Consider the following 57,490-nt stretch of genomic DNA (forward strand, 5'->3'; position numbering starts at 1 on the left):
AAAGCGCCAGCGGCGGAGCGACGAAACGCGCCTGCTGTTCCGCTGCAACAGTCTCTAACGCGGCACGGATGGACTTGTTTGCCGCCACCCCGCCTGCCACACAAAGGCCCCGCGCACCCTCTGCCGGATACTCCGCAAAGGCGCGGCGCGTCTTATGGGCAAGCACATCGACCACGGCTGCTTGAAACCCTGCCGCCAGATCCGCCTGATCCTGCCGGGTCAGCCCGCCACGCTCTGCCACGCATTTGTCGCGGGCGCGCAGCACGGCGGTTTTTAGGCCCGAAAAAGACATGTCGCAGCCGTCACGGTCCAACAGTGGGCGCGGCAGGGCGAAGCGGTTGGGCTCGCCCTCCTGCGCGCATTTTTCAATCGAAGGCCCCCCGGGCTGCGGCAGCCCCAACAGCCGCGCAACCTTGTCAAAGGCTTCGCCCGGCGCGTCATCAATGGTGCCGCCAAGACGGTCAAAACTCTCCGGCCCGCGCACCAGCAGGAACTGGCAATGCCCACCTGACACCAGCAGCATCAGATAGGGATAGGGCACATCATCGGTCAGCCGCGGCGTCAGGGCGTGGCCCGCCAGATGGTTCACCCCATAAAGCGGTTTGCCCGTCGCCGCCGAAAGCCCCTTGGCACACATCACGCCCGAGACCACCCCGCCGATCAGCCCCGGCCCCGCAGTGACGGCGATGGCATCGATCTGCGGCAGGCCGATCCCAGCCTCGGACAAGGCATCTTCGACGCAGTGATCCAGTTTTTCCGCATGGGCGCGGGCGGCGATTTCGGGAACGACACCGCCAAAGTCGGCGTGCAATTCGGTCTGGCCTGCCACGACAGAGGCCAGCACCGTGCCGCGCCCATCCGCGCCCATACGCACCACGGCGGCAGCGGTATCGTCGCAACTGCTTTCCAAACCAAGGATCAAGCGGGTCTGAGGCTGGGTAGAGGGCATGGGGGCTTTCCGTTGCAAGGCACCTGTACCGCAGGTAACACCGCTATCACGCGCAAACAATGCCGGAGCCTTGTGATGCCACAGCCAAGATTGCTTCTGACACGTCCACATCCCGGTGCCGCGCAGTTTCTGGATCGGCTCTCGCCCGCGCTGCGGGACGGTGCGGTGATTTCCCCCTTGATCGAGATTGCCCCGACCGGTGTAGGGGTCGATCTCGCGCCTTTCGCCGGGGTGATCTTTACCTCCGCCAATGGTGTGGCCCATGCGCCAAAGGGGGACGGGCGGCCTGCCTTCTGTGTCGGCCCGCAGACCACGGCGGCGGCGGCGAAAGCGGGCTGGCGGGCGCAGATGGCCGGGCTGGATGCCCAAGCGCTGATCGCGACCCTTTCGGGGCAGCCGCAGATTGCCCCGCTCTTGCACCTTGCCGGACGCCATCGGCGGGCGGATGTTGCCGCAATTTTAGGCGCTTCGGGTCTGACCGTTGATGTTGCAACGGTCTATGAACAGAACCTTTTGCCGCTCTCCGCCGCGGCGCAAACCCTTTTAACTGGGCCAAGTCCTGTCATCGTGCCGCTCTTTTCCCCCCGCAGCGCGCAGCATTTCGCCCGCGAGGCCAGTTGCACAGAGCAGGTCATCGCCCTGTCGATCAGCCCCGCCGCCGCGCAGGCGCTTGAAGCTCTGCCGCTCTATGCGCATGATGTCGCTGCGGAACCCACTGGCGAAGCCATGGCGGAGGCCGTTGAAAAACTTTTCCGCTGCACCACCTTGCCTTGAGGGGCATAGGTATGCCGGGTAAGCTCGCCACTGCGAGCGGATGATAGGTTCAGAATCGAAAGGCGTACGGCGTGGCAAAACCCAAAAAGACGGTCAGCAAAAGCGAAGCGGACAAGACCACGGCCGAACAGACGCCCCCGCAGGGGGATAAGGCAGTAGCGGCGGAGAAAGCTGACGCGCCGAAACCATCCGAAACCGATGCCAAGAGTACGGCCACGGTGAAACCCGACGCGCCGAAGACCGAAGATGTCAAACCGGACGCAGCGAAAGCCGAGCCCGGGAAAACCGACTTGGGCAAAACCGAGCCGGGCAAAACAACCAGCACTCTGCCCGTGACAGACACTGCGCCGGCAGCGGAGAAAGCCACGGTGAAGCCGACCGCCGCAAGCGACGCGGTCAAGCGTGATGATAGGGCACCCGCTAACGCGGAGAGCGCCTCTACCGCCAAAGATACGACACCAAAGACGCCCTTGCCCAAGGATGACCCTAAACCAACGTCCAGCGGCGTTGCGCCCAAGGACAAACCGGTTTCCCACGACAAACCAGCGACCGATCCCGCGCCCTCGCGCGCATCGGCAGCCGCGTCTAAGCCGGGTGACAGCACGTCGAAGCCCGCGCCGACCAAGACTGAAAAGCCAAGCGCTACGACCTCCAAGCCAACCCCGACACCGACCCCCGCGCCCGCGCCGAAAGAGCGCAGGCGGAGCGTGTTTTTCCCCATGCTGCTCGGTGGTGCCATCGCTGCCGGACTGGGGTTTGCCGCATCGGAATACGACGTTCTTGGCACCCGCGCGCAGGGGGCGGCGGAAGTGCAAAACGCGCTCGAAGCGCAGCAGGCCCGCATCGCAGACTTGGAAGCCCGCGCTGATGAGCCTGCGGCCCTGCCGGAAAGCCTGCCGCAGGTCGACGCGCTCAGCGCAGAGTTGACCGCCGCGCGCGAAGAATTCTCGACGCTTCAAAGCCAATTGGCCGAGATCGACAGCCGCCTCACCACGGTTGAGAAACAGCCCGTAAGCGGTGGCGAAAACGAGATTGCAGTCGCGGCCTTTGAACGTGAAATGGAAGCCCTGCGCGCCTCTGTCACTGAGCAGCGCCGCGAAATCGAAAGCCTGCTGGATAACGCCCAAACCGCCGAAGAGGCGACCGCCGCCGCCGCAGAAGCAGCCCGCGCCCAGACCGGCATCACCCAGATGAACGCCGCGATCAGCGCCGGACGCCCCTTTGAGGCCGCGCTGGTCGAGTTGCAGGAAGCTGGGGTCGAAGACATTCCCCAACCGCTGACTGAGACCGCTGCGGGCGGTGTGGTCACCCTCGCCAATCTGCAGGCGCGTTATCCCGACGCCGCGCGGCAGGCCCTGGCCACCGCCCGTGCCGCCGTGCCGGAAGAGGGCGAAGGCGGCTTTGGCAGCTTCCTGAAACGGCAGCTTGGTGCCCGCTCGGTCGCGCCCCGCGAAGGAACGGACCCCGATGCTGTCCTCTCCCGCGCCGAAGCGGCTGTGCGCGATGGCCGTTTGACCGATGCGCTGGCCGAGATCGAAACGCTGCCCGCCCCTGCGCAGGACGCGATGGCGGAATGGCTTGCCGATGCCCGCGCGCGTCAGGCGGCTGAAACCGCCGCCAATGAACTCTCCCAACGCCTGACGGCCAACTGAGGAACGAAAAATGCTCTGGTCTCTTATTAAAATCGTTCTTTTCGTCGTGCTCGTCGCCGCTTTGGCATGGGGTGCGGGCTTCTTGCTGGAAAGCGAGGGCGGCATTCAACTGACCGTGGCGGGGACCGAATATACTCTCGGGCCGCTGCAATCGGTCATCGCCGTTTTGCTTTTGATGTTCGCGGTCTGGGTGCTGCTCAAGATCGTGGCGCTGCTGTCGGCGGTCTGGCATTTCCTGAATGGGGATGAGACCGCCCTGTCGCGCTACTTTGACCGCAACCGGGAACGGAAGGGCTATGAGGCCCTGTCGGACGGGCTGATGGCGCTGGCCAGCGGTGAGGGTCAGGTTGCGATGGCCAAGGCCGCCAAGGCGGACCGCTATCTCAAACGCCCGGCGCTAACCAATCTGCTGACCGCGCAGGCCGCAGAGCTTGCAGGCGACCGCCGCAAGGCAGAGCGAACCTATCGCAAGCTGGTCGAAGACGAAAAGACCCGTTTCGTCGGCGTGCGTGGCATCATGAAACAAAAGCTGGCCGATGGGGATACCGAGACCGCGCTGAAACTGGCCGAGAAGGCCTTCGCGCTGAAGCCCAAACACGAAGAAACCGGCGATACGCTGCTGAAGTTGCAGGCCGAAAAGCATGACTGGACCGGCGCGCGCGGCACCCTGCAGGCCAAGTACAAAAACGGCCACCTGCCGCGCGATGTGCACAAACGCCGCGACGCGGTACTGGCACTTTCCGAGGCGCGTGACGTTATCGCCGAAGGCAACAGCATCGAGGCGCGAGAAGCCGCGATCGAAGCCAACCGCCTGTCGCCCGATCTGGTGCCTGCCGCCGTGATGGCCGCGCGCAGCTATATCGCGCAGGACAAGCCGCGCAATGCTTCCAAAGTGTTGCAAAAAGCGTGGAGCGTGCAGCCGCACCCCGATCTTGCCGCCGCCTTTGCCGAGATTCAGCCGGATGAGACCCCGCAGCAGCGGATCAAACGGTTCCGCGCGCTGACCAAATCACAGCCCGACCACCCCGAGACCAAGATGCTGCTGGCCGAATTGCACATCGCCAACGAAGATTTCCCCGAAGCGCGCCGTGCGCTTGGCAATCTGGTTGAGACCGATCCGTCGGCGCGTTCCGTCACGCTGATGGCCGCGATCGAGCGAGGTGAGGGCGCGTCTGATACCGTGGTCAAAGGCTGGCTGACACGCGCGCTCAATGTCTCGCGCGGGCCGCAGTGGATTTGCGAGAATTGCCACCACATCCACGCCGAATGGAAGCCGATCTGCGAAAACTGCAAGAGCTTTGACACATTGGAATGGAAGACCCCGCCGCTCTCGGAAGTCGCCATGCCAAGCGGTGTGCAGATGCTGCCGCTGATCGTCGGTGCCCCGGAAACGACACCTCCAGAAGGCGCGCTGACAACCCGGACCGACGACATCGAAGAAGCCGAGTTGGTGACGGACCCAGACGAGCCGACCAATCCCGAGGCCCCGAAAAAGGCGCCCGACCCTACAGCTTGATGTCGTAGGTGACCCAGTTGGTTCGCGTGGCCAGCTTGTCATACACCCCACGGCCGCGGTAATTATCCTCGGCCGTGATCCAGCGCACGAGGCTCCAGCCGCGTTTCTGGGCGATCTTTTTCACCTCCCCGATCAGCGCGTCGGCAGCCCCGCTGCCGCGTGCTTCGGGTGCCACGAATAGATCGTCAAGGAAGCAGCCCGTCGCCGCGGCCAAGGGGCGCGCGAAATGCCGGAAATGGGTCAGGCCGATCACACGGCCTTCGGCGTCTTCGCAGACCAGCCCTTCGACCTCTGTTAGCGGGTCATGCAGCCAAGACCAGACCCGCGCGCGCATCTCTGGCGTCTGCTCGACTTTGTAAAATTCGGCATAGCCTTGATAAAGCCGCTCCCAATCGGCGCGGTCATGGTCTTTTACGGTACGAACTGTGAGGTCGGACATGGCGGGCTCCCTTCGCTGGCTGCGCGATCTTTGCCCCAGTTGGTTCAGAAATCCAGCCCAAGGTCCAGCGTTGTCGCAGAATGTGTGAGTGCGCCCATGGAGATATAGTTCACCCCCGTCGCCGCGACCTCGGCAATGCGCGGCAATGTCATGTTGCCCGATGCCTCAAGCACGATGCGGCCCTTGGCCATTTCCACCGCTTCACGAAGCGTCGCCGTGTCCATATTGTCCAACAGCACAACATCCGCGCCGCCTTCGTCCAAGACCTCTTCAAGCTGCGCCAGCGTGTCCACTTCGATCTCGACGCGGATCATATGCGAGGCGTTGCTTTTCACTGCTTGCAAGACAGGCCGAATGCCACCGGCGGCAGCGATGTGATTGTCTTTGATCAGGATCGCATCCGAAAGGGAAAAGCGATGGTTGAACCCGCCGCCATGGAGCACCGCCTGTTTTTCCACCATACGCAGCCCCGGCGTGGTCTTGCGGGTGCAGGTGATCCGGGTCTCGGTGCTCTTGGTCTCGGCCACGCAGGCCGCCGTGAGGGTGGCGATGCCCGACAGCCGTCCGGCAAAGTTCAACGCCACACGTTCTGCCGACAGGATCGCGGCGGCAGAGCCTTCGATCTCCATCAGCGTGTCGCCTTTGGTGATCGTGCTTCCGTCTTCTTTTAGCGTGCGCACCTCAAGCGATGGGTCGACGAGATGAAAGGCCAGCCGTGCGATCTGCATGCCAGAGACGACCCCCTCGGCACGGGCGCGCAGGCGGGCGGTATAGGTCGTGCCATCGGGGATCACGCTGCGCGTGGTGACATCGCCATAGGTGCCAAGGTCTTCCATCAGCGCGGCGCGGACCAGCGGCTCTAGGATCAGGTCGGGCAGGGCGGTTGTCATGCGGGAAGTTCCTCAGGGTTGGAGCGGAATGCGGTGGCCTCGGCCAGTGTCATGAAACTGCGCGCGGCTTCGGGGAGCGTGTCGGGATAATCAGTGCGGCAATGCGCGCCGCGGCTTTCACGGCGGGCGAGGGCGGCGGCGGCGATTAGCGTCGCGGTGGCGATCATGTTTTGCAACTGGGCGCAGTCGGGTTGTGCGGCTTCGATCTGTGCAATCGTAGCGAGGGCGCGTTGCAGCCCCTCCGCATCGCGCAGAACGCCGACATGGGCGGTCATGGTTTGGCGCAACTGGGCGACGAGGGTCTCATCGGGTGTTTCGCCAGCGGGCAGGTCGGGCAGGGCCACCGTGCCGCTGTCGCCGGTGCTGCATTCCTCAAGCATGTCCTGCGCCGCGCGGCGGGCAAAGACGAGCGCTTCGAGCAGCCCGTTCGATGCCAGCCGGTTCGCGCCGTGCAGCCCGGTCGAAGACGCCTCCCCACAGACCCAAAGCCCGGCGAGGCTGGAACGCCCATGCGCATCCGTGGCCACGCCGCCCATGTGGTAGTGCGCAGCGGCGGCCACGGGGATCGGTTGGATCACCGGGTCGATGCCGTTGCGCGCACAGGCGGCGGCGACGGCGGGATACTCGGCCAGTACCGCAGGACCCAAGGCCGCACGGGTGTCGAGCATGGGGCGCAGGCCCGCTTGGGTCTGGGCAAAGATCGCGCGGGCCACGATGTCACGCGGGGCGAGTTCAGCGAGCGGATGGACCTCGGTCATGAACCGCGCCCCCTCGCGGTTGATTAGATGCGCCCCGGCACCGCGCAGGGCTTCGGTCGCCAAGGGGGCGGGGTCTTCGCCGCAGTCGATGGCGGTTGGGTGAAACTGCACGAATTCCGCATCGGCGATGAGCGCGCCTGCCCGTGCCGCCATCCCGATCACCTGCCCGCGAATGCGAGCCGGGTTGGTCGTCAGCGCATAAAGCCCGCCCGAGCCGCCGCCCGCCAGCAAGACCCCCGCGCCGCGCAGCAGGACGGGGGCGGAGCCTTCGGGCCGGGCCAATTCGATCTCAACCCCGGTGACTTTGCTGCCGTCGCTGTCCAAGCCGCGTGCCAACACGCCTTCAAGCACTTGGATCGACGGGGTATTGCGCACCCGCTCGATCAGGGCGCGCATGATCTCGGCCCCGGCCTGATCGCCCTGCACCCGCACCACACGCGCGAAACTATGCGCCGCCTCGCGGGACATGACATAGCCGCCATCGGCGCTGCGGTCGAAGGCGGTGCCAAAGTCGGTCAGGGCAAGGATGTGGGCGCGGGCCTCTTCCGTCACGGTGGCCGCGACGCGCGCCTCAACCGTGCCAGCACCCGCGGCGATGGTGTCTAGTGCATGCGCCTCGGGGCTGTCGGCCTGCGCCATAGCGGCGGCCACCCCGCCCTGCGCCCAAGCGGAACTGGCCCCCGAGCCAAGCGGATCAGGCGAGATCAGCAAAACGGGGCGCGGCGCAAGACAAAGCGCGGCATAAAGCGCGCCGAGGCCCGCACCGACGATGATGATCCTGCCGGTTGTGATCTCTTGCACCGGCGCGGCCCTCAGAGGCCGAGTTCGCGGGAGAGGTCGATCATCCGCTGCACCGCGACGCGCGCTTTTTCGGAGACTTCCGCCTCAACCTCGACCGCGCCGGACATGGTGTGCAGCGACCACAGCACCTTTTCCAGCGTGATCTTCTTCATGTAGGGGCACATGTTGCAGGGGCCGACGAAATCGACCTCGGGCAGCTCATCCGCGATGTTCGACGCCATGGAGCATTCGGTGACCAGCATCGCTTTCGCCGGTTTCTCGCGGTGCACATAGTCCAGAATGCCGCTGGTCGAGCCCGAAAAATCAGCCTCGGCCACCACATCGGGCGGGCATTCGGGGTGCGCGATGATGCGGGTGTCGGGGTTCCACTCACGGTAATCGGCGATATCCTTGGCGGTGTAACGTTCGTGCACGATGCAGGCCCCGTCCCACCAGACGATGCGTTTCTCGGGCACCTGTTTGGCGATGTTCTGAGCGAGGTATTTGTCGGGCGTCATGATTACCGTGTCGCTCTCCATCGCGGCGACGATCTGCGCGGCGTTGGAGGAGGTGCAGCAGATGTCAGACGCGGCTTTTACCTCGGCTGTGGTATTCACGTAAGTCACCACCGGCGCGCCGGGGTATTGCGCGCGCATCTGTTCGACACCCTCGGCGGTGATGCTTTCGGCCAGCGAACAGCCCGCTTCCATGTCGGGGATCAGCACGGTTTTCGACGGGTTCAGGATTTTCGAGGTCTCGGCCATGAAATGCACACCGCATTGCACGATCACATCGGCCTCAACCTCGGTCGCCTTGATCGCCAGTTGCAGGCTGTCGCCCACGAAATCGGCGATGCCGTGGTAGATGTCAGGCGTCATGTAGTTATGCGCGAGGATGACCGCGTTACGCTCTTTTTTCAGCTTGTTGATCGCGGCGACATAGGGCGCGTGAATGGCCCAATCGGGGGGCGAAACGACACGGTCCATCTTGGCGTAGATATCGGCCATTTCAGCCGCCAGCGCAGGCGATGGCGCGAGGTCATAATGGCGCTCAAGCTCGCTGGGCGAAAAGATTTCATCACGCATGGTCGGTCCCCCTCCGGCCTTGGCGCGTGTCACGGCACCGCGCTGGACACCACACCCGGCGTGCTGGCCATAGACGACTGGCGGGGTTTGGGCAAGCCAATACCCTTTATGGCAGGGCGATCAGCCTCTGTGGATCAGGTGAATTTGCGGAACAAACGGGTCTGATCAAACATCTCTTCCAGCCGCTCAGCCCGGTCTTTGGTGTCGGCCCAGTTGATGTCTTGCATGGCCGAGATCACGCTTTCCACCAGCAAAAGCGTCGCCGCCGCACTGTCCCAAGCCGAGGGCGCGACGATCCGGCTGGAGAAACAGATATCGGCAAGGCTATGCACCGGAGAGCGCCACTGGTCGGTAAAGAGGATGATCTTGGCCCCCCGCGCATGGGCCATCTCAGCCAGTTTCAGGGTGTTGTTCTCATAGCGGCGCACGTCGAAGATGACGAAGACATCGCCTTCGCCCACGTCGAGCAGGTAATGCGGCCAAGCGTTCGAGGTGGATTGAATATGCGTGACCCGGGGCCGGATGATCTGCGCGTGCAGAAACAGATATTCCGCCATCGTATGCGTGATGCGCCCGCCCACGATATAAAGTGGGTGCGCGGTGTCGGCGATCATGGCGCAGGCGCGGTCAAAAGTCGCCGGTTCAATCTGGCCGAGGGTGTGACGGATATTGTCGATCACAGCGTCGGTGAAACGATTCAGCACATGACCCGAGGGCGCGCCTTCGGTCCATGTGTCATGTTTGGCGATGGGGTTCTTGGCCTTGGCTTTTAGCTCTTCGCGCAACTCGTTCTGAAACTCAGGGTAGCCCTTGAACCCCAGCTTTTGCACCATTCGCGCCACGGTGGGGGTAGAGACATTGGCATCCTTGGCCAGCGCCGTCAGCGGGCCGAGGCCAGAGGCGGGGTAATTCTCAAGAATCGAATGGGCAAGTTGGCGTTCCGCACGGGTCAGCCGGTCCAGTTCTTGCTGGATACGGTCGGAAATAGTCAGCGTCGGTTCAGCCATGGATGCCCCTCTTTTGACGAGTAATAACACAAACTGAGCGGCGTTGTAATAAATTCGACATTATTCTGTTGACAGAAGCCCCCCGCCCGAATGAGGTTTGATCAACTGAGGGGGACAAGGTGTCAGAGCAGACAGATCTTTCGAATGAAGCCGTCGAGGTGATCAACGCCGGGGCCAAGGCGCCGCTGGTGTTGGTCTGCGAACATGCGGCGCGTGAGATACCGGCCTGCTTTGATGGTCTTGGTCTGGATGCTACGGCCCGCGAAAGCCATGTGGCATGGGATCCCGGCGCTCTGGCCGTGGCGCAGAAGATGGCGCAGGATTTAGACGCCGTGCTGGTGGCCGGGCGCGTTTCGCGGCTTGTTTACGACTGCAACCGCCCGCCCGAAGCCCCCGGCGCGATGCCCGCCCAGAGCGAGATTTTCGCGATCCCCGGCAATGCCACGCTTGATGACGCGGGCCGGGCCGAGCGGGTGACGCGCTATTACGAGCCCTTCCGCGCGACCCTTGCCGCGACGATCAAACGGGTCGATGCGCCCGCGATCGTGACGGTGCACAGTTTCACGCCCATTTACCACGGCAAACCGCGCCGCGTGGAAATTGGCATCCTGCATGACAGTGACACACGGCTGGCGGATGCGATGCTGGCGGTGGCGCCAGAGTTCACGGACCTAACGGTCGAGCGCAATGCGCCCTATGGCCCCCAAGACGGGGTAACCCATACGCTCAAGGAACACGGTTTGGCGCATGGCCATCCGCATGTCATGCTTGAGATCCGTAATGACCTGATCACAACCGAGGCCGAGCAACAGCAGATGGCCGCGATGATCAGCAATTGGTTGCGCGCCGCGCTCATGCGGCCCGAAATGAATGACGCGATGAAGGACGCCAAACCATGAAATTCATGCGGGGCTATATCCGGGGCATCGACGCGATGAACCGACGGATCGGGCGGATCATGATGTATGGCATCTTTGTCCTGATGGGGGTGCTTTTGTGGTCGACGGTCAGCAAGGCGTTTTTCGTCCCCTCGCTTTGGACGCTGGAAATGGCCCAATTCATCATGGTGGGCTACTACATCCTAGGCGGGCCCTATTCGATCCAACTCGGCTCGAACGTGCGGATGGACCTGCTCTATGGCGATTGGTCGCTCCGCCGCAAAGCGTGGTTTGATCTGTTCACTGTCTTCTTCCTGATCTTCTATCTCTGCGTGCTGCTCTATGGCGCAATCAGCTCGACAGCCTATTCGCTGGGCTATTGGGGGACTGAGCCGTTTAGCTTTTTCGGTGGGTTGGTCACGGGCACCGAAGAGATCGGCCATATGGAGAAATCCAGTTCCGCTTGGCGGCCCTACCTCTGGCCCATCAAGGTCGTGATGATCGTCGGCATCTTTCTGATGCTGCTGCAATGTCTGTCCGAGCTCGCGAAAGACGTGCTGCGGCTCAAGGGTGAGGCCATCTGATGTCCTATGAAATGATTGCGACATTGATGTTCTCATCGATGATGCTGATGCTGCTGACCGGCCAGCGGGTGTTTGGCGCTATCGGCTTTATCGCCGTGGTCTCGGCGCTGCTGCTTTGGGGCGACAAGGGCGGATATGACATCGGCTTTGCCGCCGCGATGAAGTTGATGAAGTGGTATCCGCTGCTGACGCTGCCGATGTTCATCTTCATGGGCTATGTCCTGAGCGAAAGCCGCATTGCAGATGACCTCTACAAGATGTTCCACGTTTGGATGGGCGGCGTGCGCGGCGGGCTGGCGATTGGGACGATTGGGTTGATGGTGCTGATCTCGGCGATGAACGGCCTGAGCGTGGCGGGCATGGCGATTGGCTCGACCATTGCGCTGCCGGAATTGCTGAAACGCGGATATGACAAAAGGATGGTGACCGGGGTGATCCAAGCCGGGTCGAGCCTTGGCATCCTTGTGCCGCCCTCGGTGGTGCTGGTGCTTTATGCGATGATCGCGCGGCAGCCGGTGGGGCAGCTGTGGCTCGCGGGGGTCATTCCGGGGCTGATGATGGCCGCGATGTTCATTGCCTATATCGTGATCCGGTGCCGCATGAATCCTGAGCTTGGTCCCATCCTCTCAGTCGAAGATCGTGACATTCCCCGTGCCGAGAAGCTGCGCCTTTTGCGCGCGGGCATCCTGCCGCTGGTGATCTTTGCGGTGATGATGGTGCCGTTTGTGCGCGGCTGGACCAGTCTTGTGGAAAGCTCTGCCATTGGGGCGGGCGCGGCTTTTCTTGCCGCCGTTCTTAAAGGCCGAATGACCCGCGAGGTTTTCGAGAACTCGGTGCGCAACACGTTGGGCATCACCTGCATGTTCATGTGGATCATCCTCGCCGCCTTGGCCTTTGGCGCGGTCTTTGACGGGCTGGGCGCGGTTAAGGCGATTGAGAGCTTGTTCACCGAGAAGATGAACCTCAGCCCCTGGATGATCCTGATCATGATGCAACTCAGCTTCATCATCATGGGCACCTTCCTTGATGACACCGCGATGCTGGTCATCGTGGCCCCGCTCTATGTGCCCTTGGTCGGTGCGCTGGGCTTTGATCTGATCTGGTATGGTATCCTGTACACGATCACCACGCAGATCGCCTATATGACGCCGCCGTTTGGCTATAACCTGTTCCTGATGCGCGCCATGGCTCCGCCGGAAATCACATTGCGCGACATCTATGCTTCGATCACGCCCTTCGTGCTGGTGATGGTCTTGGCGCTGATACTCGTCATGGTCTTCCCGCAGATCGCGACATGGCTGCCTGATTATATCTACGACAAATAACAACGAGAGCCGCGCAAAGACGGCCTGATATTTCAACAAAGGAGAGACGTATGACCACTCGCAGAAAGTTTCTATCCGGGGCCGCCGTCGCCGCCCCTGCGGCCCTCGCCGCGCCCTCCATCGTGCATGCCCAAGCGCCGATCAAATGGCGCATGCAGACCTATGCCGGCGCCGCTTTGGGTGAGCAGGTGACCAAACCGGCGGTCGATTACATCAATGCCGCCGCCAATGGCGAGATGGAGATCGAACTGTTCTACGCCGACCAGATCGTCCCCACCGGTGAGCTGTTCCAAGCGATGCAGCGCGGCACCATCGACATGGTGCATTCCGATGACGACTCCATGGCATCGCCCACGCCCTTGCAGCAATTCGGCGGCTATTTCCCCTTTGCCACTAAGCACATCCTCGACGTGCCGGTGCTGTTCAATCAATATGGGTTGGCCGACATCTGGAAAGAAGAATACGCCAAGGTCGGTGTCGAATGGCTGTCGGCTGCGGGCCAAGACCCCTGTAACTTCAACACCACCAAAGAGATCAAATCGGTCGCCGATCTGGACGGTCTGAAGCTTTACACCTTCCCCACCGCGGGCCGCTTCTTGTCGAAGTTCGGCGTGGTGCCGGTGAACATTCCCTACGAGGACGCCGAAGTCGCGGTGCAAACAGGCGAGCTCGACGGCATGGCGTGGTCGGGCATCACCGAAGACTACACCGTCGGCTGGGCCGATGTGACCGACTACTTCCTGACCAACAACATCTCGGGTGCTTGGATCGGGTCGTTCTTCGTCAACCAGCAGCAGTGGGCCGATCTGCCGGATCACCTCAAGCAGTTGGTCATGGCGGGGATCGAAGCGGGCCACACCTACCGCAACCAGTGGTACTGGGGCGGCGAGGCGCGTCTGCGGGCGCAGGGCGACAAGCTTAAGCTCAGCACCGTGCCTGCCGACGAATGGTCCGAAGTTGAAAACGCAGCCAAGGACTTCTGGACAGAGATCGCCGAAGAAGGCGAAGTGCACGCCAAGATCGTGCAGATCTTCCGCGACTATAACGAAGTCATCAACAAAGCCGGTCCGCCCTACACCAACGGCTGAACCGACAACCGGGGGCGCGCTGCCTGCGCCCCCGCCTTACCCCTGAAGTGGACAGAACATGCCCGGCACACTGACATTCGACGCGCTGAAAAAACTGGTCAAAGAGGGATCCGTCGACACGGTCCTTGCCTGCCTTGTGGATATGCAGGGCCGGTTGATGGGCAAACGCTTCCATGCCGTGAACTTTGTTGAGACCTCTTACAAAGAGACCCATTGCTGCAACTACCTGCTGGCCACCGACCTAGAGATGAGCACGCCCGAAGGCTTTGCCTCCACCTCGTGGGAGACGGGCTATGGCGATTATGTCATGCAGCCCGACCTTGATACGATCCGCCCGGTGCCGTGGCTCGAAGGCACCGTGATGGTGCTTTGCGATGTGCTGGATCACGACACCCATTCCCCGGTGCCCCATTCCCCTCGCGCCATGTTGAAAAAACAGATCGCGCGGCTGGAAGAGCTGGGCTTTGACGCGATGATGGCCACCGAGTTGGAGTTCTTCCTTTTCGAGCAGAGCTTTGACGCGCTGCGCAAAGATGGCTACCGCAACCTCGTGCCGTTCAGCGGCTACAACGAGGATTACAACATCTTCCAGACCACCAAAGAAGAGAACGTGATGCGCCCCGTGCGCAACCACCTCTTTGCCGCCGGTCTGCCGATTGAGAACTCCAAAGGCGAGGCCGAGGCGGGGCAGGAAGAGCTTAACATCCGCTATTCCCCGGCCCTCGACTGTGCCGACTACCACACGATCGCGAAACACGCGGTCAAGGAAATCGCGTGGCAACAGGGTCAGGCGGCAAGCTTCTTGCCCAAGTGGCACAAGGACCGGGTGGGCTCCTCCAGCCATGTGCACCAGTCGCTGTGGAAAGACGGCAAGCCGATGTTTGTCGATTCCAACGATGAACTGGGCATGTCCGACCTGATGCGCCACTACATGGCCGGGCTGATCGCCTATGCGCCGGAATATACCTATTTCCTCGCGCCCTATGTGAACAGCTACAAGCGTTTCGCCAAAGGCACCTTTGCACCGACCAAAACCGTCTGGTCCGTCGACAACCGCACCGCCGGATTCCGCCTATGCGGGGCGGGGACCAAGGGCGTTCGGGTCGAATGCCGTATTGGCGGATCGGACTTGAACCCCTATCTGGCGCAGACGGTCATGCTGGCTGCCGGAATCAAAGGGATCGAAGACAAGATGGAACTGGCCCCGCCCACACGCGGCGATGCTTATGGCGAGTCCGACGCTGTCGATATCCCCCAGACCCTGCGGGCAGCAACCGAGACCCTGCGCGGCTCGACGTTCTTGCGTGAGGTTTTGGGCGACGATGTAGTGACCCATTACACCCGCGCGGCGGAATGGGAGCAGGAAGAATATGACCGGGTGGTGACCGATTGGGAAATCGCCCGTGGCTTTGAAAGGGCCTGAGAATGACGACGGTAAAATGTATCTCTCCGATTGACGGTTCGGTCTATGCGGAACGCGAAACCCTAAGCAATGACGTGGCGCTTGAGGCTGTTGCCCGCGCTCGCAAAGCGCAAAAGGCATGGGCGGCGCGGCCCTTGCAGGAACGTGTCGATCTGGTGATGGGCGCGTTGAAAGAGATTGAGAATTCGACCGACCGCATGACCGAGGAACTGGCCCACCAAATGGGCCGCCCGGTGCGCTATGGCGGCGAATTCGGCGGTCTGCAGGAACGCACCAGCCACATGGCCAAGATCGCAGCCGATGCGCTGGCCCCCACGGTAATTGAAGACAGCGAAGCCTTTAGCCGCAAGATCATGCGTGAGCCGCATGGCGTGGTCTTTGTCGTGGCACCGTGGAACTACCCTTACATGACCGCCAACAACACCATCGCGCCTGCGCTCATTGCCGGGAATTCGGTGATCTTGAAACACGCCTCGCAGACCATTTTGGTCGGCGAGCATCTGGCCGATGCCTACCGCGCGGCGGGCGTGCCCGAGGATGTGTTCCAGAATGTGGTACTGAGCCATGACACCACCTCGGCGCTGATCGCCGACAATGCGTTCGATTTCGTGAACTTCACCGGTTCTGTCGGCGGTGGGCAGGCGATGGAGCGCGCGGCAGCTGGCACCTTCACTGGCGTCGCGACCGAGCTGGGCGGCAAAGACCCCGCCTATGTCCGGGCCGATGCCAATCTCGACGCGGCCGTCGATGGCGTGATGGACGGCGCGATGTTCAACGCGGGCCAATGCTGCTGCGGGATCGAGCGGATTTATGTGCACGAAAGCCTCTATGACGCTTTCGTCGAAAAGGCCGTGGCATGGATGAACAACCTCAACCTCGGTAACCCATTGGAAGAAGCCACGACGCTTGGCCCGATGGCCCATGTCCGTTTCGCCGAAGAGGTCCGCGCCCAGATCAATGAGGCGGTCGCCGCAGGTGCCAAGGCGCATATCGACAGAATGCCCGCCGATGACGGCGGTGCATACCTCACCCCGCAGGTGCTGACGGATGTCACCCATGAGATGCGCGTCATGCGCGACGAAAGCTTTGGCCCCGTGGTCGGTATCATGCCGGTCAAGGACGACGAAGAAGCCATCGCGCTGATGAACGACAGCCAATTCGGCCTGACCGCCGCGATCTTCACCGCCGATGCCGACGCCGCCGAGGCCATTGGCCAGCGGTTGGAAACCGGCACCGTCTTCATGAACCGCGCCGATTACCTTGACCCGGCGCTTTGCTGGACCGGCTGCAAGCAGACCGGGCGCGGCGCGGGCCTGTCTGAACTGGGCTATCACGCGCTGACACGCCCTAAATCCTACCACCTCAAGAAAGCCTGAGACATGTCCCTGACTGCCAATTGGTCTTACCCCACCGCCATCCGCTTCGGCGCGGGCCGAATTAAAGAGATCGCCGAAGCCTGCGCCGCCGCAGGTATCAAAAACCCGCTGTTGGTCACCGACAAAGGGCTGGCCTATCTGCCGATCACCCAGTCCACGCTGGACCTGATGGAGGCGGCTGGCCTTGGCCGCGCGATGTTCTCGGACGTTGACCCGAACCCGACCGAGATGAACGCCGAGGCGGGCATCAAGGTCTACCGCGACGGCGGCCATGACGGCGTGATCGCCTTTGGCGGCGGCTCGGGGCTTGATCTGGGCAAGGTCATCGCCTTCATGGCAGGCCAAACGCGCCCCCTGTGGGATTTTGAGGATATCGGCGACTGGTGGACCCGCGCCGACCCCGATGGCATCGCGCCGATCGTGGCCGTGCCGACGACGGCTGGCACCGGGTCTGAAGTGGGCCGCGCCAGCGTGATCACCAATTCCCAGAGCCATGAGAAAAAGATCATATTCCACCCCAAAATGCTGCCCGCCGTCGTGATCTGCGACCCGGAGCTGACCGTGGGCATGCCGCCGATGATCACCGCAGGCACCGGGATGGACGCCTTTGCCCATTGCCTCGAAGCCTTCTGTTCGCCGCATTACCATCCGATGAGCCAAGGCATGGCGCTGGAAGGGATGCGTCTGGTCAAGGAATATCTGCCCCGGGCCTATGCCGATGGCAGTGATCTTGAGGCGCGCGGGCATATGATGTCTGCCGCGGCCATGGGCGCCACGGCGTTCCAAAAGGGTCTGGGCGCGATCCATGCCATCAGCCACCCGATCGGCGCGGTACATCACACGCACCATGGCACCACCAACGCGGTTGTCATGCAGCCCGTCCTGCGCATGAACCGCCCCGCGATCGAAGAGCGTCTGACCAAAGCGGCGGCCTATCTTGATATCGTCGGCGGCTTTGACGGGTTTTACGATTTCGTCGGCAAGCTGAACGAAGAGTTGAACATCCCAAGCTCGCTGACCGCCCTTGGCGTGACGGACCCGGATATCGACGCGCTGGTGGCCTCGGCCTTGCAAGACCCAAGCTGCGGCGGCAACCCGATTGAACTGACCAAAGAGAATGTCACGCAGCTGCTGCGCGACTGCCTTTGAAACGCAAAACGGGGGGCCGGATCATCGGCCCCCCGTTTGATAGAAATCAGTGAAACGTCGGATCATTCAGTCGTTTTGGCTTCTTCCATATCCGCTTCAGTAACCTCGGGCCCGACCGAGACCAGATACGCCCAAACATCCTTGGCGTCTTCTTCGTCTCTCAGACGGTAAGACATCTTGGATTTGGCGCGGTTCGTGTCGAGATAGCTGGCCAGAAACTTCTTGGGATCGGCAACATATCCGGTGAAGTCTTCTTCGTTCCACGCCAGCCCGGCTTCGCCGGCCTCAACGATGGAATCGCCATAGCGGTAGTCTTCGACCGACCCCGCCACGCGGTTGTAGATTCCATAAAGGTTCGGCCCGGTGCGGCCGCCTTTTTGGATGTCATTGCCTTCATCATCTTGGATCATGTGGCAGCTTTTGCATTTACGAAAGACCTTTTCCCCGGCTTCGGCATCACCGGAGGCATGGCTTTCCGCCCAAAGGGGCGTGGCCCCGAGGCAAATGGCGAAGATCGACGCGATACGCATGTTCATTTTGAGTTCCTTTGTCTGGCTGATTTGAAACTAGCGTTTGGGGCGAGGGGGTAAAGCATATCGGCTGCGCCAAAAGGTAGCACGGGCGGGCTGCGGGCCGGTTAGCGGTTGAGACCAAGGGGAATTCCTCCGATAACTGCCGGTGAATTTCTTCTGCTTCGAGGGTGAGATGAACACAACGGCGAGCCGCCTCTGATGGAGATCATGGTCCCCGCTTGGGTCGACGGCACCCTGCAACCGGTTGAAAAACTCGCCGCGCATGAACGCGGTTTGCGGCATATGGCGGTTTCGGTCTTTGTCATTGCCGAGGGCAAGCTGCTGATGCAGCAGCGCGCGCTTGGCAAATACCACACCCCCGGCCTCTGGGCGAACACCTGCTGCACGCATCCGCAATGGGAAGAGCCGCCCCAAGCCTGCGCCACCCGGCGTTTGCATGAGGAGTTGGGGATCACCGGGCTGGACCTTCAACATCGCGGTCAAGTCGAATACCGCGCCGATGTTGGCGGCGGGCTGATTGAGCATGAGGTTGTTGAGGTCTTTCTCGCCCATGCAGACCCGGCGTTGTCGATTACGGAAAACCCCGAAGAGGTTATGGCGACGCGCTGGATCAGCCTAAGCGATCTGCACGCCAACCTCGCGCAGAACCCCGAAGAATATACGCCTTGGTTGCGGATCTACATGGCCGAACACGAAGGTCTGATCCTCGGCGGCGGGGCGATAAAATAACAGCAAAGGCGGGCCAGAGATGACCGAAGACATGCAAGACCAAAAGACACGCGCGGCGGATTGGTTCCGCAAGCTGCGCGATGACATCGTTCAGGCGTTCCACGACATTGAAGCGCGTCATGTCGGCGAGGAAGACGCCGGGCGGTTCGTGGTCAGCAACACCACCCGCACCGCGCCTGATGGGTCAGATGCGGGCGGCGGTGAGATGTCCGTCATGCGCGGCGGGCGCGTGTTTGAGAAGGTGGGCGTGAATATCTCCACCGTCTACGGCACCTTGGGCGAACGGGCGCAGGCGGCGATGGCCGCGCGCAAAGGCCTGCCCGGCATGGCTGATGATCCGCGTTTTTGGGCCTCGGGCATCAGTCTGGTCGCGCATATGCAAAACCCGCATGTGCCTGCGGTCCATATGAACACGCGAATGTTCTGGACCCCTCATGCTTGGTGGTTCGGGGGCGGAGCGGATTTGAACCCTTGTATCGAATATGACGAGGACACCGCTCACTTCCATGCCGAGATGAAGGGTGCCTGCGATCCCCATGGGGCGACACTCTATGACGAGTTGAAGGCTTGGGCGGATGAGTATTTCTACATCCCGCATCGCAAGCGCGCACGAGGCGTGGGCGGGATTTTCTATGACGACCGCAACAGCGGTGATTGGGCGGCGGATTTCGCCCTGACGCAGGATGTGGGCCGGGCATTTCTGCCCGCCTATGTGCCACTGGTCGACAAACGGCGCGAGATCGAGTGGGACATGGACGATAAGGACGTGCAACTGCGCCACCGTGGGCTCTATGCGGAGTATAACCTCGTCTATGACCGGGGGACGAAGTTCGGGCTTGAGACGGGGCATGACCCTGATGCAGTGCTGATGAGCTTGCCGCCGATGGCGAAGTGGGTGTGAACTGAGGCTGGGCAACAAGCAGGCAGGAGGCGCTGCACAATCGAGAGGCAGCCTTCCGCCCCTTTCTGTTAGAGCGACAAAGTAACGGCGAAGGTGCCATCTAGCCCGGAATCAAGCCGCAGGCGCCGGGCCATCGCCTGCCCGTCCGCCACGCCAGAGGCGTGCCGCCATATTTGGCGCACCTTCGGTGCGAACGGGTAGGCGATTTGGTGAGGCTAGGAATCCCCTCGTGAGTTCGCACCAAGGCTGAGGCATAAAGTGGCATGAGCCAACGTGGCATCGCCCACCCGCGGGCAGGCGATGGCCCTCATCTCTTAGCGCGAGTGTTCAGCCGCGCGTCCCGCGCACCGTATCAATCATCAACTGCACATTCTCCGGGTCCGCATCCGGCGTAATCCCGTGGCCAAGATTGAAGATATGCGGCCCCTTTGACAGCGCATCGACAATCGCCCGCGTCTCCTCCACCAACGCATCCCCACCAGTCACCATATGCGAGGATTTCAGATTGCCTTGCACACAGCCATGCGGCTGCACGTTCTCAGCGACCCATTCTGCGCTCACCGCATCATCCACTGCAATGCAGTCCGCTCCAGTCGCGGCATGCAGATTGGCAAACCGCGCCCCGGCACCGCGTGGGAAGGCGATGATCGGCACGCCCGGATGGCGGGCCTTGAGCGCACTGATGATCTGGCGCAGCGGCTCGGTCGAATAACGATCGAAATCGGTGCCTTGAAGCGACCCTGCCCAGCTGTCGAAAAGCTTCACCACCTCGGCCCCGGCTTGGATCTGCATATCGAGGTATTCGATTGTTGCCAGCGTGATCCGCTCCATCAGTGCATCGAACACCTCGGGGTTTTCATCCTTCAATGCGTGCGCCGGGCCTTGGTCCGGCGTGCCTTTGCCCGCGATCATATAGGTCGCCACCGTCCATGGCGCGCCTGCGAAACCGATCAGCGTGGTTTCCTCGGGCAGTTCGCGTGACAGGATGCGCACGGTCTCGTAAATCGGGGCGAGGTGGTCGTGAATGGCATCCGCCGGCTTCAGCGCCTCCATCTCGGCCTTGGTGGTGATCGTCGACAAACGCGGCCCTTCGCCGGTGACAAACCACAGGTCCGCGCCAAGCGCCTGCGGCACCAGCAGGATGTCGGCAAAAAGGATCGAGCCATCAAACCCATAGCGCCGGATCGGCTGCAACGTGACTTCGGCGGCCAGTTCGGGGTTATAGCAGAGCGACAGGAAATCCCCCGCCTTGGCCCGCGTCGCGCGATACTCCGGCAGGTAGCGGCCAGCTTGGCGCATCATCCAGATCGGTGGGGTCGGCAGGGTTTCGCCCGCAAGGGCGCGCAGGATGGTCTTATTCGCAGTCATTATGGCGTTCCTAATTGTGGCAAACCCGTAGGTAGCGCAGGTACAGCAGTTGTCAGTTCATGTCGACGGGGGTAGGGATGCGTCATGACGTATCAGCTTCCCACCCCGGCCCGGCCCCTCAACATTGGCACACGCGGATCGCTTCTGGCACTCGCGCAGGCGAATGAGGTGTGCGACCGGCTTGCCGCCGCCTTCGATCTGCCGTTCGAGGCTTTCACCATCGTCGTGATCAAGACCACGGGTGACAAGATCATCGACCGCCCGCTGAAAGAGATCGGCGGCAAGGGCCTGTTCACCCGCGAGATCGAGGCCGCGCTTCTGGACGGCTCCATCGACATTGCGGTGCATTCGATGAAGGACATGCCGACGCTGCAACCCGGTGGGCTGTTGATCGACACCTATCTGCCGCGCGAAGATTGCCGCGATGCTTTCATCTCGCCGCATCTGAAATCCATCGCCGACCTGCCGCAGGGTGCGGTTGTGGGCACCTCCAGCCTGCGCCGTCGGGCGCAGGTGAAACTGCGCCGCCCGGATCTGGAAGTGGTCGAGTTTCGTGGCAACCTGCAGACCCGTTTGAAAAAGCTGGATGACGGCGTGGCCGAGGCAACATTCCTTGCCATGGCCGGGCTGAACCGGCTGAAAATGGACGACGTGCCGCAGGCCGCCGTGCATCCCGATGACATGCTGCCCGCCATCGCCCAAGGGGCGATTGGGGTTGAACGCCGTGTTGATGACAGCCGCGCCGCCGACATGTTGGCCGCGATCCATGATCGCGCCACGGGCGAACAACTCGCTGCCGAACGCACGTTTCTGGCAACGCTTGACGGCTCTTGCGAGACGCCCATCGCCGGGCTGGCCGAACTCAACGGCACCGAGATGCGCCTGCGCGGACAGGTGCTGCGCCCGGACGGGTCGGACGCCATCGGCGACGACGTGACCTGCGCCATTTCCGACGGGGCCGAGGCGGGCGAGGCGATGGCCCGCAAGCTTTTGGCCGAGGCCGGACCGGGTTTCTTTGACTGGCGCGAATGATCGGCAATCTCTTCACGCTGAAACAGCTTGAAGCGCTGATCTGGGTCGCGGACCTTGGCAGCTTTCGCCGCGCCGCTGCACATCTGAACACGACACAGCCCAATATCTCGGCTCGGATCTCCGGGCTGGAGGCGACGCTGGGCGTTACCCTGATGCAACGCGACGCCGGGTCGATCCGGCTGACCGAAAAAGGCACCGCCCTGCTGGCCCAAGCCCGCCGCGTGCTGCGCGAAGCCGAGGCGCTGGTTGAGACCGCCGCGCGGCCTGACCTGATCGACGACAGCCTGCGCCTTGGGGTGACTGAAGTGGTCGCCAGCACATGGCTGCGCCCCTTCCTGCGCGCATTGGCCGAGGTCTATCCCAATCTCACCGTCGAACTTACCGTCGACCTGTCCCGCGATCTGGATCAGGAGCTTGCCGCCCATGCGCTGGACCTGACGTTGCAAACCGCGCCCTTCTCGACCCCCGCAAGCGGGCAGGTGGACTTGGCGACCTATGACTACATCTGGGTCGCTGCCCCTGAATTGGCCGCGCAGATCGGCCCCGCCCCCGACTTTGCCGCGATGCTGCGCCATCCGGTGCTGGGCCATGCGCGGCACACGCAGGCCCATTCCGATTTGATCCGCCATTTCGATGGCACCACCGCGCCCAAGGCCCGTTTGGTGCCTTCGAGCAGCCTGTCGGCGGCGATGAACATGGTGCTCGACGGGATGGGCGTGGCGGTAATGCCGCGTGTCATGGTGGCAGGCGCGCTGGCCGATGGCGCGTTGCAAACTCTGCCCGCCGCTTGGCACCCGCGCCCCTTGCAGGTCGCCGCGCGCTATCACGCGGATCGCACGCCCGCCTATGTCGCCCGCGCCGCCGAACTGGCCCGAGACTACGCCCGGGCATTCGATGCAGAGGATCGAAAAAACCTTTCACACCCATAGAATATAATAATTTGCACCGATGCTGCGCCCGCTCCTATCCTGCGCCCAAACAGGAGTGAGACATGGCATCAACCATTCGACTGGGCGTAGACATCGGCGGCACCTTTACCGACGTGGTTCTGGAAAAGGGCGGAGAGAGCTTCTCGACCAAGGTGCTGACGACCTATGCCGCGCCCGAGAACGCGATCATCGACGGGATGCATCAGGTCTGCACCAAGGCCGGGATCACCCCTGCCGACCTGACCCAGATCATCCACGGCACAACGCTGGCCACCAACGCGCTGATCGAGCGGCGCGGGGCCAAGACGGCGCTGATCACGACCCAAGGTTTCCGCGACGTGATCGAGATGCGCACCGAAAGCCGGTTCGAGCAATATGACCTGAACCTCAATCTGCCCGAACCGCTGCTGCCACGGCAGATGCGCTACACGGTGGAAGAGCGCGTGGATGCCACCGGCGCGGTTCTGCTGCCGCTCGACCGTACCGAGGTCGAAGCCCTGGCCGACCGCATTGCCGAAGGCGGCTATGACAGCGTCGCGGTGGGGCTGATCCATTCCTACCTGAACGACACGCATGAGCGGATGATCCGCGAGGTGCTGGAAGAGCGGCTGCCGGGGGTCATGGTCTCGATCTCTTCCGAGGTCTCGCCGCAGATGCGCGAGTATGAGCGGTTCAACACCGTGGTCGCCAATGCTTATATCAAGCCTCTGATGAAAAGCTACCTCGGGCGGCTTGAAGGGCGGCTTCAGGAGGAAGGTGTCTCTTGCAACATCTTCCTGATGCATTCGGGCGGCGGCATCATCTCGATCGAAAGCGCCGCCGAATTCCCCGTGCGGCTGGTGGAATCCGGCCCGGCGGGGGGCGCGGTCTTTGCCGCCAACATCGCCGCACGCTACGGGCTCGACAAGGTGCTGAGCTTTGACATGGGGGGCACCACGGCCAAGATTTGCCTGATCAAAAACCAGACGCCCAAGACCAGCCGGGTGTTCGAAGTGGCCCGGACCTATCGGTTCAAGAAAGGGTCGGGCATGCCGATCTCGATCCCGGTGATCGACATGGTCGAGATTGGCGCAGGGGGCGGCAGCCTTGCCCATGTGGACGCCATGCGGCAGATCCGTGTGGGGCCGGAAAGCGCGGGCTCCGAGCCCGGCCCCGCCTGTTATGGCCGGGGGGGCGCGAAGCCCGCGGTGACCGATGCCGATCTGGTGCTGGGCAAGCTGGACCCCGACAACTTCGCGGGCGGCTCGATCCGGCTGGATACCGCAGGTTCCGAGACGGCGCTGCACCAGGTCATCGGGCAAGAGCTCGACATGGACGCCGCCACCGCCGCCTTTGGGCTGGCCGAGGTGGTGGACGAGAATATGGCCAATGCCGCGCGGGTGCATGCGGTGGAAAACGGCGAGGATCTCAGCGACTACACGATGATCGCCTTCGGTGGCGCGGCCCCGCTGCACGCTGGACGGCTCTGTGAGAAGTTGGGCGTCGAACGCCTGTTGGTGCCGCCCGGCGCCGGGGTCGGCTCGGCCATCGGGTTCCTGCGCGCGCCCTTCAGCTTCGAGGCCAACCGCTCGGTCTATATGAAGCTGTCGGATTTCGACGCTGGCCGCATCAAGACGCTGCTGGCCGAACTGCAGGAAGAGGCCACCGGCTTTGTCCGGAACTGCGACGCCGGGGCGGAAATCCTGTCGGAATACAAAGTCTACATGCGCTACAGCGGGCAGGGCTGGGAGATCCCCATCGTGCTGGACGAGGCAGACGCCCTAGCCCCCGATGCCGCGCGGTTCGAGGCGCTTTTCGAGGCCGATTACGCCAAGCTTTTCGGCCGCACCGTAGAGGGGTTGGATATCGAGATCACGGTCTGGTCGGTCAATGCCACCACCCCGCCCGAGGCGGTCGCCCGCACCGCAGAGCAGTCCCCGGGTGCGGCGGCAGATGTGGCTCTAACAAGGCGTATGTTCGACCCGGCGCTCGCTGAATACTGCGAGGCCGACGTGGTCCTGCGCGCCCAGATGGCCCCTGGCCAAACCGCCCAAGGCCCCGCCGCGATCACCGAGGATGAGACGACGATCATCCTGCCCGCCTCGCGCCGCGCCATCTGTCAGCCCGACGGCTGCATCGACATCACCGTGAAAGGGTAAGCCCATGGCACAGACACATTCCAACGTCGCTTATCAGGTCATGTGGAACCGGCTGATCTCGGTCGTCGAGGAACAGGCGCAGGCGCTGGTGCGCACGGCCTTCTCGACCTCGGTGCGCGAGGCGGGGGATCTCTCGGCTGGCGTCTATGACACCGACGGTCAGATGCTGGCGCAGGCGGTCACCGGCACGCCCGGCCACGTCAACGCCATGGCCGACGCGGTGGCGCATTTCATCCGCCGCATCGGGCGGCAGAACATCCTTGAGGGTGATGTCTATATCACCAACGACCCTTGGGAGGGGACGGGCCATCTGCATGACATCACCATGGTCACGCCGTCTTTTCACCGTGGCAAGCTGGTCGGGTTTTTTGCCTGCACCGCGCATATCGTCGACATCGGCGGGCGTGGCTTTGGCGCGGATGCGGCGAGTGTTTACGAAGAAGGGCTCTATCTTCCGATCATGAAGTTCGCCGATGCGGGCAAGGTCGATGAGAGGCTGGTTCGGATCATCCGTGGCAACGTGCGCGAGCCGGATCAATTGGTCGGCGACATCTACGCGCTGACCACCTGCAACGAGATCGGTCATCGCCGCCTGATTGACATGATGGAGGAGTTTGCCCTCGATGATCTGACTGGCATCGCGGGTTTCATCCTCGACAATTCCCGCCGCGCCACCTTGGAGCGCATCGCCGCCTTGCCGCGCCATCAGGCGACCGGCGAGATGACCATCGACGGGTTCGACACGCCGATCACGCTGAAGGTCACGGTGAACATTGCCGAAGACCACATCCTGTCGGATTTCGCGGGCACGTCCGGGATCGATAAGAAGGGCATCAACTGCCCGCTGGTTTATACCAAGGCCTATGCCTGCTACGCCCTGAAATGCGCCATCGCGCCCGAAATCCCCAACAACGCCGCCTCGCTGGAGCCGTTCCGGATCACCGCGCCCGAGGACACCATCGTCAACGCGGTGCACCCGGCACCCGTGGCCCTGCGGCACATCGTCGGTCACTTCGTGCCCGACACGGTCTACGCCGCGCTCGATCAGATCCTGCCGAACCTCGTGCCGGCCGAGGGCGCGGGCTGCCTGTGCAACTTCCAAGTCAGTCTGCGCCCGCGCACGGATGCGCATGCCCCAGCAGGCGCGCGCCGGGCCGAGGTGCTCACTTTCAACTCCGGCGGCTCGGGCGCGCGGCCGCAGCATGATGGGCTGAACGCCACGGCTTTCCCCTCGGGCGTGATGACCATGCCGGTGGAGGCCACGGAACATGCCGGTCCTGTGGTGATCTGGCGCAAAGAACTGCGCCCCGACAGCGGCGGCGCGGGCCGCCAGCGCGGGGGGCTGGGGCAGTACATGGAAGTCAGCGCCCGCGCGGGGCATGAGTTCGACATGCAGGCCATGTTCGACCGGGTCGATCATCCCGCCCGTGGGCGGCAGGGTGGCGCTCCCGGTGCCCCGACCACCATCGCCCGCGACGATGGCACGCCGATGCGCGGTAAGGGCAAACAGTTCGTGCCGCATGGGGCAAAGGTGATGATGGCCTTTCCGGGCGGCGCGGGCTACGGCCCCGCCACCGAGCGCCCCAAGGACTTGGTGAAACGCGACCTTCTGCGCGGCTACATCAGCGCAGAGGTGGCAGCGGCAGACTATGGGCTGAGCGCCGAAGACATCCGCGAGGTGCAAGAGGCGATCCGCAAAGGCGCGGACCTGTGAAAGAGTTATCGCTCAAGGGTTTATAAGCGCACGGGGGTCATTGACTGTTACAAAGCGCGGGTGTTCCTTGGCCCCATCATGCCAAGAGGAAACCAGTGATGTATGTGATTGACCCCCCAAAGCAGAGCAGCCTTGCCGTTCAAGGCACCAGCGACCGTTTCCCGGTGCGCCGCGTCTTTTGCGTGGGCCGTAACTATGAGGCGCATGTGCTTGAAATGGGCAATGACATGCGCGACCCGCCGTTCTTTTTCACCAAACCCGCCGATGCCACGCTCGATACGCCCTGCACTGTGCCCTATCCGCCGCTGACGGAGGATTTCCACTTTGAAGCAGAGCTTGTCATCGCCATCGGCAAGGGCGGCGCAAACATCGCAGAAGCGGATGTGATGGATCACATTTGGGGCGCATCTGTGGGCATCGATTTCACCCGCCGCGACCTTCAGGCGCAGGCCAAGAAGATGGGCCGCCCGTGGGACTGGTCCAAGGCCTTTGACAACTCCGCGCCCATCGCGCCGATCCTGCCCATGGCCGATGTCCCCTCGGTCGAGAAGGGCCGCCTTTGGCTTGCCGTGAACGGCGAGATGAAGCAGGAGGCCGATCTGTCGCAGATGATCTGGTCGGTGCGGGAGCATACCGCCACCCTGTCGCAGGCCGTGACCTTGGCACCGGGCGACATCATCATGACCGGCACGCCTGCCGGTGTCGCGGCGGTGCAGCCCGGCGATGTGATCACCGGGGGGGTCGACGGCATCTCCGAGTTCGAAGTCACCGTCGGACCGCGCGCCTAAAGCGCGCGGCTCGGTCTAGGCCCCGGCCAGCGTGCGCTCTGCCCGCGCGCGGGCTTGGGCCGCCAGATCGAGCAGGCCAGTCTTTTCATAGACCTCGCCCAGCATCCGGTTCAGCGGCACGCCATCGGGGTCGTAGGTCCGGCGCATCTCAAGCACCTGCTGCGCGGCAGAGGCCCGTCCATCGCGCACCAGCGCGTCGAGGTGGATTTGCTCGAACAGGTCCCGCTGCGCATGGCTGCCGCCACATTCGGCCATGCGGGGCAGGGCCATGCCAAGCTCGCGGATCGCCGTGGCCCACTCCCCCTTGGCATGGGCGGCGATGCCCCGGGCGGCGGGCAGCGCGACTTCGGCCCATGCGGCGTGGTCATGGGCGGCAGTCTCACTCGCGCGGGCATTGATCGCGCGGAGCATCTCTGCCGCCTCGGGCCGGCCGGTGCGGCAAAGGGCATAGAGATATTGCAACGTCAGGAAGGGGCTCACCGTATCCGCCCCCCGCGCCGCCACATGGTCGGCCACATCGCCCCAACGGTCGCCCACAGCGACGCCTGCGAATTCCATCCGCGCCAGCAGAGACACGGCGCCGACTTGATCTTGGGAATAGTCCTTTTCCAGCCCCCAGATATGCTGGTCATAGGCGGCGCGGACATCGTCGTGGCGGCCCTGCGACAGGTAGAACAGCGCCAGATGCCACCAATTGTGGCTCCGCATGAAGGAGTTCAGATCGCTCCACGTCTCGGCCACGCTTTCCATGAAACGCGCGCCTTCAGTGACGCGGCCTTGCGTTAGCATCACATGGGCCAGCGCGTGATGCGCCCAAGGCTCATCATGGCGCAATTCCATCGCCCGGCGGGCAGCAGCCTCGGCCCGGTCGAGCAGATGGCATTGCTCATAACCAAAGGCGATCATGCCGTGCGTATAGGCGATGTCTTCGGCCTCGGGCAGGGATTTCAGTGCAAGGCGCAACATGCCAGCGGCATCGCCTGTGTTGAACAGATGGTATTGCGCCAGTTTCAGCATCGCCAGATCGCGCGGCCATTTGTCGGTGATGGCATCACAGGCAGCGACGAGGGCGGGCACATCGCCGTCGATCCAGTGGCCCACGGCGCGGATAATCTCTTGCTCGCGGGCGTTGGCCCCGGTCGCGGCTGTGGCGCGTTCCAGATAGGGGCGGGCTTTTTCCGGTGCGATGGGGTGCTCAAGGAACATCCACAATAGCGCGGCATAGGCGTTGACCAACGGCCCCTCCGGGTCGGCATCGGCTGCGGCGATGATGCCTGCGGCTTTGGGCTGGTAGGACAGAAAGCCGTGGATGAAATCGTTGATCGCCTGCAGGGTTTCCGGGCGGCTGGCAGAGGTTTCCAATCCGTAAAGGTCTTGTGTCATCTTGGGTCTCCGGCGGTGGCGTGGAATTGGCGCAGGTGTTGGGCGACGGCTTCGGCAGCGTCCCAATGGATCGAATGGCCTGCGTTTGGCAGGGTGGTCTGCGTCACGTTCGGGATCTGAGCAAAGGCGTCCTCGGCGGCGGCGCGGGGGATCAGCAGGTCTTCGGCCCCGTGGAGCACTTGGGTCGGGCAGGTCAGATCAAAGGGCCGCACCGTGGGGCGAAAGCCGCGCAGCGCTTCGAGTTGATGGGCCATGGCATCCGCGCTTTGCGCATGGGGATAGGCCAATGCGGCGGCAAGGGCGGTTTCAGTATTTGTCGGATCGGAAAAGAAACCGGGGGCGAAAATCCAAGGGTAGAGCGCGCGCAGCCAAAGCTGCTCCCCTTCCGGCGCGCGGCGCACGGCGAGCAGCGCGTCGAACACCGCCATGGTGCGCGGCGCACGGACCGGGGCGGAGGCGAGGATGCTCATCGCTTGGATGCGCTCGGGCGCAAGGCCAAAAAGCTCCATCGCCATTAGGCCGCCCATGGAATGGCCGACAACGTGAAACTTTGCGTGCCCCAGTTCATCCATTAACGCCAGCGCATCACGGGCCATCTGCCCGACGGAGGTTTCCGCGTCCCACGGCGTTGTGCGCCCGGTGCTGCGGTTGTCAGGCCGGATCTGCGTGAAATGATCCGACAGCAGCGGGGCCAAAGCGCCCCAGCTTGCACTGTCGCTGAGCATGCCCGCCAGCATCAGCAGAGGCGGGCCGCTGCCGTCGACCTCGTAATGAAGGGAGATATCGGAGAGGGACAGATCAGGCATTCAGCGTGCTCCAACAGGGCAGAAGATCCCCTTCGGCGGGGGAGGCGGCATAGATCGCGCGGGCGATGGCGCGTGACAGGCAAAGGGCGGCGGCATGGCCGATCATCGCTACGTCCCCCGCAGGTCGCGCCGCGGTTGAGAGGGAGAAAACCAGATCGCCGTCATTGGGCATATGCGCGGGCACCACCGCGCGGGCGATTCCGTCATGGGCGGCCACGGCAACGCGCTGGCATTCGGCTTTGGTCAACGTGGCATCGGTGGCGACGATGGCGATGGTGGTATTGGCGCGGGCCGACATGGCGGCCATCTTGCGGCTTTCAAAGGAGAGGCCCAGCCCGGCGGAGGGGTCGGGCCCCAGTCCGCCAAACTCTCCGTCGATCTCAAAGGGGGCGGCGTGGAAATGGCGGTCGCCCGGGGTGGTGACGGCGCCCACCGGATTGGCCCCCACCAGCGCACCGACCATGCTGCCATCGGGCAGTTGCAAACTGGCCGAGCCGAGCCCGCCTTTGACCATCGCGCTGAGCGCGCCGGTGCCCGCGCCGACAGAGCCTATTTCAAACTCTTCGCCTGCCGCTTCCATGGCCTTACAGCCCAAATCGGCATAGGGGTTCTGCGCCCAATCCTTGTCTCCGCCGTTGAGTAAATCAAACAGGATCGCGCCGGGCACCAGCGGGATCAGCGCATTACCGACGCGAAACCCGCGCCCCTGCGCGCGCAGGGCATCCACCACGCCCGAACAGGCATCCAACCCATAAGCAGAGCCGCCAGAGAGCACCAGCGCATCGACCGCCGCCACGGTCTTGTCGGGGGCAAGCAGGTCGGTCTCGCGCGTGCCGGGGGCGCCGCCCATGACGTGGACGGAGGCGGTGAAGGGCGCGTCGCCGATCAGCACGGTGCTGCCGGATTTCAGCCGCGTGTCCTGCGCATTGCCGACCTTCAGCCCTGCCACATCGGTGATCAGGTTGCGGGGGCCGGGGCGCATCGGGGCGGTCATGGGCGGCACCCGCGGGCTGCCGCGCTATTCACGTGAAACATCCCCGTAATGGTGCAAATGGGCGAGGGGTCTAACAGTGGCATCGTCACTCCGGCATTGATTTCGGGCGGAGTTTGCGCGCTTCCCCAGCGGATGCCAAGGCCTGTGCTGCCAGAGAACTGCCCAACCGGATGCGCGCCATAAAAATGGGCGCGCAGGTTGCCCCGCGCGCCCGATCCGTCCGGCATGGCCGGTTGGTTTACTTTTGCTCTTCGGCGACAGCGGCGGCGACGGCTTCTTCAAAGATCGCGAGACCCTCTTCGACGATGGCATCAGATGCGGTCAGCGGAACCATCACGCGCACGGCGTTGCCATGCATGCCACAGCTCAGCAGCAGCAGGCCGCGCTTGAGGGCGTGGGCGATGACGCGCTTGGTGAAATCGGCATCGGGTTTGGCGCTGTCAAAGTCGGTCACGAATTCGACGGCGACCATGGCACCAAGGCCGCGGATATCCCAGAAGCGGTAGGGCGCAGACCGTGCGCCGATCTCGGCAAAGCGGGCTTTGAGCGTTTCGCCCATTGCGGTGGAGCGGGCCAGCAGACCTTCGTCTTCGATCGCCTCAATCGCCGCCAGCGCTGCAGCACAAGCCACCGGGTTGCCGCCATAGGTGCCACCCAGACCGCCGGGGGCCATCGCGTCCATCACATCGGCGCGGCCAATCACCCCGGCCAGCGGGTAGCCACCGGCCATGGATTTCGCCACGGTGATGAGGTCCGGCGCGACGCCGGAATGCTCAATCGCGAACCATGTGCCAGTGCGGCCAAACCCGGCCTGCACTTCGTCGGCGATCAGCAGGATGCCGTGCTGGTCACAGATTGCGCGCAGTTCTTGCATCATGTCGAAAGGCACAGGGGTATAGCCGCCTTCGCCGAGCACCGGCTCGATGATGATCGCGGCAACGCGCTCGGGCTGGGCATCGGTGAGGAAAAGGTTCTTCAACCCGGTCAGCGCGTCCTGCACGGTGATCCCGTCGCGCACCGAAGGGAAAGGCGCGCGGAAGACATCCGCCGGGAAGGGGCCCACGTCTTTTTTGTAGGGCGTGACCTTACCGGTCATGCCGAGCGTCAGCAGGGTCCGGCCATGGTAGCCGCCGGTGAAGGCGATGATGCCCGGACGACCGGTGGCGGCGCGGGCGATTTTCACTGCGTTCTCAACAGCTTCGGCGCCGGTGGTGACGAGCAGCGTCTTTTTGGGCTCCTCACCCGGGGCCAGCGCGTTCAGTTTTTCAGCGAGTTCGATGTAGGGGCCGTAGGGCACGACCTGAAAGCTGGTGTGGGTGTAGTGATCTTCTTGCGCCTTGGCGGCTTCGACCACTTTGGGGTGGCGGTGGCCGGTGTTCAGCACGCCGATGCCCCCGACGAAATCGATGTAGCGGTTGCCTTCGACATCCCACAGTTCGGCATTCTCGGCGTATTTCGCATAGATCGGCGCGGCAGAGGCCACACCGCGCGGCACGGCGGCGTCTCGGCGCGCGACGAGGTCGGCATTCGTCTGACCGTCGGGTTTGGTGGCGGGATTTGCTTCGACCACTGTCATCTGCGGCGCGGCTTTGGCCTTGGCTGAAGATTTGCGGTGCGATTTCTTGACGGTGCTGGACATGGAACAGATACCTTATTGCGAAAGAGAGAGGGGCAGTGACGTGTCGTTTAAAAAATCCATATTCCGTTTAATATAATTGTCAATCGCGAAGGCAGAGCCTATCTAACAATTCCCAAGATCATCGGTTACCCCTCCGCCACGATGCCCGGTCGCAACGCCGATGCCCACAAAGGACAAGTCATTGAACGTCGGCGATAAACTTAGAGCGATCCGCAAGAAACATGGGTTGTCCCAACGTGAGCTTGCGGCCAAGGCCGGGCTGACCAATGGCACGATCTCGCTGATCGAAAAGAACCGCACGAGCCCATCAGTCGCATCGCTGAAAAGCCTGCTGGACGCGATTCCCATCAGCATGGCGGAGTTCTTCTCCATCCTTGAGGAGGACGACAGCGCCAAGGTTTTCTACCGCGCGCAGGAACTGACCGAGATTTCGCCAAGCCATCAGGGCGGCGTATCGCTGCGCCAATTGGGCAATGCTGCGCATCACGCGCTTCAGGTGCTGCATGAAACCTATGAGCCCGGCGCGGATACCGGGCCGGAGTTTCTGAGCCATGAGGGCGAAGAAGCGGGCGTGGTGGTGCGCGGCAGCATAGAGGTGACGGTCGATGGCGCAGTCAGCCTGTTGAACGCCGGGGATGGCTACCTGTTCGACAGCCGCCTGCCGCATCGGTTTCGTAATATTGGCACCGACCCCTGTGAGATTGTCAGCGCCTGCACGCCGCCCAGCTTCTAAAAGGCACCCTATAAATATCGACCGCCCCGAGCGTTCTGCTCGGGGCGGTCGATAGGGGTGTCAGGTCTTAGTAGTCTGACCGGTAGTTCGACCTTTGGGTCTCCGGTTGCTGTTTATCGCGCCCGGCACGGTCCTCATCCGGGTTGAGTTCCCGTCGGCCCGTGGTGAGGGCCAAGATGATGACCGCGGCTAAGGTCAGGATGGTCAGACCGCCGAGAAAGAGCTCCGTGGTCATCTCCGTTTTCCTTTTTAGCACTGCGTTTCAGGTGCTCAACCGCGCGCGGGCCAAAGGGTTCCGACAAATTTTTCGCCTATGACGAGTCTGTGACCTGTGGGCCACGTTTCCGGCCAGATTCCGCTGATCGATAGCGCGTCAGTAGTCGTAGATCATCTTGCTGTCGGTCGGAACGTGGAAATTCACCCGGATTTGGTACACGCCATCCATGGTCTCGACCTCGACCTGACCGTTTAACTGGCGGGTAAAGGCAAGGATCAAACGAGAGCCGAGCCCGGTGCCGGATTTCACCTCTTCGGGGTTGCCGATGGTGTTGCGCACTTCCAGCATCGCCTGTTCCGGCCCGGTCTGGATCAGCTTTAGCGATATGAACCCTTTGCCATGTTCGACCGTCGAGACGTATTTCAGTGCATTGGTCAGCGCCTCCGACACCAGCAGGGTCAAGGGGGCCGCATCGTCGGCGTCAATCTTGATCGGCTCAAAGGATTGCTCAACCTGCACGCCCGAACCAGAGGGCAGACCGACCGATAGCATCTGGCCCACAATCTCGTTCAGCAGTTCGCTGGCGTTGACCCGCACCAGATCGTCATTCTGGTAGAGGTTCTTGTGCACGGTGGCGAGGCTGAGGATGCGATCCTGCAAGCGCCGCAGGACAAAACGCGCGTCTTCGCTTTTGGCCTGCCGGATCTGCATGTTCATGATCGACGAGATAAGCTGAAGGTTGTTTTTGACCCGGTGGTGGACCTCTTTCAGCAGGATGTTCTTTTGCCGAAGGCTGTCTTCGAGCGTCGCCTCATCCCGCAGGATCGATTCCGCCATGCCGACAAAAGCCGATTCCATCTCGACCAATTCGGTGGGCACCGAGGGGCCAAGCGTCCCGCGCGGCAGGGTGCGGTTCAGCGCAAAGCGACGCATCTGTCGGCCAAGCTTGCGAATGTGGTTGATTGCCAGCCGGTTCAACGCCCAGAAGGCCACGATCAAGCTGGCCAGCCACATGACGATGGGCAAAAGCGCGCTCAGGCGGGTGGAAACACCCGTGTCCAGAAACGGGGTGTTTCTGGGCCATACGCTCAGCGCAAAGACCGTGTCTGGCACGATCGGGACGATCACATAGGCGCGGTCTTGGCCGTCAAAATTCTCTGACAGGAAGACGTTGGGTTCTTTGGTGGTCAACAGCGACAAGGCGACATCGCTGGGGTATTCCTTTTTGGCAACGGCCAGCCCGTTTTCCGTGGTCAGGATGTGGCCCATCTTGTTGAGGGTCATCATCGCGACGCTGCTGTGTTTGCTCTTGGGTTCGCGTATCGCGTTGATGGCGTCTTCGGGAATGCTGAGCGCCATGAAGCCGATCAATTCGCGCTCTTCGTAGACCGGCGCGTTGATCAGCGTGACCATCTGATTGCTGACCGCCCCTTGCAACACCGGCATCGCACGACGGACCGGTGTTTCCACCAGTGTTTGAAAGTTCTCATCCTCGGAAAAGTCATGATCCTGCCCCGTGGAGGAGCAGGTCATTTTCCCGTCTAGCCCGATGAAACCCACAAGCGAATAGATGTCTGACGCTTGTTTGTATTCCTTGAGGAAGGCGGTGCATTCCTCTGGGTCGTCCCGCCTGAGACGCACGATCGAGGTGAGCGCTTCGGCGGCGCCGAAAGCCTCTTGGATCACCCGGCGTTCCGCGGCGGAGGCCTGTTCCGTGACGGCGATCAGCGATAGCTCTGCGCTTTGGCGGCTTTGATCCGCAATCTGCCGTGTCTGCACAACCGCGATCAGCCCGATGGGCAAAAGCGCGAGAGACAGAAACAGCAGAATACGGATCGTCAGCCCACGCATCAGATCACCGCTGAAGAAGCCAGACGTCATATTTAGAAAGAAGAAACTTTAGAAGCGGATAGGACAGACATTGTCGCGTCATCGGTCATTTCAAGCGACTCGTCGTCATGGTGACCCAGCAATTCAGCAAGGCGGGCACGGGCCCGGTTGGTGCGGCTTTTGATGGTGCCTACGGCAACGCCACACATGTCTGCAGCTTCCTCGTAGGAGAAGCCAGAGGCCCCAACAAGAAGCAGCGCTTCGCGTTGCTCATCCTTCAGCAGGGCAAGCGCCTTGCGGAAATCCGTCATCTGCATGTGACCATCATGTGCGGGCTTTTCCGCCAGCCCGTCGGTCAACACGCCATCCACATCCGAGACTTCGCGTTTCGCCTTGCGGCGCGAGGAATAGTAAGTGTTCCGCAGGATCGTGAAGAGCCAAGCACGCATGTTCGTGCCCTCTTGGAACTTTTCGATGTTGGTCCACGCCTTGACCAAGGTGTCCTGCACCATGTCGTCTGCCGTGGCACCATTGCGTGTCAGGCTGATGGCAAAGGCCCGCATGGCCGGCAGATGTTCTACCAGCTCGTCGCGCGGATCGGGACGGGTCATTATGACGTTCCTTTTTCTGAATCCTGTTCCTTCAACTTCTGAAGCAGATCCTTGAAACGATCAGGGATGCCTTCATCGAGCGTCTCATCGAAGACACGCTTGAGGTTGTCGTCGATGACGCGCTCGCGCTCGTCCTTGTTTCCTGAATTCACTAACATCACCTCTGGCATCGTCGTCTCGTTTGAATAATTATGTACGCATACTGGAACCAAACACAATGTCGACGTGTTTGGTTCCAAGAAAAGTAAAAAAGGATTCGACTAGATGAACGATGCGACACAAAAGACCAGCATCAGCGATGAACTGGGTGCCAACATCCCCTACCTTCGCCGGTTCGCGCGGGCGATGACTGGCAGCCAGACCAGTGGTGACACCTTCGCCGCGGCGGCGCTGGAAGCCATCCTGGTTGATCGCTCGGTGCTCGATGGAGTAGACACAAAGACGGGTCTTTTCAAGGTTTTGTACGGTATCTGGGCCAGCGCAGGTGCCCCGGTGGAAGAAGGCGAAAGCGGCCCCCGCGCCAAGGCGCAGCGGCATCTGTCGAGCCTGACCAACAACAGCCGCGAAGCGCTGCTGCTGCACACGATCGAAGGCTTTTCGCATGGTGAAATTGCCAAAATTATCGGCGTGGATGAGGCCGAGGCCGATGAGCTGATCCAGATCGCACACCGCGAGATGGCCGACAGCACCTCTGGTTCGGTGATGATCATCGAAGACGAAGCCATCATCGCGATGGACATTGAATCCATCGTCGCCGAGATGGGCCACCGGGTAACCGGCATCGCTCGCACCCGTGACGAAGCGGTGAAACTAGGCAAGGCCGATGTGCCTGACCTGATCCTCGCCGATATCCAACTGGCCGATAACTCTTCGGGCATCGATGCGGTGAACGATCTGCTGAACGAACTGGGGATGCGTCCGGTGATCTTTATCACAGCCTTCCCCGAGCGTCTGTTGACCGGCGACAAGCCAGAGCCCGCCTTCCTGATCTCCAAACCTTACTCGGTGGATCAGGTCGTCTCGGCTGTCTCGCAAGCGATGTTCTTTTCCTCCACGGAAACGCTCAACGCCTAAACCGGGCCAGAAAAACAGGGTTCCCCGCGCATTGCTTTGCGCAGGGAACCCTTTGCATTCAGCGCCCGCGCTGCCTATCGTCAGTCAAACATTCAGGAGGCCCACATGGCCAAGACCCCGACCGCTGCCGCAAAAGATCTGACCATCGACGATCTGTCGGACCAGATTGCGCTGCTTAAAAAAGACATCGCATCGCTGACCGAAACCCTGGGCGAATACGGCAAGGCCAAGTCGGAAGAGATGCGCGACAACGCCCGCAACGCGGCGAATGATTTTGCCGACACAGGGCGTCTGAAAGCGATGGAAGCCCAAAAGCAAGCCGAAGAATTCCTGCAAGCCCAGCCCGGTACCGCCCTCGGCATCGCCGCAGGCATCGGTTTCCTTGTCGGTCTTGTGACGGCCCGCCGCTAAGATGCTTTCCTCGGTGATGAACCATCTGCGCGGCTCCCTGCGACGTGCGCTGCACACCGCGATGCTCAGCGCCGGGGCCGCGCTCTTTCTGCTGATCGGGCTGCTGTTTCTCACGCTTGCGGCGTGGCTGTATCTCATCACCGTCACCACGACGCTCACCGCCGCGCTGATCCTCGGCGCGGTCTATTTCGGTGTTGGCTTTCTCTTGCTTGCCATGGCCGGATCAGACCGCGAGCCCGCCGCTCAGGCCCGCCGGCAAGAAGACCCGGCAGCGACCGAACATGACGGCTTGAAGAACTTGGTCATGGCATTTCTGGCTGGCATAACCGCGGGTCAGAAAGCGCGCCGTTAACAGCGCTGAGAAGATTGCCACTGGAAAAGGGGCGGGTGATGAACCTCAGCCTCCTTTCGGCCTCCGCCAATCGGGGCGTATCGTTCATGATACAGACGATTGGAAACCACTCCCGCAGGTTCGACAAATCCGACAGATGCTGGTGCAACTGATCGCGCCGCAGCGACAGGACCGCGAATTCGATGTTGTCGATGTTCTCCACCAGCTTGCTGAGATCAAACGTCTCTAAAACGCTAATTTGCGATTGCGGAAACGCAGCAGAAAGCGTTTCATTTATGTCTGAACAGACCAACGGGTCCGGTTCGTAGATCAAGATCGACATGGTCTTCCCCCGGGTTAGCAAAGTTGTCGATTTAGGGGGCGCGCCACGAGGGCGCATTAAACTAAGACATAAGAAGGCAATTTTTATCTGATGACGACACAATGCCGCTATTGCCCTCTCCGTCGCAAAGATGCCTTCCTGCCGATGTCGAAAGATGAAGTGAACTTCATGGAGAAGTTCAAGTCCGGTGAGCTGACGGTTGAGCCGGGCACGCCGATCCTGCTTGAGGGGTCAAACTCGCCCCAGCTTTACACGGCCCTGACCGGGATGGGCATCCGCGACAAGACCTTGGAAAACGGCAACCGGCAGGTCATCAGCTTTGTCTTCCCCGGCGATTTCATCGGCCTGCAGGCAGGCATCATGGGTGAAATGGGCCATTCCGTCGAAGCCCGGACCCATATGCGGCTTTGCGTTTTCAACCGCAGCGAGTTCTGGAATTTCTTCAAAAACCACCCCGAACGCGCCTTTGATATCACTTGGTTGGCCGCGATCGAAGAGCATTTCATGGGCGAAGTCCTTGCCACCATTGGCCAACGCACCGCGATGCAGGCCATCGCTTGGGCGATGGTCAAGATCTTCGAACGTGGCCAGTCGCTGGGGATGGTCACCCACAATCAGATGCTGCTGCCCTATTCACAACGCGATCTAGCCGATGCGCTTGGCCTGTCGGTGGTGCACACCAACAAAACCCTCGGTGCCCTGAAAGAACGTCAGTTGCTTTCGTGGTCCGACAGGGTGCTTCAGATCAACGACCTCGCCGCCTTGGCGAAGGCGGGGGTAACCGAACTTGAGAGCCGCCAAAAACGCCCCCTTCTTTAACAGCTATTCTTGGGTGATATCGATAAAGGTATCCGCAGCCTCGGCCCCACGGTGGCCGCGCGGTTTGGCCGGGCCGATGGTGCTGTCCGGTCGCGTGCGTCGTTCAACCTGCGCGTTCAGGGCCGCGCCGAATAGGATCAGAAAACTGCTGATCCAAAGCCAGACCAACATCGCAATCACGGCCCCGATCGAGCCATAGACCTGATTGTAGTTGCCGAAATTGGCGACGTAATAGGAAAACCCGATCGAAAGCACCGCCCAAGACATCACCGCCAAAATCGCCCCGCTGCTAAGCCAAGGCAATCGCGCCGCGCGCCGGTTCGGCCCGAAACGGTAAAGCACACCCACACCGGCAAACAAAACCGCCGTCGCAACGGTCCAGCGCAGCAGGTCGGCCACGGCATTGCCAAAAGGGCCAAGCGGGATGAACGCCAGAATGATGGGCGCGACCACCACCGCCAGCAGTGCCACGATCCCGACCCCCACAAGGCTCACCGTCAACATCAAGGCATGCAGGTAATGTTTCGCAGCATTGCGGTTGCGCTCGTTATAGACAGCGTTCAGACCGATCACCATCGCACCCACACCGGCCCGCGCAGACCACAGCGCCACCAGCAGCGATACAATACCGGCCCAACCCAAGGTATCGGCCCGCGCGGTAACCAGCCCGGTCACCTGCGTATTGATAATGTCATAGACATCATCCGGCAGCAGCCCGCGCACATCCTCCAACTGGGCAATGACCACAACAGGGTCCGAGATCAGCCCCAAAAGCGCAATCAGCGCCGCCAGCGCGGGAAACAACGACAGCATCGCGAAAAACGCCACCCCGGCCGAGATCAGCGCAAGGTTGTCGTCGGCCGCTTGCTTTAGGCTCGCCTTGAAAGCATCCCAATAGATCGCCGGTCGGGTCGGAGGTCTGCGCAGCACCAATGCCAATCCTTTCAATTCGGCCCCGGCCAAAACCGGGACCGCTTCGCGTTAGCTGTCCTCCACATCGTCGCGGACCTGCCCCCAAGCAACAAGGGTGAAGATCAACGTGCCACCGATGATGTTGCCGACAAGCACCGGCAGGAAGAAGCCAAAGATCGCCTGACCAAGCCCCAGCCCGCCATGCAGAATGAGCGCTGCCATCTCGACTGACCCGGCGACGATATGGGTGAAATCCCCCGCAGCAATAAGCCAGGTAAAGGTCAGGATCAGGAAAAACGCCGCCTCATCCGCTTCGGGCAGCATCCAGACGATCAATGCCACGATGACCCCCGCCGGAATGGCCCGCCAAAACCCCTCCGCCGCCGGCATGCCCGTCGCGTGTTCCGAAAGGCTGATGATGGCGGGCAAAACCTCCGCCGGGATGGCGGGCGTATAGATAAACAGCGCGGCCGCCGCGAAGGCCCCGATCACATTGGCCCCCAGCACAACGGCCCAAAGCCGCATGAGCCTGCACAGAATATTCAGGCTGCGTTCCTGCATCAGGGGCAAGACCGTGGTGATGGTGTTTTCGGTAAACAACTGCATCCGGCCCATGATGACCGCGATGAACCCCAATGAATAGCCGAGGTTCTCCAACAGAAAACGCCAGCCCGCATCCGGCAAATAGGTTCGAAAAATCGCCTCCCCCAAGACCGAAAGACTGATCAGCATCCCCGCGGATATCCCCGACCAGATCAACGACCGGTTGGTGCGGTTCAACTCATCTCGCCCCTCGCGCCGGATCACCTCATAGATCAGCTTGGGCGACAGCGCCGCCGCCTCACTGACAGAGCGTTCTTCCGCCTCTTCCTGCACGGCAGAGGTGGGGGGCTTTTTCTGGATCAGTGGGGCCATTCGCGTTCTTCCTGAAATTCATGGACATGATGAACATAGCCCGCCGAAGCCCCCTGCACAGTAAAAAGCCCCAGCCTGCTTAATTCACGCGCCCCAAACAGTAACGCCCCGCCAATCTCGCCCCGACGGGGGAGCGTCCCCCCCCTTCAACTTCATCCTTTCTTAAATACCGATCCCGCACCCTCAACCAGACGGGTCAGCCGCGTTCTTCCCCACCGGCACTCAACGCCAACCCCTCGACAATTGCCGTCAGCGCCGCCCCCCGATGTCCTTTCGCGCGCGGAAAGCGTGTGCGCATTTCGGCCTCGACCACCTCCATCAGGCTCGACCCGCCGACAAAGATCAACCGGTCCACGGCGCCGGGCGCGATGCCTGCGTTCTGCGCTGTCGTCTCCGCTGCATCCCCCATCTGTGCGGCCAGTTTCGAGAGCCGCTTGCGCATCCAGTCACGGGGCAGGGGCAAAGTCGCGCGGGGTTTGAGCATCGACACGTCGATCACCGGCTCTGCATCCCCCTCGGCCCCTGCGCCATTGGCGCGGATTTTGCCCGCTTCGACGGCAAAAGCAAGATCATGACCAAGCTCTTCATCCAGCACTTTGACCAATCGCGCCAGACGCTTGGGGTGTTCGGCAAACTTATGCAATTCCGCCGCCGCCTTGCGGGTGTCAGCGCCATAGAGAAACGGAATTTTCGCCCAAGTGGCCAGATCGTTGAAGATCGCATTGGGCGCGATGTGGGTGTCGCCCCCGAAAGCATGGCGAATTTCGCTGCCCATCCCAAGCTGCGGCATCACCCGCCCGATGGACAAGGACCGGTCAAAATCGGTCCCGCCAAGGCGGATGCCGTGGCTTTCCAAAATGTCGATCTCATCATTCCCGCGCTGGCGGAAAAGCGTGAAATCAGAGGTGCCGCCGCCGATATCGATCACCAGCCCCAGATCCCCCGGTCGCAGCGCGGCGCGGTTGGCAAGCGCGGCGGCTTCGGGTTCGTTCATGAAATCCACATGGTCGAAACCGGCCCGGCCATAGGCCTCGCGCAGGTCTGTCAGCGCTTGTGCATCGCGGGCGTCATCGGCTGAATGAAAGCGCACCGGACGGCCAGAGAGTGCTGTGTCGAACTGCATCCCCGTGGCGGCTTCGGCTTGCGTTTTCACCCGCGCCAGAAACCGCGCCACGATGTCGATAAAGTCCAGCCGTTCACCCAAAAGCACCCGCCGCTCGCGCATCAGCCGGGTGCCAAGCAGGCTTTTCAGCCCGCGCATATAACGGCCCTCGGCCCCGGCCAGCAGCGCGTCAGAGGCGGCGGCGCCGATCCGCATTTCACGCGCGTCGAAATCAAAAAATACCGCCGTCGGCAGGGTCTGCGCCTCGGCCTCTAGTGCGATCAGTTGCGGGGCGCCGTTGACGGCGATGCCCGCCGCGGTGTTGGACGTTCCAAAATCAATCCCCAGCCTGGCCATGACGTTCTCCTAATGCCTTTTCACGGGCGATCCGACGCGCAGCGCACCCGTGCAAAGCACCCGCGATACCCTTCTCGCGCGGGCTTGGCAACGAAGGCTGGCGCGTCGTGCGGCTTTTGGCTAGCCTCGCAAAAAAATACGCCAATATGGGAGAACTTCATGAACCGTTTGAACCGTTTGATGACCGGTGTGGCCAGTGCTGCATTGGTTGTCGCCGCCACCAGCGCCTTCGCCAAGGACGACATCACCGTCGCCATGCAGCTTGAGCCGCCGCACCTTGATCCGACCTCTGCCGCGGCCGGGGCCATCGACTCGGTGCTTTATACCAATGTCTTCGAAGGGCTGACCCGTTTCATGGGCGATGGCTCTGTCGTGCCGGGCTTGGCTGAGTCCTGGGAGATTTCCGAAGACGGGCTGACCTATACGTTCAAGCTGCGCGAGGGGGTCACCTTTCACGATGGCACCACGATGGACGCCGAGGACGTGAAATTCACCCTCGACCGGATCAACGCCGAAGACAGCGCCAATGCGCAAAAGGCGCTCTATGCCGCGATTTCCGAAGTGAACGTCATTGACCCGCGGACCGTTGAGGTCAAACTGAGCGAACCGAATGGCAACATGCTGTTCAACCTCGCCTGGGGCGACGCGGTGATCGTGGCACCTGAAACGATTGAGACGATCAAGCAGACCCCGATTGGCACCGGCGCGTTCAAGTTTGAGAACTGGAATCAGGGCGACAAGATCACTCTGACCCGGAATGACGACTATTGGGGCGAGGCGCCCGCGCTGGCCAGCGCGACCTTCAAGTTCATCTCAGACCCGACAGCAGCTTTCGCCTCGGTCATGGCCGAAGATGTCGATGTTTTCACCGGCTTCCCCGCGCCGGAAAATATCCCCCAGTTCGAGGCGGACCCGCGTTTCCAGGTGCTGATCGGCTCGACCGAGGGGGAAACGATCCTGTCGATCAATAACAAGCGCGAACCTTTCGATAACGTTAAAGTCCGCGAGGCCGTGGCCCATGCCATCGACCGTCAGGCAATCATTGATGGGGCAATGTTTGGCTATGGCACGCCCATCGGCACCCACTTCGCGCCGCATAACCCAGACTACGTCGATCTGACTGAGATGAGCAGCTACGACCCTGAAAAATCCAAGGCGCTGCTGGCCGAGGCCGGTTTCCCCGATGGGTTCGAGACGACGTTGCACCTGCCGCCCCCATCCTACGCGCGCCGCGGCGGAGAGATCATCGCAGCCCAGCTGGCCGAAGTTGGCATCAAGGCGCAGATCACCAATGTCGAATGGGCGCAGTGGTTGGAAACCGTGTTCAAAGGCAAGGATTTCGGTCTGTCGATCGTCAGCCATACAGAGCCGATGGACATCAACATCTACGCCAACCCGGACTATTACTTCCAATATGACAATGCCGAGTTCCAGTCGCTGATGACCGAGTTCAACAAGACGGCAGACCCCGCCGCGCGGACCGAGATGCTGGCCAAGGCGCAGCGCATGATCGCCGAAGACTATGTGAACGGCTATCTGTTCCAGCTCGCTTTCCCGACGATTGCCAAGGCGGGTGTCGAGGGGCTTTGGGTAAACGCGCCCACGCAAGCCACCGACCTGACCGGTGTAAGCTGGGCGGAGTGATCGATAGGATCGCGTTTAAGCATTAAAAAAGGGCGCGCCGTGAGGCGCGCCCTTCTTAATTAGAGACGAAGACCTATTAGTCTTTGCCACGCAGGTTTGCTGCGGCTTCGCTTACCAGCGCGTCGGGGTTCTGGTTACAGACGACCATGAAGTCTTCCATTTCCTGCTCCATTTCCGTGTCGGCCATCTCGTCAGCTTCTTCGGAATCTTCGACGGCTTTTGTATCGTCGATCAAGGAATCTTCGGTTTCTTCAGCGTCTGTCGCTTCAGCAGCAGAGATGTCGCTCGGCTCGGAACCGTCGTTTTTGGTTTCGGTGATCATGGAGCCACCGTGGTCGCCATCTTCCAGTTCGGCAATTGCCATGGAAGCGACTTTCATTTTGTCTTCATCGCTCAATTCTTGGTACTGGGCGCAGGTCATGGTGGCCATGTCCATGTGAGCAGCGGCGAAGGCGGGTGCGGAAACGGTGCCCAGAAGTCCGGCGATCGCAAGTGTTTTCAAAGTCGTTTTCATTTTTATTCTCCAGTTTTGTCTGTTCTCCCGAAGACAACACCGCATAACGGATATGGTTCCAGCGCATAGCGATTAGGAACGGGGAAACGGCAGTCTCAGTGCATAACATGCTCACAATGCTGGATTCTTTCGATGTGCGCTCCGGCCCCGCTCTACCTGAGCCTTAAAAATTCAGCATTTCTCTCTTTCTCCTCGGGGAAACTGCACGCGGGCTCTGGACCCTCCCGAGCGTGCCGCCTAACCTCCGCGCTATGTTGCGCTATGCGTTGAAAAGATTTCTCTCCCTGCTCATCAGTCTCGCGGTCGCGTCGCTGGTGATCTTTATGGTGATCGAGGTCGCCCCCGGCGATCCGGCCTCCTTTATGCTGGGCCTGAATGCGCAGCCAGAAACACTGGCCGCGCTGCGCAGTGAACTGGGGCTCGATCAGTCCCGACCAGAGCGTTACCTTGAATGGGTCGGCGGCATGCTGCGCGGCGATTTCGGCACGTCTTACACCTACCGCACCCCGGTGACCGAGATGATCGGCGACCGGCTTTGGGTCTCAGTGCCCTTGGCGCTTTATGCGCTTTTCCTCTCTGTCATCGTGGCCTTTCCGGCGGGTATCTACGCCGCCTCGCGCCGGGGGCGGGCGGGCGACGTTGGCGTCATGGGGGCAACGCAATTGGGCGTGGCGGTACCGAACTTTTGGTTTGCCATGATCCTCGTGCTGATCTTTTCGATCAACCTGCGCTGGTTTTCGGCAGGCGGTTTCGTCGGCTGGGACAAGGGACTTTTCGCCGGGCTGCATGCGCTGACCCTGCCTGCCATCGCGCTGGCCTTGCCGCAGGCGGCGATCCTTGCGCGGGTCATGCGCTCGGCCCTGCTGGATGTGCTGGGCGAAGATTTCATGCGCACCGCGCGGGCCAAGGGACTGACCGCGCGGCAGGCGCTTTGGCGGCACGGGCTGCGCAATGCGCTGATCCCGGTGCTGACGATCATCGGCCTGCAGTTCTCTTTCCTGTTGGCCGGGTCGATCATCATTGAGCAGGTCTTTTACCTACCCGGCCTTGGGCGGCTGGTGTTCCAGTCGATCTCGGCGCGGGATTTGATCGTGGTCGAGTCGGTGGTGATGCTCTTGGTCTTTTCGGTGATCTTGGTGAATTTCCTTGTCGATCTGGCCTATGCCGCCGTCGATCCCCGGCTGAGGGCACGCACATGAACCGTAACCTGCTGCTTGGGGCCGCGCTGACCTCGGTCTTTTTGCTGGCGGCGCTGATCTCCTTTGTATGGACGCCTTATGACTATGCCGGGCTCGACATCGCGAACAAGCTGCACAGCCCTTCGCTGGCGCATCCCATGGGCACCGATCACTTTGGCCGCGATATCCTCAGCATGATCATGGTCGGCGCGCGGACCTCTATCGCCGTAGCGTTGGTGGCGGTGGGCATCGGCATGGGCGCGGGCGTGCCGCTGGGGCTTTGGGCCGCAGCGCGGCGCGGGAGCCTCGTGGATGAGGTCATCATGCGCGGCAATGATCTGGTCTTTGCCTTTCCGGCCATTGTCATCGCCATTCTGATCACGGCGGTCTTTGGCGCCGGGGCGATCAATGCGATCATTGCCATCGGCATCTTTAACATCCCCGTTTTCGCCCGGATCACACGCGGGGCGGCGCTGTCTTTGTGGCAACGTGAATTCATCCTCGCCGCGCGGGTCGCGGGCAAATCCGCCGCGCGCATCTCGGCTGAGCATATCCTGCCCAATGTCGCCAACCTGCTGATCGTGCAGGGGACCATCCAGTTCTCTCTTGGCATCCTTGCCGAAGCGGGGCTGAGCTATGTGGGCCTTGGCGCGCAGCCGCCGGTGCCGTCATGGGGCCGGATGTTGGCCGATGCGCAGACGATGGTCAGCATCGCGCCGCATATGGCCTTGATGCCGGGTTTCGCGATTATCCTGACGGTTCTGGGGCTGAACCTGATGGGCGACGGGCTGCGGGACATGCTTGATCCCCGCCTGAGGGTGGCACGCACATGACGCTTTTGACTGTCTCCAATCTCTCGCTGTCGATCCACGGGCTGCGCATCCTCGACGGGGTGACCTTTTCTGTCGCACCGGGAGAGATCGTGGCCGTGACCGGGGAAAGCGGCTCGGGCAAGTCGATGACCGCGCTGGCGGCAATGCAACTGCTGCCCAAGGGGGCCACGACCACCGGTCATATCATGCTGGGCGATGATGATCTGAGCCAGATGAGCGAAGCGGCCCTGTGCGGCGTGCGGGGCAATGACATCGGCATGGTGTTTCAAGAGCCGATGACCGCGCTGAATCCGGTGCAGACCATTGGCCGCCAAGTGGCCGAAACAATCCGCGTGCATGAGCCTAGCGTGTCGCGCGCCGAGGCTGAGGCACACGCCGCCGATACGCTGACCCGCGTCGGCCTGCCCCAAGATCGCTTCCCCCTGTCGCGCTATCCGCATGAGCTGAGCGGCGGGCAACGTCAGCGGGTGGTGATCGCCATCGCCATAGCCCTGCGCCCCCGTCTGCTGATCGCCGATGAGCCGACCACGGCGTTGGATGTCACCACGCAGGCACAAATCCTTACCCTGCTGACCCGTCTGGCGCGCGAAGACGGTATGGGGCTGTTGATGATCACCCATGACCTTGCCGTCGTGGCCGATATGGCCGACCGCATCATCGTCATGCGCAAGGGTCAGATCGTCGAGCAGGGGGAAACCCAAACCCTGCTGCATGACATGCGCCACCCCTATACCAAGATGCTTTTCGACGCCTCCCGCCATGAGGTGAACCTGCCCAAGCCGCCCGCGCCCCAGCCGCTGTTGGAGGTCAAGGGCGTGTGCCGCGATTACCATCTGCCGCGCAAAACGCTGTTCGGTGCGCCGGGCAGGTTCCGCGCGGTGGACAACCTCAGCTTTACCCTGAACCGGGGGGAGCGGTTGGGTTTGGTGGGGGAATCCGGTTGCGGCAAATCGACCCTGACGCGGGCGATTCTGGGTCTGGAACAGGTGCAAGAGGGCAGCATTACCGTCGATGGCCAGCCCGTCTTTACCGGGACCAAGCCGAACCTTGCGGTGCGCCGTAAGATGCAGGTGGTGTTCCAAGACCCTTTCGGCAGCTTCAACCCGCGCCACCGCGTTGATCGGTTGGTGACCGAGCCTTTCCACCTGCTCGACAGCCCGCCGCAGGGGGCGGAGCGGACCCGCGCGATTGACGAGGCGCTCACCGCCGTGGGGTTGCGCCCCGCAGATGCGCGCAAGTACATTCACGAATTCTCGGGCGGGCAGCGCCAGCGGATCGCCATTGCCCGCGCGCTGATCATCCGGCCAGAGTTGATTCTTTTCGATGAGGCAGTCAGCGCGCTTGATGTCTCGGTCCGCGCGCAAATCCTTGATCTGCTGGCCGAGCTTTGCAGCCATTATAACCTGACCTATCTCTTTATTTCGCACGACCTGTCGGTGGTGCGCACGGTGACGGACCGGGTGCTGGTGATGCAGTCCGGCAAGATCGTAGAGGTCGGAGAGACCGCGCAGGTCTTCGACGCGCCGCAGCATGAATATACCAAATCACTTATCGCCGCCGCGCCGGTTCTGCCTGATTTGCCCCAGCGTGTAGGATAGGCTTTTGGGTCCGGGGTGCGCCATGAAAGGGAGTTGCATTGATCGCGATGGCAATCCGACCTAACCTGAATTCGGGGATTCCCGCCACAAGGGCATGTCTGCTTGGGCCTGAACGGCGCGTTAGAAATTTCCCTGCCCAGTCAATTGCCTAAAGGCTGCGGCGCTCTACTTGTGCATGCAATGGTGTCCGCCTAAAGGGTGGTCCGCCAAATATAACAATGGGAGACATCTTATGAAAATGTTCAAAATGCTCGCGATGACCGGTGCCATGGTGGCCGGCACTGCGGCCATGGCGCAGGAAAAGTTCATCACCATCGGCACCGGTGGCCAGACAGGCGTTTACTTCGTCGTCGGTCAGTCGATCTGCCGTCTGGTGAACCGCGGCACAGCGGATCACAACCTGAAATGCACCGCGCCTTCGACCGGCGGGTCCATCGCCAACATCAACGCGATCAAAGCGGGCGACATGGATATGGGCGTTGCCCAGTCCGACTGGCAGTTCCACGCCTACAACGGCTCCTCGCAGTTCGAAGGCGACAAGTTCGACAACCTGCGCGCGGTATTCTCCGTGCATGGTGAGCCGTTCAACGTCATCGCCCGTGCCGACAGCGGCATCGAGTCCTTTGACGACCTCAAAGGCAAGCGCGTCAACATCGGCAACCCTGGTTCCGGTCAGCGCGCCACCATGGAAGTCGTGATGGACGCCAAAGGCTGGACGCTGGACGATTTCGCACTGGCGTCCGAACTGAAACCGGCCGAGCAGGCCGCCGCTCTGGGCGACAACAAAGTGGATGCGATCATCTACACCGTTGGCCACCCGAATGGTTCCATCCAAGAAGCCGTGTCGACCATCGACGCCAAGCTGATCCCTGTGGATGGTGACGCGATCCAAGGTCTGATCGACGACAACCCCTATTATGCCGAGGCCACCGTGCCGGGCGGCATGTACAAGGGCACCGACAGCGACATCAAGACCTTCGGCGTGAAAGCGACATTCGTCACATCCGCTGATGTGGATGAGGATGTGGTCTATCAGGTCGTCAAAGCCGTGTTTGACAACTTCGACCGTTTCAAGCGCCTGCACCCGGCGTTCGAGAACCTGACCCAAGAAGAGATGATCTCGGGCGGTCTTTCTGCTCCGCTGCACCCCGGTGCAGAGAAATATTACAAAGAGCAAGGTTGGATCGAGTAATCTATCCGTGACATGATAGCTCTGGCGGCGGTACGCTGCCGTCAGAGACCCGAAGAAAAACAATATGCGCATCCACCCCAAGGTGGAGCCGACAGGGGGACGATATGTCTGAGAAGGACCAGCAAAAGGCGGCGGCTGTCGAAACCGCCGCAACCGGTGACCGAGGCGGACTGAGCCAGGCGGAACTGGACGAACTTGTCGCTTCTTCTGATACGGGCGGCCGTGCTGTTAGCGGGTTGATGGGCACTTTGCTGCTGTTGGTGGCATTGGCTTGGTCCCTGTTTCAACTCTACATCGCGTCACCCATTGGTCTGTTCAACGATACGCTGGCCCGCTCCATTCACTTAGGCTTTGCCGTATTCCTCGGCATCATGGTGTTCCCGGCCACGCGCACGAGTTTTCAGGTGGCGCTTGGCGTCATCGTTCCCATCGTCCTTGCCGCCCTCTTTATGGTTAGCACCAAGGATTCGACCGCCGTTTGGTGGATCCCGATCCCAGCGGCCTTTGTCATCGCGACTGTGCTCCTCGGCTCGCCCAAGAACCGCATTCCAATCTGGGAATGGGCATTGGCCATCGTCGGCACCTTTTGTGCGCTCTACCTCTTTATCTTCTACCGCGAGATCGCCAACCGCGTCGGTGCACCAATCCTGCCAGACTATATTGCAGGTGTTACCGGACTGTTAATTCTGCTCGAAGCCACCCGCCGCGCCCTTGGGCCTGCGCTGATGATCGTGGCGAGCGTCTTTCTTTTCTACACCGTGCTTGGCCCCTATATGCCCAGCATCATCGCCCATAAGGGCAACAGCCTGTCGGAGATCGTGAACCACCAATGGATCACCACCGAGGGCGTTTTTGGCATCGCGCTTGGGGTCTCGACCTCATTTGTGTTCCTCTTCGTGTTGTTCGGCTCGCTGTTGGACCGTGCGGGCGCGGGCAACTACTTCATTCAAGTCGCGTTCAGCCTCATGGGTCACATGCGCGGCGGTCCGGCGAAAGCGGCGGTTGTGGCCTCGGCGATGACCGGCCTGATCTCGGGCTCCTCCATCGCGAACGTTGTGACAACAGGCACATTCACCATTCCGCTGATGAAGAAAGTGGGCTTCAACTCCGAGAAAGCCGGCGCGGTCGAGGTGGCCTCTTCGGTCAACGGGCAGATCATGCCGCCCGTGATGGGGGCTGCGGCGTTCCTGATGGTCGAATATGTCGGCATTCCCTATTTCGACGTGGTCAAACACGCCTTCCTGCCTGCGGTGATCTCTTACATCGCGCTGGTCTACATCGTGCATCTTGAGGCGATGAAGGCCGGGATGCAGGGTCTGCCCCGCGCCTATACGCCCAAACCGCTGGTGCAGCAGTTGATCGGCATCGCCTTTGCGATCATCGCGATTTGTGCACTGTCCTTTGCCGTCTATTACCTGATGGGGTGGATCCGCCCGGCCTTCCCTGAGACAGCGGGTTACATCATCTTTGTCTTCCTGACGGCGGTCTATGTTGGCCTGCTCTATGTCGCCAGCAAAGAAGAGCCGCTGAAGCTGGACGATCCCAATGCTGAGGTGACATCGCTGCCAATGCCCGGACCGACCGCGCGCTCGGGGCTGCATTTCATCCTGCCCGTGGTCGTGCTGGTCTGGGCGCTGATGGTCGACCGTCTGTCGCCTGGCCTGTCGGCCTTTTGGGCGGCGGCTTACATGATCTTTATCCTGCTGACACAGCGCCCGTTGATGGCGATGTTCCGCGGCGAAAGCCAGTTTGTGAACGATGTGAAAGCGGGTGTGCTTGACCTGATCGACGGGTTGGTCACCGGCGCACGCAACATGATTGGTATCGGCATCGCCACGGCAACGGCTGGTATCATCGTCGGCGCGGTGAGCCAGACCGGCGTCGGCTCGGCGCTGGCGGATGTGGTTGAGGTGCTCTCGGGCGGCAATATCCTTGCGATCCTCTTCCTGACCGCGGTCCTATCGCTGATCCTTGGCATGGGCTTGCCCACCACTGCGAACTACATCGTGGTTTCGGCGCTGTTGGCGCCAGTGATCGTGACATTGGGTCAGCAGAACGGGCTGATCGTGCCGCTGATCGCTGTGCACCTCTTTGTCTTCTATTTCGGCATCATGGCCGACGTGACCCCGCCGGTGGGTCTGGCAAGCTTTGCCGCCGCCGCCGTTTCGGGCGGTGATCCGATCCGCACGGGTCTCGTTGCCTTCTTCTACTCCCTGCGCACCGCTGCGCTGCCGTTTCTGTTTATCTTCAACACGGAACTGCTGTTGATCGGGGTCACATGGGGGCAGGGGCTGTTTATCTTTGTTGTGGCAACCGTGGCGATGCTGCTTTTTGCCGCCGCGACCCAAGGCTGGTTTTTGGCGCGTAACCGTTTCTATGAAACCATCGCGTTGCTGCTGATTGCCTTTACCCTGTTCCGCCCGGGGTTCTGGATGGACATGGTCTATCCGCCCTATAGCGAAGAAGCGCCGACCGAGATCGTGCAGGCGGCTGAGGAAACGCCCGCCGGCGAGCGGCTGCGCCTGCGCGTCGCGGGTGTGAACGATCTGGGCGATCCGCTGGAGTTCGTGGCGCTGCTGCCCATCGGCGAAGGAGAGACCGGGGCCGAGAAGCTTGAAGCCGCGGGCCTGATGTTCCGCGAGGACGGCGATAAGATGATCATCGACGATGTCCTCTACGATAGCCCTGCGCAGGGCGCGGGCCTTGATTGGGACCAAGAGGTGCTGCGCGTGCTGAAACCGATGCCGCAACCCAGCAAATATTGGATGTTCATCCCCGCGCTGTTGCTGCTGGCACTGGTCGTCTTCCTGCAACGGGGCCGTGCCGCGCGTGACACCCGCAAGCCCGCGACAGCCTGAGGAGGGCGCACCATGTTTGACAATATCTTGCTGACTGTTGACCTGAGTGACCCAAAATCATGGGAGAAAGCGCTGCCGCAGGCGGTGGATATGATCCGCCTGTCCAAGGGCACCCTGCATATCCTGTCGGTCGTGCCTGACATGGGCACGCCGCTGGTCGAAGGGTTCTTTCCCGCAGATTACGAAAAACAGGCCACAGGCCGTGCGGCCAAGGCGCTTGAAAAGCTAGTCGAGCGTGAAGTGCCTGATGACGTAAAGGTGAAGCAGCACCTCAAGTTCGGCAAAATCCACCGCGAGGCGCTGAAAACGATAAAGAAATCAAACGCCGATCTGGTGGTCATGGGATCAGAACACCCCGACAGCCTGCGTGAATTCCTCGTTGGCTCCAACGCCGACCGCATTGTGCGTCGTTCGCCTGTTTCCGTTCTGGTCGTGAGGGCGTAAGACAGGTGCTTCGCGGAGATAAGCAGGGAAATGGTCCATTGCGCCGCGTTGTTCGGAGTATTCACGCATGACCCCTTTCGCGATTGCCGGCGTGCAGATGTACGTCAATGCCTTGCAGCCCAATGTCGATGGCATGATCCAGCGGCTTGACATTCTGATGGCACGCTTCCCTTGGACGCAGATGGTGCTGTTCTCTGAGCTGGCGCCTTTCGGCCCGCTCGACCGGTTTGCCCTGCCGCCCGAGAACGAGACGATTGAACAGTTTCAGGCCGCCGCGCGGCGGCACCGCGTCTGGCTGATCCCCGGTTCGATTTTTCTAAAGCACCCCGAAGATGGTCGGGTCTATAACACCTCGGTCGTCATCAACCCCGAAGGCGAAGTGGTGCGCCGCTATGCCAAGATGTTCCCATTCCGGCCTTATGAGGCGGGAATCGCGGCGGGCAATGAATTCTGCATCTTCGACGTGCCAGATGTGGGCCGCTTTGGCCTGTCGATCTGCTATGACATGTGGTTCCCCGAGACGACGCGCCAGCTGACCTCTCAGGGGGTCGAAGTGCTGTTGCACCCGGTTTTGACTGGCACCACGGACCGCGACGCAGAGCTTGCCATCGCGCGGGCCACGGCGGCGCAGTTCCAGTGCTATATCTTCGACGTGAACGGTCTGGGCGCGGGCGGCGTGGGCAAATCATGCGTGGTCGATCCAACCTCGATGGTGCTGCACCAATCGGCGGGCCAAGAGGACATGTTCCCGATTGAGATTGATCTCAACATGGTGCGCCGCCAGCGTGAGACGGGGATGAAGGGCTTGGGCCAGCTGCTCAAATCCTTCCGCGATCGCCCGACCGATTTCCCGGTCTATGACCGCGACAGTGGCGCGGATGCTTTCCTGCACACCCTCGGCCCGCTCGAAGTGCCGCAGCAGGGCAGCCGCGCGGGTCTGCATGTCGATGTGCCAGCACAACAAGTGCCCGCCGAGATCCCCGCCTATAAGGGCAAGAACGGTTTCCCGCCGGAACCGCTTGCCAGCGCCACCGCCGGCACCGCGCCGGAAGTGGCACAGACACCGGCGCCCGCGGCGCCTGCTGCGGCCATGCCAGACCCACAAACAACGCCCGAAACACCCGGGCAGAACGACAATACCAGCGGCTAGGCCGAGGTTAGGTACGCACACTGCGGTACCTAGGCATCGGTCGGCCCTCCAGCAGAGGACGACTGATGCATTCTATGAACGACTATTCCTCGGCCATTCAACTGCGGTCGGATCGGTGGAGCGCCCTGCGCGCCGCCGCCGCCGCCATGTCGCGTGACCCTAAGGGCAAAGGCGCGGCGCAGGGCCGCAAGGAAATCGAGGCGCTGTTCGACTCGCTGGCCCTGATCGAGCCCTATTGGGCCTTTCCGGGCATGTCCGCCTTTGACCACATGCGCCGTCAATTTGCCCATGGCAATTTCGAGGATCTGGCCTTTGCCGTGAACCGGGTGACCCGTGCGCTGACCACCGGCGCTTATCGCCGCCGCACGATCCCGCTGGAACGTGACAGTCTGGATCAAGACGAACATGACGACGAGGCGATGCTCCCACCCGAGGCGCGCGCTCTGGCCAAGCCCTATTTCGAAGTGCTTATCGTTGACAATGTGAACGAACAGCAAGAGCGCTGGCTGCGCAGCAATGTCACCCGCATGCGCCGCAGCGAAGACCCGTTCATCTACGAAGCCGTCGTGGTGCCGAGCCTCGAAGACGCGCTGATTGCGGTGATGTTCAACCATAACATCCAAGCCATCGTCGTCCGCCCCGGGCTCACGTTAAAATCGAAAGTCGATCAACAGATCCTGACCCGCTACCTCGCCCGCGCGGGCGGGCAGGATGAGATCGACGCGCTCCAGCCTGAGAGCTATGGCCCAGAGCTTTGCCGCATGATCGCCAAGGTCCGGCCCGAGCTCGATGCCTATCTGGTCACCGAACGCTCGGTCGAGGATATCGCCGGGCTCGATCTGGGGATCTGCCGCCGGGTGTTCTACAACCAAGAAGACTTCATGGAGCTGCACCTCAACATCCTGCGCGGGGTGCAGGCGCGCAACAAGTCGCCCTTCTTCACCGCGCTGGTGGAATATTCCAAACAGCCCACCGGCGTCTTCCACGCCATGCCGATCAGCCGTGGCAAGTCGATCACCCGCAGTCATTGGATTCAGGACATGGGGGCGTTTTACGGCCCGAATATCTTCCTTGCAGAGACCTCGGCGACCTCGGGCGGCCTCGACAGCCTGCTAGAGCCGCATGGGCCGATCAAAGAGGCGCAGGAACTCGCAAGCCGCGCCTTCGGCTCTAAACAGACGTTTTTCGCCACCAACGGCACCTCAACCTGCAACAAGATCGTCGTTCAGGCGCTGGTGCGGCCCGGCGACATCGTTCTGGTCGACCGCGACTGCCACAAGAGCCACCACTACGGCATGGTGCTCGCGGGCGCGCAGGTCAGCTACCTCGACAGCTATCCGCTCAACGAATACTCGATGTATGGCGCGGTGCCGCTGCGCGAGATCAAGCACCGGCTGCTGGAGTTGAAAGCGGCGGGCAAGCTGGATCGGGTGCGGATGCTTTTGCTGACCAACTGCACCTTCGACGGGCTGGTCTATAACGTCGAGCGGGTGATGGAGGAATGTCTGGCGATCAAGCCCGACCTGATCTTCCTCTGGGATGAGGCGTGGTTCGCTTTTGCCCGGTTTAGCCCCACATATCGCCAGCGCACGGCGATGAACGCGGCCAACACCCTGCGCGAGAAATTCAAGTCTGACGCCCATGCCGACGCCTATGAAGCGCAGCAAAAGACATTGAAAGAAGCGGATGATGAGACCCTCCTTAACACCCGGCTGATCCCGCCACCGCAGGCGCGGGTGCGGGCCTATGCCACGCAATCGACCCATAAAACCCTGACCTCCCTGCGGCAGGGGTCGATGATCCATGTCAACGATCAGGACTTCAAAGGCGAGGTCGAACAAAGCTTCCACGAAGCCTATATGACGCACACGTCAACCTCGCCAAACTACCAGATCATCGCCTCGCTGGATGTGGGGCGGCGACAGGTCGAACTTGAGGGCTTTGAGTTCGTGCAGCGGCAGGTCGAAGCGGCGATGTCGATGCGCCGCGCGATCAGTGAACACCCCTTGCTGCGCAAGTATTTCAAGGTGCTGACCGCTGGCGACATGATCCCCGAAACCCACCGCGAAAGCGGGGTGACCAGCTATTACGACACCGAACAGGGCTGGACCGACATGTGGGATTGCTGGGAACAGGACGAGTTTGTCCTCGACGCCACACGCGTGACCCTCGCGGTGGGCGGCACGGGCTGGGACGGCGATACCTTCAAGACGCAGATCCTGATGGATAAATACGGCATCCAGATCAACAAGACCTCGCGCAATACCGTGCTGTTCATGACCAACATCGGCACCACGCGCTCTTCGGTCGCCTATCTGATCGAAGTGCTGGTGGAGATCGCCAAGTCGCTCGACGATCTGCTGGACGATGCCAGCCGGATGGAGCGGCTGTCATTCGACCGGCGCGTCACCAATCTGATGGAGAACTACCCGCCGCTGCCGGATTTCAGTTGCTTCCACGAAGCCTTCCGCGCCGCAGACACGCCCGAGGGCGACATTCGCACGCCCTTCTTCCTCGCCTATGATGAGAAAAACTGTGACTACCTCGACCTGAACGGATCCTTGCAAGAGGTGATGGACGCGGGCGACACGGTGGTCTCGGCCAGCTTCATCATCCCCTATCCGCCCGGCTTTCCGATCCTTGTCCCCGGACAGGTCGTCAGTCAGGAAATTCTCGACTTTATGCGTGCTTTGGACGTGAGCGAGATCCACGGATACCGGCCCGATCTGGGCCTGCGCGTCTTTACCGCGGAGGCGCTGAACCGCGTGCGCCGCAAAGACCTTTCTTCTTCACCCGTTTGACCAAAAGGACCCACGACATGGTAAAAATTCTTAAGAATATCTCCGAAATCCGCCGGTTCTTTCACCGAAACGAGGACCCGGTCTATTTCATCTCGGCCACCAACTTTAATCTGCTCGGCCTTGATGAATGGGTGAAGAATTTCAAATACATCTGCTATATCGACTGCTACGGCGGCAAGCACCCCAACGTCTTTTGCCCCTCGGAACAGCCCCATGCGGAGTTCCAGAGCATCGAGGACATCAACAACTACCTGCTGCAGCACAAAGAGGTCATCGACTTCATCAAGCGCCGCGGCGGCAAGCCCAAGTTCGTCTTTTTGATGTTCGACGAAGAGACCGAGCGTCTCAGCAAGGAGTTGGGCGCCGAGGTCTGGTTCCCGAAAGCCAAGCTGCGCCAGTCGATGGACAACAAGATCGAAACCGTGCGCATCGGCAACAAGGCGGGCGTGCCCTCGGTGCCGAACGTTCTGGCCGAGGTGAAATCTTACGACGACCTGAAAAAGACCTGCGAGAAGGCCGGGATCGGTCATGATCTGGTGTTGCAGTCGGCCTATGGCGACAGCGGGCACACGACCTTCTTCATCAAGTCCGAAGCCGACTTCCGCCGCCACGAGAGCGAGATCATCGGCGAGGGCGAGATCAAGATCATGAAGCGGATCGATTGCCGTGGCGCGGCGATCGAGGCCTGTGCGACCAAGGAGGGCACCATCGTCGGCCCGCTGATGACCGAACTGGTCGGTTTCAAAGAACTGACCCCCTATCGCGGCGGCTGGTGCGGGAATGAAATCCTCGCCACCGCCTTCCCGCCGAAGGTGCGGGAGAAGGCCCGCGATCTGACCTTCAAGTTCGGGGAGCAGCTGCGCAAGGAGGGTTATCGCGGCTATTTCGAGCTCGATTTCCTGATCGACAAAAAGACCGGCGATCTGTGGCTGGGAGAGTTGAACCCGCGCATCACAGGCGCGTCTTCGATGACCAACCACGCCGCCTTCGCCCATG

53 protein-coding genes (2 of these 53 cut by a window edge) are annotated in these 57,490 nt (G+C 61.7%); 32 read left to right on the forward strand and 21 right to left on the reverse strand.

The window, feature by feature from the left end:
- On the reverse strand, positions 1 to 949 hold the 5' portion of the coding sequence (gene tsaD / locus K3758_RS00540) for a tRNA (adenosine(37)-N6)-threonylcarbamoyltransferase complex transferase subunit TsaD (protein WP_259946827.1). 155 nt of this gene lie to the left of the window's left edge; only the first 949 of its 1,104 coding nucleotides appear in the window; its start codon is at positions 947 to 949; its stop codon lies beyond the left edge, outside the window.
- 75 nt (positions 950 to 1,024) lie between these two features.
- Between tsaD and K3758_RS00545 the strand changes: the two genes are divergently transcribed.
- From K3758_RS00545 to K3758_RS00555, 3 genes are all read left to right on the forward strand, one after another.
- Complete coding sequence (locus K3758_RS00545; RefSeq protein WP_259946829.1) at positions 1,025 to 1,723, forward strand: uroporphyrinogen-III synthase; 699 nt, start codon at positions 1,025 to 1,027, stop codon at positions 1,721 to 1,723.
- A 71-nt stretch (positions 1,724 to 1,794) separates the two neighbouring features.
- Entirely contained in the window at positions 1,795 to 3,375 is a 1,581-nt protein-coding gene (locus tag K3758_RS00550; protein WP_259946830.1) for a hypothetical protein, read from the forward strand.
- Positions 3,376 to 3,385: 10 nt separating this feature from the next.
- Entirely contained in the window at positions 3,386 to 4,891 is a 1,506-nt protein-coding gene (locus K3758_RS00555) for a heme biosynthesis protein HemY (RefSeq protein ID WP_259946832.1), read from the forward strand.
- Here K3758_RS00555 and K3758_RS00560 read toward each other — a convergent pair.
- From K3758_RS00560 to K3758_RS00580, 5 genes are all read right to left on the reverse strand, one after another.
- On the reverse strand, positions 4,881 to 5,330 hold the full coding sequence (locus tag K3758_RS00560) for a GNAT family N-acetyltransferase (protein ID WP_259946833.1): 450 nt from the start codon (positions 5,328 to 5,330) through the stop codon (positions 4,881 to 4,883). The two genes, K3758_RS00555 and K3758_RS00560, sit on opposite strands and share 11 nt — an antisense overlap.
- Positions 5,331 to 5,374: 44 nt before the next feature.
- The gene (gene nadC, locus K3758_RS00565) at positions 5,375 to 6,220 is read right to left on the reverse strand and encodes a carboxylating nicotinate-nucleotide diphosphorylase (RefSeq protein ID WP_259946835.1); all 846 of its coding nucleotides are present in this window, start codon (positions 6,218 to 6,220) and stop codon (positions 5,375 to 5,377) included.
- A complete protein-coding gene (locus K3758_RS00570) occupies positions 6,217 to 7,779 on the reverse strand; it encodes an L-aspartate oxidase (protein ID WP_259946837.1) in 1,563 nt (520 codons plus the stop codon). Before K3758_RS00570 ends, nadC begins: the two co-directional genes overlap by 4 nt.
- A gap of 11 nt (positions 7,780 to 7,790) precedes the next feature.
- On the reverse strand, positions 7,791 to 8,843 hold the full coding sequence (gene nadA / locus K3758_RS00575; RefSeq protein ID WP_093927636.1) for a quinolinate synthase NadA: 1,053 nt from the start codon (positions 8,841 to 8,843) through the stop codon (positions 7,791 to 7,793).
- 134 nt (positions 8,844 to 8,977) lie between these two features.
- Entirely contained in the window at positions 8,978 to 9,850 is an 873-nt protein-coding gene (locus tag K3758_RS00580; protein ID WP_067939702.1) for a MurR/RpiR family transcriptional regulator, read from the reverse strand.
- A gap of 119 nt (positions 9,851 to 9,969) precedes the next feature.
- On the opposite strand from K3758_RS00580, the gene K3758_RS00585 reads away from it, so the two are divergent.
- The 7 genes from K3758_RS00585 to K3758_RS00615 are packed head-to-tail and all read left to right on the forward strand — an operon-like array spanning position 9,970 to position 17,673.
- Positions 9,970 to 10,749, forward strand: coding sequence for an N-formylglutamate amidohydrolase (locus K3758_RS00585; RefSeq protein ID WP_259946846.1), 780 nt, complete (start codon positions 9,970 to 9,972; stop codon positions 10,747 to 10,749).
- Positions 10,746 to 11,312: a TRAP transporter small permease subunit gene (locus K3758_RS00590; protein WP_259946847.1), complete on the forward strand. Its 567-nt coding sequence runs from the start codon at positions 10,746 to 10,748 to the stop codon at positions 11,310 to 11,312. Before K3758_RS00585 ends, K3758_RS00590 begins: the two co-directional genes overlap by 4 nt.
- Positions 11,312 to 12,637 (forward strand): TRAP transporter large permease subunit, encoded by a 1,326-nt coding sequence (locus K3758_RS00595; RefSeq protein ID WP_259946849.1) that lies wholly within the window; start codon positions 11,312 to 11,314, stop codon positions 12,635 to 12,637. Before K3758_RS00590 ends, K3758_RS00595 begins: the two co-directional genes overlap by 1 nt.
- A 50-nt stretch (positions 12,638 to 12,687) precedes the next feature.
- Positions 12,688 to 13,725, forward strand: coding sequence for a TRAP transporter substrate-binding protein (locus K3758_RS00600; protein ID WP_259946850.1), 1,038 nt, complete (start codon positions 12,688 to 12,690; stop codon positions 13,723 to 13,725).
- Positions 13,726 to 13,783: 58 nt separating this feature from the next.
- Positions 13,784 to 15,148 carry a glutamine synthetase family protein gene (locus K3758_RS00605; protein ID WP_259946852.1) on the forward strand — a complete coding sequence of 455 codons (1,365 nt, stop codon included), beginning with the start codon at positions 13,784 to 13,786 and terminating at the stop codon, positions 15,146 to 15,148.
- A 2-nt stretch (positions 15,149 to 15,150) separates the two neighbouring features.
- Positions 15,151 to 16,524, forward strand: coding sequence for an aldehyde dehydrogenase family protein (locus K3758_RS00610; protein ID WP_259946854.1), 1,374 nt, complete (start codon positions 15,151 to 15,153; stop codon positions 16,522 to 16,524).
- Between the two features lie 3 nt (positions 16,525 to 16,527).
- The gene (locus tag K3758_RS00615; RefSeq protein ID WP_259946855.1) at positions 16,528 to 17,673 is read left to right on the forward strand and encodes an iron-containing alcohol dehydrogenase; all 1,146 of its coding nucleotides are present in this window, start codon (positions 16,528 to 16,530) and stop codon (positions 17,671 to 17,673) included.
- A gap of 62 nt (positions 17,674 to 17,735) precedes the next feature.
- Here K3758_RS00615 and K3758_RS00620 read toward each other — a convergent pair whose 3' ends face one another.
- The gene (locus tag K3758_RS00620) at positions 17,736 to 18,209 is read right to left on the reverse strand and encodes a cytochrome c family protein (RefSeq protein ID WP_259946857.1); all 474 of its coding nucleotides are present in this window, start codon (positions 18,207 to 18,209) and stop codon (positions 17,736 to 17,738) included.
- Between the two features lie 195 nt (positions 18,210 to 18,404).
- Between K3758_RS00620 and idi the strand changes: the two genes are divergently transcribed.
- Positions 18,405 to 18,935, forward strand: coding sequence for an isopentenyl-diphosphate Delta-isomerase (idi, locus tag K3758_RS00625; protein WP_259946859.1), 531 nt, complete (start codon positions 18,405 to 18,407; stop codon positions 18,933 to 18,935).
- Positions 18,936 to 18,954: 19 nt separating this feature from the next.
- Positions 18,955 to 19,836, forward strand: coding sequence for an oxygen-dependent coproporphyrinogen oxidase (hemF, locus tag K3758_RS00630; protein ID WP_259946860.1), 882 nt, complete (start codon positions 18,955 to 18,957; stop codon positions 19,834 to 19,836).
- Positions 19,837 to 20,163: 327 nt separating this feature from the next.
- Here the strand turns inward: hemF and hemE are convergent, their stop codons facing one another.
- Complete coding sequence (hemE, locus tag K3758_RS00635; protein ID WP_120349840.1) at positions 20,164 to 21,204, reverse strand: uroporphyrinogen decarboxylase; 1,041 nt, start codon at positions 21,202 to 21,204, stop codon at positions 20,164 to 20,166.
- A gap of 84 nt (positions 21,205 to 21,288) precedes the next feature.
- On the opposite strand from hemE, the gene hemC reads away from it, so the two are divergent.
- From hemC to K3758_RS00660, 5 genes are all read left to right on the forward strand, one after another.
- Entirely contained in the window at positions 21,289 to 22,236 is a 948-nt protein-coding gene (gene hemC / locus K3758_RS00640) for a hydroxymethylbilane synthase (protein WP_259946862.1), read from the forward strand.
- The gene (locus K3758_RS00645) at positions 22,233 to 23,165 is read left to right on the forward strand and encodes a LysR family transcriptional regulator (protein WP_259946863.1); all 933 of its coding nucleotides are present in this window, start codon (positions 22,233 to 22,235) and stop codon (positions 23,163 to 23,165) included. The genes hemC and K3758_RS00645 overlap by 4 nt, the downstream gene beginning before the upstream one ends.
- A gap of 62 nt (positions 23,166 to 23,227) precedes the next feature.
- Entirely contained in the window at positions 23,228 to 25,303 is a 2,076-nt protein-coding gene (locus tag K3758_RS00650; protein ID WP_259946865.1) for a hydantoinase/oxoprolinase family protein, read from the forward strand.
- A gap of 4 nt (positions 25,304 to 25,307) precedes the next feature.
- Positions 25,308 to 27,017 (forward strand): hydantoinase B/oxoprolinase family protein, encoded by a 1,710-nt coding sequence (locus K3758_RS00655; RefSeq protein ID WP_259946867.1) that lies wholly within the window; start codon positions 25,308 to 25,310, stop codon positions 27,015 to 27,017.
- 98 nt (positions 27,018 to 27,115) lie between these two features.
- Positions 27,116 to 27,805, forward strand: a complete 690-nt coding sequence (locus tag K3758_RS00660) for a fumarylacetoacetate hydrolase family protein (protein ID WP_067262780.1) — start codon at positions 27,116 to 27,118, stop codon at positions 27,803 to 27,805.
- A gap of 15 nt (positions 27,806 to 27,820) precedes the next feature.
- Here K3758_RS00660 and K3758_RS00665 read toward each other — a convergent pair whose 3' ends face one another.
- The 4 genes from K3758_RS00665 to gabT all read right to left on the reverse strand — a co-directional run bounded on the left by K3758_RS00665 (position 27,821) and on the right by gabT (position 32,627).
- Positions 27,821 to 29,188 (reverse strand): tetratricopeptide repeat protein, encoded by a 1,368-nt coding sequence (locus K3758_RS00665; protein WP_259946869.1) that lies wholly within the window; start codon positions 29,186 to 29,188, stop codon positions 27,821 to 27,823.
- Entirely contained in the window at positions 29,185 to 29,994 is an 810-nt protein-coding gene (locus K3758_RS00670) for an alpha/beta fold hydrolase (protein WP_259946871.1), read from the reverse strand. Before K3758_RS00670 ends, K3758_RS00665 begins: the two co-directional genes overlap by 4 nt.
- A complete protein-coding gene (locus K3758_RS00675) occupies positions 29,987 to 30,976 on the reverse strand; it encodes a P1 family peptidase (protein WP_259950141.1) in 990 nt (329 codons plus the stop codon). The genes K3758_RS00670 and K3758_RS00675 overlap by 8 nt, the downstream gene beginning before the upstream one ends.
- A gap of 250 nt (positions 30,977 to 31,226) precedes the next feature.
- Positions 31,227 to 32,627, reverse strand: coding sequence for a 4-aminobutyrate--2-oxoglutarate transaminase (gene gabT, locus K3758_RS00680; protein WP_259946873.1), 1,401 nt, complete (start codon positions 32,625 to 32,627; stop codon positions 31,227 to 31,229).
- A 181-nt stretch (positions 32,628 to 32,808) separates the two neighbouring features.
- Between gabT and K3758_RS00685 the strand changes: the two genes are divergently transcribed.
- A complete protein-coding gene (locus K3758_RS00685) occupies positions 32,809 to 33,360 on the forward strand; it encodes a cupin domain-containing protein (protein WP_067623976.1) in 552 nt (183 codons plus the stop codon).
- A gap of 67 nt (positions 33,361 to 33,427) precedes the next feature.
- Here K3758_RS00685 and K3758_RS00690 read toward each other — a convergent pair whose 3' ends face one another.
- The 4 genes from K3758_RS00690 to K3758_RS00705 all read right to left on the reverse strand — a co-directional run bounded on the left by K3758_RS00690 (position 33,428) and on the right by K3758_RS00705 (position 36,188).
- A complete protein-coding gene (locus K3758_RS00690) occupies positions 33,428 to 33,595 on the reverse strand; it encodes a hypothetical protein (RefSeq protein ID WP_161487433.1) in 168 nt (55 codons plus the stop codon).
- A 138-nt stretch (positions 33,596 to 33,733) separates the two neighbouring features.
- Complete coding sequence (locus K3758_RS00695) at positions 33,734 to 35,458, reverse strand: sensor histidine kinase (protein ID WP_259946879.1); 1,725 nt, start codon at positions 35,456 to 35,458, stop codon at positions 33,734 to 33,736.
- Positions 35,459 to 35,460: 2 nt separating this feature from the next.
- Complete coding sequence (locus K3758_RS00700) at positions 35,461 to 36,018, reverse strand: RNA polymerase sigma factor (protein ID WP_067623982.1); 558 nt, start codon at positions 36,016 to 36,018, stop codon at positions 35,461 to 35,463.
- Positions 36,018 to 36,188, reverse strand: a complete 171-nt coding sequence (locus K3758_RS00705) for a NepR family anti-sigma factor (protein WP_201722086.1) — start codon at positions 36,186 to 36,188, stop codon at positions 36,018 to 36,020. The genes K3758_RS00700 and K3758_RS00705 overlap by 1 nt, the downstream gene beginning before the upstream one ends.
- A 94-nt stretch (positions 36,189 to 36,282) precedes the next feature.
- On the opposite strand from K3758_RS00705, the gene K3758_RS00710 reads away from it, so the two are divergent.
- The 3 genes from K3758_RS00710 to K3758_RS00720 all read left to right on the forward strand — a co-directional run bounded on the left by K3758_RS00710 (position 36,283) and on the right by K3758_RS00720 (position 37,855).
- Positions 36,283 to 37,092: a response regulator gene (locus tag K3758_RS00710; protein ID WP_067623984.1), complete on the forward strand. Its 810-nt coding sequence runs from the start codon at positions 36,283 to 36,285 to the stop codon at positions 37,090 to 37,092.
- Between the two features lie 105 nt (positions 37,093 to 37,197).
- Positions 37,198 to 37,503, forward strand: a complete 306-nt coding sequence (locus K3758_RS00715; RefSeq protein WP_067623987.1) for a YqjD family protein — start codon at positions 37,198 to 37,200, stop codon at positions 37,501 to 37,503.
- Positions 37,504 to 37,519: 16 nt separating this feature from the next.
- Complete coding sequence (locus K3758_RS00720) at positions 37,520 to 37,855, forward strand: phage holin family protein (protein WP_259950143.1); 336 nt, start codon at positions 37,520 to 37,522, stop codon at positions 37,853 to 37,855.
- On the opposite strand, the gene K3758_RS00725 is transcribed toward K3758_RS00720, so the two are convergent.
- A complete protein-coding gene (locus K3758_RS00725; protein WP_259946885.1) occupies positions 37,806 to 38,177 on the reverse strand; it encodes a hypothetical protein in 372 nt (123 codons plus the stop codon). The genes K3758_RS00720 and K3758_RS00725 overlap by 50 nt on opposite strands.
- Before the next feature lie 90 nt (positions 38,178 to 38,267).
- On the opposite strand from K3758_RS00725, the gene K3758_RS00730 reads away from it, so the two are divergent.
- Positions 38,268 to 38,996, forward strand: a complete 729-nt coding sequence (locus K3758_RS00730) for a Crp/Fnr family transcriptional regulator (RefSeq protein WP_259946887.1) — start codon at positions 38,268 to 38,270, stop codon at positions 38,994 to 38,996.
- Between the two features lie 3 nt (positions 38,997 to 38,999).
- Here the strand turns inward: K3758_RS00730 and K3758_RS00735 are convergent, their stop codons facing one another.
- The 3 genes from K3758_RS00735 to K3758_RS00745 form a co-directional block, all read right to left on the reverse strand.
- Positions 39,000 to 39,929: a YihY/virulence factor BrkB family protein gene (locus K3758_RS00735; protein WP_259946889.1), complete on the reverse strand. Its 930-nt coding sequence runs from the start codon at positions 39,927 to 39,929 to the stop codon at positions 39,000 to 39,002.
- Positions 39,930 to 39,977: 48 nt separating this feature from the next.
- The gene (locus tag K3758_RS00740; protein WP_067623994.1) at positions 39,978 to 40,823 is read right to left on the reverse strand and encodes a formate/nitrite transporter family protein; all 846 of its coding nucleotides are present in this window, start codon (positions 40,821 to 40,823) and stop codon (positions 39,978 to 39,980) included.
- A gap of 196 nt (positions 40,824 to 41,019) precedes the next feature.
- On the reverse strand, positions 41,020 to 42,282 hold the full coding sequence (locus tag K3758_RS00745; RefSeq protein WP_259946892.1) for an Hsp70 family protein: 1,263 nt from the start codon (positions 42,280 to 42,282) through the stop codon (positions 41,020 to 41,022).
- Positions 42,283 to 42,441: 159 nt separating this feature from the next.
- Here K3758_RS00745 and K3758_RS00750 point away from each other — a divergent pair, with 159 nt between their 5' ends.
- Positions 42,442 to 43,926 (forward strand): ABC transporter substrate-binding protein, encoded by a 1,485-nt coding sequence (locus tag K3758_RS00750; protein ID WP_259946894.1) that lies wholly within the window; start codon positions 42,442 to 42,444, stop codon positions 43,924 to 43,926.
- 76 nt (positions 43,927 to 44,002) lie between these two features.
- Here K3758_RS00750 and K3758_RS00755 read toward each other — a convergent pair whose 3' ends face one another.
- Positions 44,003 to 44,440 (reverse strand): HdeA/HdeB family chaperone, encoded by a 438-nt coding sequence (locus K3758_RS00755; protein ID WP_120349853.1) that lies wholly within the window; start codon positions 44,438 to 44,440, stop codon positions 44,003 to 44,005.
- A gap of 251 nt (positions 44,441 to 44,691) precedes the next feature.
- Here K3758_RS00755 and K3758_RS00760 point away from each other — a divergent pair, with 251 nt between their 5' ends.
- From K3758_RS00760 to K3758_RS00800, 9 genes are all read left to right on the forward strand, one after another.
- Entirely contained in the window at positions 44,692 to 45,639 is a 948-nt protein-coding gene (locus K3758_RS00760; protein ID WP_120349854.1) for an ABC transporter permease, read from the forward strand.
- Positions 45,636 to 46,451, forward strand: coding sequence for an ABC transporter permease (locus tag K3758_RS00765; RefSeq protein ID WP_259946895.1), 816 nt, complete (start codon positions 45,636 to 45,638; stop codon positions 46,449 to 46,451). Before K3758_RS00760 ends, K3758_RS00765 begins: the two co-directional genes overlap by 4 nt.
- Positions 46,448 to 48,049, forward strand: a complete 1,602-nt coding sequence (locus K3758_RS00770) for an ABC transporter ATP-binding protein (RefSeq protein ID WP_259946896.1) — start codon at positions 46,448 to 46,450, stop codon at positions 48,047 to 48,049. Before K3758_RS00765 ends, K3758_RS00770 begins: the two co-directional genes overlap by 4 nt.
- Positions 48,050 to 48,281: 232 nt before the next feature.
- Complete coding sequence (locus K3758_RS00775; RefSeq protein ID WP_259946897.1) at positions 48,282 to 49,241, forward strand: TAXI family TRAP transporter solute-binding subunit; 960 nt, start codon at positions 48,282 to 48,284, stop codon at positions 49,239 to 49,241.
- Between the two features lie 104 nt (positions 49,242 to 49,345).
- Positions 49,346 to 52,099 carry a TRAP transporter permease gene (locus K3758_RS00780; protein ID WP_259946898.1) on the forward strand — a complete coding sequence of 918 codons (2,754 nt, stop codon included), beginning with the start codon at positions 49,346 to 49,348 and terminating at the stop codon, positions 52,097 to 52,099.
- A gap of 12 nt (positions 52,100 to 52,111) precedes the next feature.
- The gene (locus K3758_RS00785) at positions 52,112 to 52,543 is read left to right on the forward strand and encodes a universal stress protein (protein ID WP_067940946.1); all 432 of its coding nucleotides are present in this window, start codon (positions 52,112 to 52,114) and stop codon (positions 52,541 to 52,543) included.
- A 67-nt stretch (positions 52,544 to 52,610) separates the two neighbouring features.
- Entirely contained in the window at positions 52,611 to 53,693 is a 1,083-nt protein-coding gene (locus K3758_RS00790) for a carbon-nitrogen hydrolase family protein (RefSeq protein ID WP_259946900.1), read from the forward strand.
- Positions 53,694 to 53,758: 65 nt separating this feature from the next.
- Positions 53,759 to 56,494, forward strand: coding sequence for an aminotransferase class I/II-fold pyridoxal phosphate-dependent enzyme (locus K3758_RS00795; RefSeq protein WP_259946902.1), 2,736 nt, complete (start codon positions 53,759 to 53,761; stop codon positions 56,492 to 56,494).
- A 17-nt stretch (positions 56,495 to 56,511) separates the two neighbouring features.
- Positions 56,512 to 57,490: the 5' portion of a biotin carboxylase gene (locus K3758_RS00800; RefSeq protein WP_067629482.1), read on the forward strand. 479 nt of this gene lie beyond the right edge of the window; 979 of the gene's 1,458 nt are visible here — the first part of the coding sequence; its start codon is at positions 56,512 to 56,514; its stop codon lies beyond the right edge, outside the window.

The sequence above is a fragment of the Sulfitobacter sp. W002 genome (assembly GCF_025142135.1).
Classification (GTDB): domain Bacteria; phylum Pseudomonadota; class Alphaproteobacteria; order Rhodobacterales; family Rhodobacteraceae; genus Sulfitobacter; species Sulfitobacter profundi.

Coding starts and splice junctions, on each gene's coding strand:
- K3758_RS00710 (WP_067623984.1), top strand. CDS start 36,283: ATGAACGATGCGACACAAAAGACCAGCATCAGCGATGAACTGGGTGCC.
- K3758_RS00720 (WP_259950143.1), top strand. CDS start 37,520: ATGAACCATCTGCGCGGCTCCCTGCGACGTGCGCTGCACACCGCGATG.
- K3758_RS00560 (WP_259946833.1), bottom strand. CDS start 5,330: ATGTCCGACCTCACAGTTCGTACCGTAAAAGACCATGACCGCGCCGAT.
- K3758_RS00555 (WP_259946832.1), top strand. CDS start 3,386: ATGCTCTGGTCTCTTATTAAAATCGTTCTTTTCGTCGTGCTCGTCGCC.
- K3758_RS00545 (WP_259946829.1), top strand. CDS start 1,025: ATGCCACAGCCAAGATTGCTTCTGACACGTCCACATCCCGGTGCCGCG.
- hemC (WP_259946862.1), top strand. CDS start 21,289: ATGACGTATCAGCTTCCCACCCCGGCCCGGCCCCTCAACATTGGCACA.
- K3758_RS00690 (WP_161487433.1), bottom strand. CDS start 33,595: ATGACCACGGAGCTCTTTCTCGGCGGTCTGACCATCCTGACCTTAGCC.
- K3758_RS00715 (WP_067623987.1), top strand. CDS start 37,198: ATGGCCAAGACCCCGACCGCTGCCGCAAAAGATCTGACCATCGACGAT.
- K3758_RS00790 (WP_259946900.1), top strand. CDS start 52,611: ATGACCCCTTTCGCGATTGCCGGCGTGCAGATGTACGTCAATGCCTTG.
- K3758_RS00785 (WP_067940946.1), top strand. CDS start 52,112: ATGTTTGACAATATCTTGCTGACTGTTGACCTGAGTGACCCAAAATCA.
- K3758_RS00620 (WP_259946857.1), bottom strand. CDS start 18,209: ATGAACATGCGTATCGCGTCGATCTTCGCCATTTGCCTCGGGGCCACG.
- K3758_RS00595 (WP_259946849.1), top strand. CDS start 11,312: ATGTCCTATGAAATGATTGCGACATTGATGTTCTCATCGATGATGCTG.
- K3758_RS00780 (WP_259946898.1), top strand. CDS start 49,346: ATGTCTGAGAAGGACCAGCAAAAGGCGGCGGCTGTCGAAACCGCCGCA.
- K3758_RS00650 (WP_259946865.1), top strand. CDS start 23,228: ATGGCATCAACCATTCGACTGGGCGTAGACATCGGCGGCACCTTTACC.
- nadC (WP_259946835.1), bottom strand. CDS start 6,220: ATGACAACCGCCCTGCCCGACCTGATCCTAGAGCCGCTGGTCCGCGCC.
- K3758_RS00730 (WP_259946887.1), top strand. CDS start 38,268: ATGACGACACAATGCCGCTATTGCCCTCTCCGTCGCAAAGATGCCTTC.
- K3758_RS00700 (WP_067623982.1), bottom strand. CDS start 36,018: ATGACCCGTCCCGATCCGCGCGACGAGCTGGTAGAACATCTGCCGGCC.
- K3758_RS00590 (WP_259946847.1), top strand. CDS start 10,746: ATGAAATTCATGCGGGGCTATATCCGGGGCATCGACGCGATGAACCGA.
- K3758_RS00670 (WP_259946871.1), bottom strand. CDS start 29,994: ATGCCTGATCTGTCCCTCTCCGATATCTCCCTTCATTACGAGGTCGAC.
- K3758_RS00775 (WP_259946897.1), top strand. CDS start 48,282: ATGAAAATGTTCAAAATGCTCGCGATGACCGGTGCCATGGTGGCCGGC.
- K3758_RS00605 (WP_259946852.1), top strand. CDS start 13,784: ATGCCCGGCACACTGACATTCGACGCGCTGAAAAAACTGGTCAAAGAG.
- idi (WP_259946859.1), top strand. CDS start 18,405: ATGGAGATCATGGTCCCCGCTTGGGTCGACGGCACCCTGCAACCGGTT.
- K3758_RS00745 (WP_259946892.1), bottom strand. CDS start 42,282: ATGGCCAGGCTGGGGATTGATTTTGGAACGTCCAACACCGCGGCGGGC.
- K3758_RS00665 (WP_259946869.1), bottom strand. CDS start 29,188: ATGACACAAGACCTTTACGGATTGGAAACCTCTGCCAGCCGCCCGGAA.
- K3758_RS00795 (WP_259946902.1), top strand. CDS start 53,759: ATGCATTCTATGAACGACTATTCCTCGGCCATTCAACTGCGGTCGGAT.
- K3758_RS00675 (WP_259950141.1), bottom strand. CDS start 30,976: ATGCGCCCCGGCCCCCGCAACCTGATCACCGATGTGGCAGGGCTGAAG.
- K3758_RS00695 (WP_259946879.1), bottom strand. CDS start 35,458: ATGACGTCTGGCTTCTTCAGCGGTGATCTGATGCGTGGGCTGACGATC.
- hemF (WP_259946860.1), top strand. CDS start 18,955: ATGACCGAAGACATGCAAGACCAAAAGACACGCGCGGCGGATTGGTTC.
- K3758_RS00725 (WP_259946885.1), bottom strand. CDS start 38,177: ATGTCGATCTTGATCTACGAACCGGACCCGTTGGTCTGTTCAGACATA.
- K3758_RS00750 (WP_259946894.1), top strand. CDS start 42,442: ATGAACCGTTTGAACCGTTTGATGACCGGTGTGGCCAGTGCTGCATTG.
- K3758_RS00610 (WP_259946854.1), top strand. CDS start 15,151: ATGACGACGGTAAAATGTATCTCTCCGATTGACGGTTCGGTCTATGCG.
- K3758_RS00755 (WP_120349853.1), bottom strand. CDS start 44,440: ATGAAAACGACTTTGAAAACACTTGCGATCGCCGGACTTCTGGGCACC.
- K3758_RS00580 (WP_067939702.1), bottom strand. CDS start 9,850: ATGGCTGAACCGACGCTGACTATTTCCGACCGTATCCAGCAAGAACTG.
- K3758_RS00655 (WP_259946867.1), top strand. CDS start 25,308: ATGGCACAGACACATTCCAACGTCGCTTATCAGGTCATGTGGAACCGG.
- K3758_RS00705 (WP_201722086.1), bottom strand. CDS start 36,188: ATGCCAGAGGTGATGTTAGTGAATTCAGGAAACAAGGACGAGCGCGAG.
- hemE (WP_120349840.1), bottom strand. CDS start 21,204: ATGACTGCGAATAAGACCATCCTGCGCGCCCTTGCGGGCGAAACCCTG.
- nadA (WP_093927636.1), bottom strand. CDS start 8,843: ATGCGTGATGAAATCTTTTCGCCCAGCGAGCTTGAGCGCCATTATGAC.
- K3758_RS00660 (WP_067262780.1), top strand. CDS start 27,116: ATGTATGTGATTGACCCCCCAAAGCAGAGCAGCCTTGCCGTTCAAGGC.
- K3758_RS00770 (WP_259946896.1), top strand. CDS start 46,448: ATGACGCTTTTGACTGTCTCCAATCTCTCGCTGTCGATCCACGGGCTG.
- gabT (WP_259946873.1), bottom strand. CDS start 32,627: ATGTCCAGCACCGTCAAGAAATCGCACCGCAAATCTTCAGCCAAGGCC.
- K3758_RS00600 (WP_259946850.1), top strand. CDS start 12,688: ATGACCACTCGCAGAAAGTTTCTATCCGGGGCCGCCGTCGCCGCCCCT.
- K3758_RS00740 (WP_067623994.1), bottom strand. CDS start 40,823: ATGGCCCCACTGATCCAGAAAAAGCCCCCCACCTCTGCCGTGCAGGAA.
- K3758_RS00765 (WP_259946895.1), top strand. CDS start 45,636: ATGAACCGTAACCTGCTGCTTGGGGCCGCGCTGACCTCGGTCTTTTTG.
- K3758_RS00615 (WP_259946855.1), top strand. CDS start 16,528: ATGTCCCTGACTGCCAATTGGTCTTACCCCACCGCCATCCGCTTCGGC.
- K3758_RS00645 (WP_259946863.1), top strand. CDS start 22,233: ATGATCGGCAATCTCTTCACGCTGAAACAGCTTGAAGCGCTGATCTGG.
- K3758_RS00760 (WP_120349854.1), top strand. CDS start 44,692: ATGTTGCGCTATGCGTTGAAAAGATTTCTCTCCCTGCTCATCAGTCTC.